Source organism: Pseudonocardia sp. GCM10023141, from assembly GCF_042653605.1.
Window position 1 is genome coordinate 1 of sequence record NZ_JBHSIR010000082.1, and the last position, 57,172, is coordinate 57,172.

Annotated in this window: 47 protein-coding genes and 2 pseudogenes (1 of these 49 cut by a window edge); 29 read left to right on the forward strand and 20 right to left on the reverse strand. The window is 73.2% G+C overall.

The window, feature by feature from the left end:
• The first annotated feature begins 42 nt into the window (after positions 1-42).
• The 8 genes from ACFPFQ_RS44495 to ACFPFQ_RS44530 all read left to right on the forward strand — a co-directional run bounded on the left by ACFPFQ_RS44495 (position 43) and on the right by ACFPFQ_RS44530 (position 8,889).
• Positions 43-219: a hypothetical protein gene (locus ACFPFQ_RS44495; protein ID WP_379629332.1), complete on the forward strand. Its 177-nt coding sequence runs from the start codon at positions 43-45 to the stop codon at positions 217-219.
• Positions 220-258: 39 nt separating this feature from the next.
• Positions 259-765 (forward strand): winged helix-turn-helix transcriptional regulator, encoded by a 507-nt coding sequence (locus ACFPFQ_RS44500; protein ID WP_379629333.1) that lies wholly within the window; start codon positions 259-261, stop codon positions 763-765.
• Positions 766-877: 112 nt separating this feature from the next.
• Positions 878-1,387 carry an SRPBCC family protein gene (locus tag ACFPFQ_RS44505; protein WP_379629334.1) on the forward strand — a complete coding sequence of 170 codons (510 nt, stop codon included), beginning with the start codon at positions 878-880 and terminating at the stop codon, positions 1,385-1,387.
• Positions 1,387-2,427, forward strand: coding sequence for an LLM class flavin-dependent oxidoreductase (locus ACFPFQ_RS44510; protein ID WP_379629335.1), 1,041 nt, complete (start codon positions 1,387-1,389; stop codon positions 2,425-2,427). Before ACFPFQ_RS44505 ends, ACFPFQ_RS44510 begins: the two co-directional genes overlap by 1 nt.
• Positions 2,424-4,766 carry a molybdopterin-dependent oxidoreductase gene (locus tag ACFPFQ_RS44515; protein WP_379629336.1) on the forward strand — a complete coding sequence of 781 codons (2,343 nt, stop codon included), beginning with the start codon at positions 2,424-2,426 and terminating at the stop codon, positions 4,764-4,766. The genes ACFPFQ_RS44510 and ACFPFQ_RS44515 overlap by 4 nt, the downstream gene beginning before the upstream one ends.
• A 316-nt stretch (positions 4,767-5,082) precedes the next feature.
• The gene (locus ACFPFQ_RS44520) at positions 5,083-5,856 is read left to right on the forward strand and encodes a sulfite exporter TauE/SafE family protein (RefSeq protein WP_379629337.1); all 774 of its coding nucleotides are present in this window, start codon (positions 5,083-5,085) and stop codon (positions 5,854-5,856) included.
• 27 nt (positions 5,857-5,883) lie between these two features.
• Positions 5,884-8,100, forward strand: a complete 2,217-nt coding sequence (locus ACFPFQ_RS44525) for a thiamine pyrophosphate-dependent enzyme (RefSeq protein ID WP_379629338.1) — start codon at positions 5,884-5,886, stop codon at positions 8,098-8,100.
• 81 nt (positions 8,101-8,181) lie between these two features.
• Entirely contained in the window at positions 8,182-8,889 is a 708-nt protein-coding gene (locus ACFPFQ_RS44530; protein WP_379629339.1) for a DUF2306 domain-containing protein, read from the forward strand.
• 463 nt (positions 8,890-9,352) lie between these two features.
• Here ACFPFQ_RS44530 and ACFPFQ_RS44535 read toward each other — a convergent pair.
• Positions 9,353-9,955 (reverse strand): annotated as a pseudogene (locus tag ACFPFQ_RS44535) (zinc-binding alcohol dehydrogenase family protein); the annotation flags it as partial.
• Positions 9,956-10,033: 78 nt separating this feature from the next.
• Between ACFPFQ_RS44535 and ACFPFQ_RS44540 the strand changes: the two are divergent.
• From ACFPFQ_RS44540 to ACFPFQ_RS44555, 4 genes are all read left to right on the forward strand, one after another.
• Positions 10,034-10,474 (forward strand): MarR family winged helix-turn-helix transcriptional regulator, encoded by a 441-nt coding sequence (locus tag ACFPFQ_RS44540; protein ID WP_379629340.1) that lies wholly within the window; start codon positions 10,034-10,036, stop codon positions 10,472-10,474.
• Between the two features lie 173 nt (positions 10,475-10,647).
• On the forward strand, positions 10,648-11,025 hold the full coding sequence (locus tag ACFPFQ_RS44545; protein WP_379629341.1) for a hypothetical protein: 378 nt from the start codon (positions 10,648-10,650) through the stop codon (positions 11,023-11,025).
• A gap of 78 nt (positions 11,026-11,103) precedes the next feature.
• Positions 11,104-11,883 carry an SDR family NAD(P)-dependent oxidoreductase gene (locus tag ACFPFQ_RS44550; protein ID WP_379629342.1) on the forward strand — a complete coding sequence of 260 codons (780 nt, stop codon included), beginning with the start codon at positions 11,104-11,106 and terminating at the stop codon, positions 11,881-11,883.
• Positions 11,877-12,335: a cupin domain-containing protein gene (locus ACFPFQ_RS44555; RefSeq protein WP_379629343.1), complete on the forward strand. Its 459-nt coding sequence runs from the start codon at positions 11,877-11,879 to the stop codon at positions 12,333-12,335. The genes ACFPFQ_RS44550 and ACFPFQ_RS44555 overlap by 7 nt, the downstream gene beginning before the upstream one ends.
• 15 nt (positions 12,336-12,350) lie before the next feature.
• Here the strand turns inward: ACFPFQ_RS44555 and ACFPFQ_RS44560 are convergent, their stop codons facing one another.
• Both ACFPFQ_RS44560 and ACFPFQ_RS44565 read right to left on the reverse strand, forming a co-directional pair.
• Positions 12,351-13,124, reverse strand: a complete 774-nt coding sequence (locus ACFPFQ_RS44560) for a VOC family protein (protein ID WP_379629344.1) — start codon at positions 13,122-13,124, stop codon at positions 12,351-12,353.
• Positions 13,125-13,199: 75 nt separating this feature from the next.
• Positions 13,200-13,616: a hypothetical protein gene (locus ACFPFQ_RS44565; RefSeq protein WP_379629345.1), complete on the reverse strand. Its 417-nt coding sequence runs from the start codon at positions 13,614-13,616 to the stop codon at positions 13,200-13,202.
• 128 nt (positions 13,617-13,744) lie between these two features.
• Here ACFPFQ_RS44565 and ACFPFQ_RS44570 point away from each other — a divergent pair, with 128 nt between their 5' ends.
• The 7 genes from ACFPFQ_RS44570 (at position 13,745) to ACFPFQ_RS44600 (ending at position 24,017) form a co-directional block, all read left to right on the forward strand.
• The gene (locus ACFPFQ_RS44570; protein WP_379629346.1) at positions 13,745-15,535 is read left to right on the forward strand and encodes an ATP-binding protein; all 1,791 of its coding nucleotides are present in this window, start codon (positions 13,745-13,747) and stop codon (positions 15,533-15,535) included.
• A 207-nt stretch (positions 15,536-15,742) separates the two neighbouring features.
• Positions 15,743-16,933 (forward strand): exonuclease SbcCD subunit D, encoded by a 1,191-nt coding sequence (locus tag ACFPFQ_RS44575; RefSeq protein ID WP_379629347.1) that lies wholly within the window; start codon positions 15,743-15,745, stop codon positions 16,931-16,933.
• Positions 16,930-20,238, forward strand: coding sequence for an AAA family ATPase (locus tag ACFPFQ_RS44580; RefSeq protein WP_379629348.1), 3,309 nt, complete (start codon positions 16,930-16,932; stop codon positions 20,236-20,238). Before ACFPFQ_RS44575 ends, ACFPFQ_RS44580 begins: the two co-directional genes overlap by 4 nt.
• Positions 20,239-20,248: 10 nt before the next feature.
• Positions 20,249-21,196, forward strand: a complete 948-nt coding sequence (locus ACFPFQ_RS44585) for a hypothetical protein (RefSeq protein ID WP_379629349.1) — start codon at positions 20,249-20,251, stop codon at positions 21,194-21,196.
• 76 nt (positions 21,197-21,272) lie between these two features.
• Entirely contained in the window at positions 21,273-22,919 is a 1,647-nt protein-coding gene (locus tag ACFPFQ_RS44590; RefSeq protein ID WP_379629350.1) for a hypothetical protein, read from the forward strand.
• A gap of 82 nt (positions 22,920-23,001) precedes the next feature.
• Entirely contained in the window at positions 23,002-23,607 is a 606-nt protein-coding gene (locus tag ACFPFQ_RS44595; RefSeq protein ID WP_379629351.1) for a hypothetical protein, read from the forward strand.
• A gap of 191 nt (positions 23,608-23,798) precedes the next feature.
• Entirely contained in the window at positions 23,799-24,017 is a 219-nt protein-coding gene (locus ACFPFQ_RS44600; protein ID WP_379629352.1) for a hypothetical protein, read from the forward strand.
• Between the two features lie 17 nt (positions 24,018-24,034).
• Here the strand turns inward: ACFPFQ_RS44600 and ACFPFQ_RS44605 are convergent, their stop codons facing one another.
• Complete coding sequence (locus tag ACFPFQ_RS44605) at positions 24,035-24,280, reverse strand: hypothetical protein (protein ID WP_379629353.1); 246 nt, start codon at positions 24,278-24,280, stop codon at positions 24,035-24,037.
• Positions 24,208-25,299, reverse strand: a complete 1,092-nt coding sequence (locus tag ACFPFQ_RS44610; RefSeq protein ID WP_379629354.1) for an MFS transporter — start codon at positions 25,297-25,299, stop codon at positions 24,208-24,210. The genes ACFPFQ_RS44605 and ACFPFQ_RS44610 overlap by 73 nt, the downstream gene beginning before the upstream one ends.
• Before the next feature lie 135 nt (positions 25,300-25,434).
• Here ACFPFQ_RS44610 and ACFPFQ_RS44615 point away from each other — a divergent pair, with 135 nt between their 5' ends.
• Entirely contained in the window at positions 25,435-26,232 is a 798-nt protein-coding gene (locus ACFPFQ_RS44615; RefSeq protein ID WP_379629355.1) for a DNA polymerase beta superfamily protein, read from the forward strand.
• Positions 26,233-26,291: 59 nt separating this feature from the next.
• Here the strand turns inward: ACFPFQ_RS44615 and recD are convergent, their stop codons facing one another.
• From recD to recC, 3 genes are read right to left on the reverse strand one after another with little or no spacing between them, the layout of a single operon-like run.
• Entirely contained in the window at positions 26,292-28,133 is a 1,842-nt protein-coding gene (gene recD, locus ACFPFQ_RS44620; protein ID WP_379629356.1) for an exodeoxyribonuclease V subunit alpha, read from the reverse strand.
• Positions 28,130-31,519: a UvrD-helicase domain-containing protein gene (locus ACFPFQ_RS44625; RefSeq protein WP_379629357.1), complete on the reverse strand. Its 3,390-nt coding sequence runs from the start codon at positions 31,517-31,519 to the stop codon at positions 28,130-28,132. Before ACFPFQ_RS44625 ends, recD begins: the two co-directional genes overlap by 4 nt.
• On the reverse strand, positions 31,516-34,905 hold the full coding sequence (gene recC, locus ACFPFQ_RS44630) for an exodeoxyribonuclease V subunit gamma (protein WP_379629358.1): 3,390 nt from the start codon (positions 34,903-34,905) through the stop codon (positions 31,516-31,518). Before recC ends, ACFPFQ_RS44625 begins: the two co-directional genes overlap by 4 nt.
• A 187-nt stretch (positions 34,906-35,092) precedes the next feature.
• Here recC and ACFPFQ_RS44635 point away from each other — a divergent pair, with 187 nt between their 5' ends.
• The 3 genes from ACFPFQ_RS44635 to pgm all read left to right on the forward strand — a co-directional run bounded on the left by ACFPFQ_RS44635 (position 35,093) and on the right by pgm (position 37,840).
• Positions 35,093-35,488, forward strand: a complete 396-nt coding sequence (locus ACFPFQ_RS44635; protein ID WP_379629359.1) for a hypothetical protein — start codon at positions 35,093-35,095, stop codon at positions 35,486-35,488.
• Between the two features lie 84 nt (positions 35,489-35,572).
• The gene (locus ACFPFQ_RS44640) at positions 35,573-36,157 is read left to right on the forward strand and encodes an HAD-IA family hydrolase (RefSeq protein WP_379629360.1); all 585 of its coding nucleotides are present in this window, start codon (positions 35,573-35,575) and stop codon (positions 36,155-36,157) included.
• A 60-nt stretch (positions 36,158-36,217) separates the two neighbouring features.
• Positions 36,218-37,840, forward strand: coding sequence for a phosphoglucomutase (alpha-D-glucose-1,6-bisphosphate-dependent) (pgm, locus tag ACFPFQ_RS44645; protein WP_379629361.1), 1,623 nt, complete (start codon positions 36,218-36,220; stop codon positions 37,838-37,840).
• A 456-nt stretch (positions 37,841-38,296) separates the two neighbouring features.
• Here the strand turns inward: pgm and ACFPFQ_RS44650 are convergent, their stop codons facing one another.
• The 3 genes from ACFPFQ_RS44650 to ACFPFQ_RS44660 all read right to left on the reverse strand — a co-directional run bounded on the left by ACFPFQ_RS44650 (position 38,297) and on the right by ACFPFQ_RS44660 (position 41,135).
• Entirely contained in the window at positions 38,297-39,982 is a 1,686-nt protein-coding gene (locus tag ACFPFQ_RS44650; protein ID WP_379629362.1) for a hypothetical protein, read from the reverse strand.
• 144 nt (positions 39,983-40,126) lie between these two features.
• The gene (locus tag ACFPFQ_RS44655; RefSeq protein ID WP_379629363.1) at positions 40,127-40,726 is read right to left on the reverse strand and encodes a class I SAM-dependent methyltransferase; all 600 of its coding nucleotides are present in this window, start codon (positions 40,724-40,726) and stop codon (positions 40,127-40,129) included.
• A gap of 10 nt (positions 40,727-40,736) precedes the next feature.
• Positions 40,737-41,135, reverse strand: a complete 399-nt coding sequence (locus tag ACFPFQ_RS44660) for a hypothetical protein (RefSeq protein WP_379629364.1) — start codon at positions 41,133-41,135, stop codon at positions 40,737-40,739.
• Positions 41,136-41,242: 107 nt separating this feature from the next.
• On the opposite strand from ACFPFQ_RS44660, the gene ACFPFQ_RS44665 reads away from it, so the two are divergent.
• Positions 41,243-42,205 (forward strand): NADPH:quinone oxidoreductase family protein, encoded by a 963-nt coding sequence (locus ACFPFQ_RS44665; protein ID WP_379629365.1) that lies wholly within the window; start codon positions 41,243-41,245, stop codon positions 42,203-42,205.
• A 57-nt stretch (positions 42,206-42,262) separates the two neighbouring features.
• Here ACFPFQ_RS44665 and ACFPFQ_RS44670 read toward each other — a convergent pair whose 3' ends face one another.
• A complete protein-coding gene (locus ACFPFQ_RS44670; protein ID WP_379629366.1) occupies positions 42,263-43,984 on the reverse strand; it encodes a BCCT family transporter in 1,722 nt (573 codons plus the stop codon).
• A 169-nt stretch (positions 43,985-44,153) separates the two neighbouring features.
• Positions 44,154-44,996, reverse strand: a complete 843-nt coding sequence (locus ACFPFQ_RS44675) for an NmrA family transcriptional regulator (protein WP_379629367.1) — start codon at positions 44,994-44,996, stop codon at positions 44,154-44,156.
• An 82-nt stretch (positions 44,997-45,078) separates the two neighbouring features.
• On the opposite strand from ACFPFQ_RS44675, the gene ACFPFQ_RS44680 reads away from it, so the two are divergent.
• Complete coding sequence (locus ACFPFQ_RS44680; RefSeq protein ID WP_379629368.1) at positions 45,079-46,059, forward strand: AraC family transcriptional regulator; 981 nt, start codon at positions 45,079-45,081, stop codon at positions 46,057-46,059.
• Positions 46,060-46,247: 188 nt separating this feature from the next.
• Here ACFPFQ_RS44680 and ACFPFQ_RS44685 read toward each other — a convergent pair whose 3' ends face one another.
• The 3 genes from ACFPFQ_RS44685 to ACFPFQ_RS44695 are packed head-to-tail and all read right to left on the reverse strand — an operon-like array spanning position 46,248 to position 48,553.
• Positions 46,248-46,724 (reverse strand): nucleoside 2-deoxyribosyltransferase domain-containing protein, encoded by a 477-nt coding sequence (locus ACFPFQ_RS44685; protein ID WP_379629369.1) that lies wholly within the window; start codon positions 46,722-46,724, stop codon positions 46,248-46,250.
• Positions 46,721-48,046: a serine hydrolase domain-containing protein gene (locus ACFPFQ_RS44690; protein WP_379629370.1), complete on the reverse strand. Its 1,326-nt coding sequence runs from the start codon at positions 48,044-48,046 to the stop codon at positions 46,721-46,723. Before ACFPFQ_RS44690 ends, ACFPFQ_RS44685 begins: the two co-directional genes overlap by 4 nt.
• A 30-nt stretch (positions 48,047-48,076) precedes the next feature.
• Positions 48,077-48,553, reverse strand: coding sequence for a DUF4396 domain-containing protein (locus tag ACFPFQ_RS44695; RefSeq protein WP_379629371.1), 477 nt, complete (start codon positions 48,551-48,553; stop codon positions 48,077-48,079).
• A 324-nt stretch (positions 48,554-48,877) separates the two neighbouring features.
• Here ACFPFQ_RS44695 and ACFPFQ_RS44700 point away from each other — a divergent pair, with 324 nt between their 5' ends.
• Positions 48,878-49,642 (forward strand): hypothetical protein, encoded by a 765-nt coding sequence (locus tag ACFPFQ_RS44700; RefSeq protein ID WP_379629372.1) that lies wholly within the window; start codon positions 48,878-48,880, stop codon positions 49,640-49,642.
• 7 nt (positions 49,643-49,649) lie between these two features.
• Here the strand turns inward: ACFPFQ_RS44700 and ACFPFQ_RS44705 are convergent, their stop codons facing one another.
• Positions 49,650-50,147 carry an Lrp/AsnC family transcriptional regulator gene (locus tag ACFPFQ_RS44705; RefSeq protein WP_379629373.1) on the reverse strand — a complete coding sequence of 166 codons (498 nt, stop codon included), beginning with the start codon at positions 50,145-50,147 and terminating at the stop codon, positions 49,650-49,652.
• A 127-nt stretch (positions 50,148-50,274) separates the two neighbouring features.
• Here ACFPFQ_RS44705 and ACFPFQ_RS44710 point away from each other — a divergent pair, with 127 nt between their 5' ends.
• Complete coding sequence (locus tag ACFPFQ_RS44710; RefSeq protein WP_379629374.1) at positions 50,275-52,584, forward strand: transketolase-like TK C-terminal-containing protein; 2,310 nt, start codon at positions 50,275-50,277, stop codon at positions 52,582-52,584.
• A 12-nt stretch (positions 52,585-52,596) separates the two neighbouring features.
• Here ACFPFQ_RS44710 and lepB read toward each other — a convergent pair.
• From lepB to ACFPFQ_RS44725, 3 genes and pseudogenes are all read right to left on the reverse strand, one after another.
• A pseudogene (gene lepB / locus ACFPFQ_RS44715) lies at positions 52,597-53,316 on the reverse strand (signal peptidase I); the annotation flags it as partial.
• 10 nt (positions 53,317-53,326) lie between these two features.
• Complete coding sequence (locus ACFPFQ_RS44720; RefSeq protein ID WP_379629376.1) at positions 53,327-54,727, reverse strand: sensor histidine kinase; 1,401 nt, start codon at positions 54,725-54,727, stop codon at positions 53,327-53,329.
• Positions 54,727-55,377, reverse strand: a complete 651-nt coding sequence (locus ACFPFQ_RS44725; RefSeq protein WP_379629377.1) for a response regulator — start codon at positions 55,375-55,377, stop codon at positions 54,727-54,729. The genes ACFPFQ_RS44720 and ACFPFQ_RS44725 overlap by 1 nt, the downstream gene beginning before the upstream one ends.
• Before the next feature lie 81 nt (positions 55,378-55,458).
• On the opposite strand from ACFPFQ_RS44725, the gene ACFPFQ_RS44730 reads away from it, so the two are divergent.
• Positions 55,459-56,517: an iron ABC transporter substrate-binding protein gene (locus tag ACFPFQ_RS44730; RefSeq protein WP_379629378.1), complete on the forward strand. Its 1,059-nt coding sequence runs from the start codon at positions 55,459-55,461 to the stop codon at positions 56,515-56,517.
• Positions 56,514-57,172 carry the 5' end (the start) of an ABC transporter permease gene (locus tag ACFPFQ_RS44735; RefSeq protein ID WP_379629379.1) on the forward strand. The gene runs 886 nt beyond the window's last position, so 659 of the gene's 1,545 nt are visible here — the first part of the coding sequence; it begins with the start codon at positions 56,514-56,516; its stop codon lies beyond the right edge, outside the window. The genes ACFPFQ_RS44730 and ACFPFQ_RS44735 overlap by 4 nt, the downstream gene beginning before the upstream one ends.

Here is a 57,172-nt window from a genome sequence, read left to right on the forward strand (position 1 = left end):
GTGAAGGGAGATCTTCATGCGGGGATCTGTGGGAGCCGAGGGGTGCGATTCCCCTCGGCTACCCGACTCACCACCCCGCACTTCAACGGCTATCCGGCCGTGCTCGTCCGCCTCGAACGCATCGGGGTCGCCGAGCTCGAAGAGGTGATCATCGACGCCTGGCTCGCGAAGGCGCCGAAGCGGCTCGCCGCCACCTATCTCGCAGAGTCAGGTCGCTGATCTGCTGGGTTGCACACCTGCACTCGGTATGATCGGGGCATGAAGCGCACTTCCTTCGCCAAGTGGCCGTGCTCGGTGGCCCGCACCATGGATCTGTTCGGCGACGCGTGGACGCCGCTGGTGCTGCGCGAGGCGTTCTACGGGCTGCGCCGGTTCGACGAGATCCAGGCCGGGTTGGGCATCGCGCGCAACACCCTCGCCGACCGGCTGCGCCTGCTCGTCGAGGAGGGTCTGCTGGAGAAGCAGCCCTACCAGTCCGAGCCGGTGCGCTACGACTACGTGCTCACCGACAAGGGCCGCGACTTCTTCGGGGTCATCGCCGCGATGATGGCGTGGGGTGACCGCTGGCTCGCCGACGAGGCCGGCGTGCCGATCGCCCTGCACCACGAGCGTTGCGGCCACGACACGCAGGCCGAGGTCGTGTGCGCGCACTGCCACGAGCCGTTGACGGCGAGCGACACCGCGATGCGGATGGGCCCGGGCTACCCGGAGCGGCTCGCGGCGCGCCCCGACGTGCAGGCCCGCTTCGCCGGGCGTTCCGCCTGAGGGCTGCTGGTCGCAGGCCCCGCGCTCGCCCGTTGCCGGAACTCCCGCCGCGGCTCGTCCGCTCCGGGGTGGTCCGTTGACAAGTCAGTCTTAATCCGCAACTCTGCAGGTTATGGAGTGGACTGGAGCGCGATACGCCGACAAGCCGACGGTAGGGGCGGAGACCTGGATCGAGGCGCCGCCCGAGCGTGTGTGGGCGCTGGTGGCCGACGTCGAGGCGATGCCGTCGATGAGCGACGAGCTGCAGTCGATCGAGTGGCAGGACGGCGCGACCGGTCCCGCCGTGGGCAACACGTTCATCGGCCGCAGCAGGCACGACGCCCTCGGCGAGTGGCAGAGCACCTCGTTCGTCGTCGAGTGCGAGGAGCCCCGCGTCTTCGGTTGGGCGGTCGCCGACCCCGAGGAGCCCTCGGCGCTGTGGCACTTCCGGCTCGAACCCCGGGACGGGGGCACGCAGCTGAGCCAGACGATGCAGATGGGCCCCGGACGCTCCGGGCTCAGCTTCGCCATCGACCGGATGCCCGACAAGGAACAGAAGATCGTCTTCGTGCGGCTGCGTGAATTCGAGAGCGCGATCATCGACACGCTCGCCCAGATCAAGAAGCGGATCGAGAGCTCCTGATGCGCACCGCCACCACCGTCGAGGCGTCGAGGAACTGGCGCGAGACGCTCGAGTTCGTGGTCGAGGCCGAGAAGCTCGGGCTCGACGTCTGCTGGGTCGCCGAGGCCTGGGGTTCGGACGCGCCGTCGGTGCTGGGCTTCCTCGCCGCGCGCACGGAGCGGCTGCTGCTCGGCTCCGGGATCATCCAGCTGGGCACGCGCACCCCCGTCGCGATCGCGCAGGCCGCGCTCACCCTCGCCGAGATCTCCGAGAACCGCTTCTTCCTCGGCCTCGGCGCGTCCGGGCCGCAGGTGATCGAGGGCCTGCACGGCGTGCCGTTCGCCCGCCCGCTGACGAGGATGCGCGAGACGGTGGAGATCGTCCGCAGCGCCATGGCGGGGGAGAAGGTGGCCCACGACGGCTCGGTCTTCACGATCCCGCTGCCCGGCGGGGAGGGCAGGCCGATGCGGCTGTCGTCCACACCCAACCCGGACATCCCGATCTACATGGCCACGATGTCGCCGAAGCTGCTGGAGCTGACGGGCGAGCTCGCCGACGGCTGGCTCGGCACGAGCTTCGTGCCGGAGGGGTCGGACGCCTACTTCACCCATCTCGACGCCGGGCTCGCGAAGGCCGGGCGGGAACGCAAGGACATCGACGTCTGCGAGGGCGCCGAGGTGGCGTTCGCCGCCGACGAGGACGAGCTGGCCACGATGGTCGGCGCCCGCAAGAAGGAGCTGGCGTTCAGCCTCGGCGGGATGGGCTCGGCCACCACCAACTTCTACAACAACGCCTACAGCCGCCAGGGCTGGGCCGACGTCGCCGAGCAGGTGCGGGAGCGTTGGCAAGGTGGCGACCGCGACGGCGCCGCCGGCCTCGTCACCGACGAGATGGTGCTGGCCACCACGCTCATCGGCACCGAGGACATGGTGCGCACCCGGCTGGGCGTCTGGCGCGACGCCGGCGTCGACACCGTCCGGCTCTACCCGGCGGGGGAGACGCTCGACGCGAAGCTGACCACCCTGGGCCGCGCGCTGGACCTGGTGAAGGAGGTCTCATGAGCGAGCCGACGTCGGAATGGCACAAGACCGCCTGCAGCCTCTGCTACCTCAACTGCGGGCTGGAGGTGCAGGTCGACGGCCGGGCGATCAGCCGGATCCGCGGCGACAAGGCGCACCCGCGCTCGGCGGGCTACCTGTGCCAGAAGGCGCAGCGCCTGACCTGGTACGGCAACCACGACGACCGGCTGACGTCCCCGCTGCGCCGCACGGCCGATGGTGACTACGAGGAGATCGACTGGGACACCGCGCTGCGCGAGATCGCCGCGAGGCTCGTCGCGGTCCGCGCCGAGGACGCCGCGCAGGGACGTCCCGGCTCGATGCTCTACGCGGGTGGCGGCGGGCAGGGCAACCACTCCGGGGGCGGTTACGGGAAGGCGCTGCTGACGTGGATGCGCTCCACGCGCTACGTCAACGCGCTCTCGCAGGAGAAGACCGGTGACTTCTGGGTCAACGGCGCCATGTTCGGCTCGCAGACCTGCCACACGGCCGAGGGCGTGGAGGAGTGCGACCTGCTCGTCGTGCTCGGCTGCAACCCGTGGCTCGCGCACGGCTTCTCCAACGCGCGCCACGCCCTGAACGAGATCAAGAACGATCCCGCGCGCCGGATGATCGTGATCGACCCGCGGCGCACCGAGACCGCCGAGATCGCGGAGCTGCACCTGCCGCTGCGTCCGGGCACCGACGCCTACCTGCTCGCCGCGATCCTCGCCATCATCGTCGAGCGCGGCGGGCAGGACACGGCCTTCCTCGCGGCGCGCACCGAGGGCCTCGACGAGGTCGTCACGGCGCTCGCGACGGTGCCCGTCGACGCGTGGATCGCGCACGCCGAGCTGCAGCGCGCCGACGTCGAGCAGGCCGTCGACATGATCCTCGCGGCCCGGGCGATGACGGTGCGCGTGGAGCTGGGCATCCAGCAGGGCCGCCACTCCACGCTCAACAGCTATCTCGAGAAGCTGCTCTACCTGCTCACCGGCAACTTCGGCCGCGAGGGCACGAACAACCTGCACTCCTGGCTCTTGCCGCTGTGGGGAAACTCCCGCGGTGAGCGCTCCGACGTCACGGGCTTCCCGTACATCGGTGGGCTGCTGCCGTCGAGCACGATGGCCGAGGAGGTCCTCACCGACCACCCGAACCGGGCGCGCGTGGTGTGGGTGGAGTCGGCGAACCCCGCCAACACCTACGCCAACTCCGCCGACGTCGAGCGGGCGCTGCGGGAGTGCGAGCTGTCCGTCGTCGTCGACGTGGCCTTCACCGAGACCGCGGCGCAGGCCGACTACGTGCTGCCGGCCGCGTCGCAGCACGAGAAGTGGGAGTTCACGCTCTTCGACTTCGAGTTCCCCACCAACTACTTCCAGATCCGCCGCCCGCTGTTCGAGCCGCTGCCCGGCACACTCGTCGAGGCGGAGATCTACGCCCGCCTGTTCGAGGAGCTCGGCGCGCTGCCCGACGAGGCGACGATCGCGGCGCTCGCCGAGGTCGCACGCACCGACCGGCCCAACCTGATGCGCGCGGCGATGCCGCTGCTGAAGGGGTCGCCGGAGCTCGCTCCGGTGCTGCTCTACCGGACGCTGGGCCCGACCCTGCCCGGCGGTGCGGCGTCGATGGCGCCGCTGTGGGCTGCGTGCCACCGGGCGGCGGCCACGATGGCGGTGCCGGTGCAGCGTGCGCTCGGCACCGACGCCGCGGGTGGGGCGCTGGGGGAGGTGCTGTTCGACCGGATCATCGCCAGCGATAGCGGCACCGCCTTCTCCACCCACACCTACGACGAGGTGTGGGACCTGGTGCGCCGCGACCGCGTGCAGCTGGCGGTCCCGGAGCTGCTCGCCTGGCTCGCCGCGCTCGACCCGGCCGCCGAACAGCCCGACCCGGACTACCCGTTCTCGCTGATCAACGGCCAGCGCCGCGCCCACAACGCCAACCAGATCCTGCGCCCGCCCGCCTGGCGGCGCACCGACCCGGAGGGTGCGCTGCGGGCCAGGGCCGCCGATCTGCTGGCGGTGGGCGTCGAGCCGGGAGACTGGACGGCCGTGATCACGACCGCCGGCCGGATCGTCGTGCGGGCCGAGGCCGACGAGAGCATGCGGCCGATGCAGGCGGCGCTGCCGCACGGGTTCGGCATGTCGGTGCCCGATGGGCGGGGCGGGCGCGTCACCAACGGGCCCCGGATCAACATGATCACCGATGCGACCGATCGTGACCCGATCGCCGGGACGCCGCACCACAAGGACATCCCGGTGCGGCTGGAACGGGCTACCGCCGGCGAGCGGGATGCGGCGGAGTCGGCCAGTGCGCGGGTGCGGGAGCTGGTGCTGACGGCGGTGGGTCCGGGGCGGCGCTGAGCTCTCTGGGCCGGTTGCCTGGTGTTGCAGGAAAGCCACTTTGCCGCAACGTGGTTGCGGGAAAGTGGCTTTCCTGCAATCCCCCCGGCCGCGACGCCCCGCCGGTCCGACCACGCTCACCATGCGGCCACGGCCCGCCTCCCACCGCGCCAACCCCGTGGCCTCCGCGCCGATGTCGCGACGTTGGCGCCGTGGCCATCTGGTTGGCGCCGTCACCCCGGCCTCCCCTGCGCCGACTCGGCGGTACAGGAGGGCCGTCGGGCAAGTGGTGGAACGCACACGCCCGCGAGGCCTCCGACGGGGGAGGGTGACAAGGGTGAATCCGCTCGAAGCCGTGCTGATCCTGCTCGCCGGTGCTGCCGCGGGCACGATCAACGCGGCGGTCGGCTCCGGCTCGCTGATCACGTTCCCCACGCTGCTCGCGTTCGGGTTCCCGCCGGTGCTGGCCAACGTGTCCAACAACATCGGGCTGGTCCCGGGCGGCATCGCCAGCGTCTGGGGCTACCGCCGCGAGCTCGCGGACCAGCGTCGCCGGTTGCTGATGCTCGGGTCGATGTCCGTGCTCGGCGGCATCGTCGGGGCGGTGCTGCTGCTGACGCTGCCGGCCTCGGCGTTCGCGGCCGTGGTGCCGGTGCTGATCGGCGTCGCGATCGTGCTGGTCGTCGTGCAGCCGTGGATCCAACGCTCACTCGCGCGTCGCCGCGAACGGCGCGGGCAGGCGGCCGCCGCCGATGTCGGGCCTGCGGCGATGACGGCCACCGCGCTCGTCGGCGTCTACGGCGGCTACTTCGGTGGCGCGCAGGGCATCATCCTCGTCGCGACGCTCGGCACGATGATGACCGAGTCGCTGCAGCGCCTCAACGCGCTCAAGAACGGCCTCGTGACGTCGGTCAACACCGTCGCCGCGGTCGCGTTCCTCGTGATCGCCCCGAGCCAGGTGGACTGGCGGATCGTGGCACTGATCGCCATCGGCTCCTCGGCAGGCGGGTTGCTCGGTGCCAGAATCGGGCGCCGGCTCCCGCAGCCGGTGCTGCGCGGGGTCATCGTCGTCGTGGGTCTGATCGCGATCGTCAACCTCGGTCGCAGCTGAGCCAGAGCAGTCGAAGGCAGGAGCCGCATGACCCGCCCGTCCGGTGCGACCGAGGACCAGATCGACACCGACTTCCGCGCCGGGGCGCGCGCGGCGACCCCGGTGGCGGCACCGCTCCCGGCCGGTCTCACCCCGGAGCGGGCGCTGGCGCTGTTCGACTCCCAGGTCGGCAGCAGGCACCTCGACCTGGAGGCGCGGCGGCTGCGCGCGCACGGCGCGGGCTTCTACACGATCGGCTCCTCCGGCCACGAGGGCAACGCGGCCGTGGCCGCCGCGCTGCGACCCACCGACCCGGCGCTGCTGCACTACCGTTCCGGCGCCTTCTACCTCGAGCGGGCGAGCCAGGTCCCCGGCATCGACGGGATCCGCGACGTCCTGCTCGGCCTCGTCGCGGCCGTCGAGGAGCCGATCTCCGGGGGCAGGCACAAGGTCTTCGGCCGCCATGAGCTCGCCGTCATCCCGCAGACCTCGACGATCGCGTCGCACCTGCCGCGCGCCGTCGGCGTCGCGTTCGCCACCGGCCGCGCCGCCAAGCTGGGCGTCGAGGGTGGGTGGCCCGCCGATGCGGTCACCGTCTGCAGCTTCGGTGACGCCTCGGCCAACCACTCCACCGCGGCGGGCGCGATCAACGCCGCCATCCAGGTCGGGTTCCGCGGGCTCCCGATGCCGCTGCTGCTCGTCTGCGAGGACAACGGCATCGGGATCAGCGTGCCGACGCCGCAGGGGTGGATCGCCCACGCCTACGGCAGCCGACCGGGGCTGGAGTACTTCCCCGCCGACGGTTGCGAGCTCGCCAGTGCCGTCGACGGGGCCCGGCGCGCGGCCGACTGGGTGCGCAAGCACCGCAGACCCGCGCTGCTGCATCTGCGCACCGTCCGGCTGATGGGCCACGCCGGCTCGGACGTCGAGGGCGCCTACCGGCGGCCGGAGGTGATCGCTGCCGAGCGGGACCGCGACCCGCTGCTGGGCACCGCGCGCCTGCTCATCGGCGCCGAGGTGCTGAGCCCCGATGAGGTGATCGCCCGCTACGACGGCGTCGGAGCGCGGGTGCGGTCGGTGGCCGCCGAGGTGGCACGACTGCCGAAGCTGGCCACCGCGGCCGCCGTGATGGCCCCGATCGGGCGCACGAGCCCGCAGGCGGTGGCCGCGCGCGCGGCCACCCCCGCAGACCCCGAGCGGCGCAGCGCCGTCCTCGGCGCGGCGAAGCCCGAGGACGGCCCGCCCCTGACGTTGGCACTGGCGATCAACCGCGCGCTGGCCGACGTGCTGGCCGGCCATCCGGGGGCGATGGTCTTCGGCGAGGACGTGGCCGCCAAGGGCGGGGTGTACGGCGTCACGCGCGGGCTCGCGAAGCAGGCCGGTCCGGCACGCGTGTTCGACACCCTGCTCGACGAGCAGACCGTGCTCGGGCTCGCGCTCGGGGCCGGTGTCTCGGGGCTGCTGCCGATCCCGGAGATCCAGTACCTCGCCTACCTGCACAATGCCGAGGACCAACTCCGCGGTGAGGCCGCGACCCTGCCGTTCTTCTCCGCGGGCCGCTACCGCAACCCGATGATCGTGCGGATCGCCGGCTACGCCTACCAGAAGGGCTTCGGCGGCCACTTCCACAACGACAACGCGATCGGCGTGCTGCGCGACATCCCGGGCCTCGTCATCGCTTCACCGGCCCGCCCGGACGACGCCGCCGCCATGATGCGCACCTGCGCCGCTGCCGCCGCCGTCGACGGCACCACGTCGGTGTACCTGGAGCCGATCGCGCTCTACCACACCCGAGACCTGCACGAGGACGGCGACGGTGGCTGGACGGCGCCCTATCCGGCCCCCGCCGAGTGGGCCGAGCACCACGTCCCGATCGGGCGCGCCCGCACCTACGGCGCCGGCACCGACCTCACGATCGTCACGTTCGCCAACGGGCTCCACATGAGCCTGCGGGTCGCCGCCCGGCTGGAGCGGGCCGGGATCAGCAGCCGCGTCGTCGATCTGCGGTGGCTCGCACCGCTCCCGGTCGCCGACGTGCTGCGCGAGGCCCGGGCCACCGGCCGGGTGCTCGTCGTCGACGAGACGCGCCGTACCGGCGGGGTGTCGGAGGGCGTGGTCACCGCGCTCGTGGACGGCGGGTTCGACGGCCGCATCGGGCGGGTCGCGAGCCAGGACAGCTTCATCCCGCTCGGTGACGCCGCCCTGCACGTGCTGATCTCCGAGGCCGACATCGAGAAGGCGGCCACGGCACTCGTCAGCGGGTGACCGGCTCCGTCGCGCGGGGGATCGGGCAGATCCCCCGTGACGGCGATGCCCCGCCGCCCGTCGCGTCGCAGCATTCCGGGCATGACCCTGACGCCTGCCCCACCGACCCCCGCCCCACCGACCCCTGCACCGGCACCGCGGCGCTCCGGGTCGCGGATCCTCGGACCATGGCTGGTGGTGCTGGGGCTGGTGTGCGCGGCGACCACGGTCTACCTGCTGAGCGGCTACGTGCCGCCCGATCCCGACCGCTCGCGCGTGCCGGTGACCGGCACCGCCCACTTCGCGCTCCTGCTGGTGCACATCGGCACGGGGTCGGTGGCGCTGCTGCTCGGCCCCCTGCAGTTCGTGCCGTGGCTGCGCCGCCGCCACCCGGCGGTGCACCGGCGGATCGGGCGCACCTACCTCGCCCTCGGCGTGGTGCCCTCGGCGATCGTGGGTGTGCCGGTGGCGTTGCTGTCCGCCTACGGGCCCGTCCCGCGGGCGGCGTTCGCGTTGCTGTCGCTGACGTGGCTGGTGACGGCGGTGGCCGGCTACCGCGCCGCCCGGCAGCGCCGGTTCGACGCGCACCGCGAATGGATGATCCGCAACGTCGTGCTGACGCTCTCGGCCGTCACCTTCCGCTCCTGGCTGGGCCTGCTGATCGTCACGACGCTGCCGCAGCTTCGCGATACGTATGACGGTGACTTCGAGACGCTGTTCCGCGACGTCTACGGGGCGGCGGCCTGGCTGTCGTGGGTGCCGAGCCTGCTGGTGGCGGAGTGCTTACTGCGGTGGCGTCCCCGGCCCTGATCCCGGCCCCTACTCGGCCTCGTCCGGATCGGCCTCGGTGGGCGGAAGCGGCGTGGTCGTCTCCGTGTCGGGATCCCCGTCCGGTTCTGGCCTGCTGTGTCGTCCCATGAGCATCAGCGTGCCCCACTGCGGCCCCAGGATCGGGTGGTTCGCCGCACCCCGACCGGGACGGGCTAGCCGCGGTTACACCCCGTAGCCGAGGACTGGCGCGGGCGCGTGACGGGGACAGGACCGGTCCGGTGATCGTGGATCCGGAGTTCCACCGGGCGCCGCAACGTCGACGAGGTACTCCCGCCGGTTCGGCAGGACGTCCGCCACTCGGACGTGCCTGCTGCGGAACGCTCGCGGAGCCGATCTCGATCCAGGTCAACGGCTTCCCGCGATGACTGCGGTCGGTGACGATCGCCGTCATCGCGGCGGCGGTGGCCGGTCCCCAGACGAAGTCGAGGACGACGTCGACGTCCCGGGCGGCGGCCCCGAGCCGTCGCGCGACGTCGGCGGGCTCTCCCGCGACCGACACCGTGACGTCGGCGCCGACCGCCGCCAGCGCGGCGAGCCGCTGCGCGTCGCGGCCGGCAGCGGTGACCTGCCCGGCGCCGAACAGCTTCGCGACCTGGACGGCGAGCCGTCCGGCGTTGCCGGTGGCACCCAGCACGAGCACGTGCTGACCGGGCCGGAAGTCGATGCGGCGGCGCAGGGCCACCCAGGACGACATCGCCGGATTCATCATGGCCGCGATGAGCACCGGATCGCTGTCCTCGGGCAGGACGATGCTGCGGCGCAGATCGATGATGGTCTGCTCGGCCATCGCCCCCATCGGCGTGTCGACGAGGACGAAGTAGCGCAGCAGCCCGTCGGCCGTGCGGCCGACGCCGTCGATGCCCGGGACCAACGGGAGCTCGTCAGTGCTCGTGTAGTGCGAGCCGTCGGCCTGCGACCGGACCCGCGGATGCAGGCCGGAGGCGATCACGTCGACGAGCGCCTCGTCGTCGCCGCTGCGCTGCGGAACGGGGAACTCGGCGTACCGCGGTGGGGCGTCGAACGCGGAGACGACTGCTGCATGCATGGGACCACTCTCTCAAGTTAGATGGTGATACAAACCAATTTAGTTGGTGATACCACCTTGTCAAGGTAGGGTTGCCAGGTGGCTGATGACACCGCACGTGTGGAGGGCCCGGACGCGGAACTGATGGACGGGCTCGTGCAGGCCGCGTTCGCCATCACGTCCGTCCTGAACCGGGTGGGCGCGCGGCACGAGCTTTCCCTCACGCAGTTGCGGGTACTGGGGATCCTGCGCGACCGCCGGTTGGGGGTGACCGAGCTGGCGCGCCACCTCGGTCTCGACAAGTCCACGATCAGCGGGCTGCTGGACCGGGCCGGGAAGCGGGGGCTGGTCGAGCGCGGCGCGGACCCCGGCGACGGCCGGGTGGTGCGGGTGACGCTGTCGGAGCAGGGGCATCACCTCGCTGAGTCGATCCGTGTCGAGGTCGCGGACCTGCTCGCCCCGTTCGTCGACAACCTCACCCGCTCCGAGCAGGGCCGGATGCGGGCGCTGCTGGCACGGATGGGTGCGGGCGTGCTGTAGGGCGGCCCTATCGCCGCCTGCAACCTCGTCCCCGGCGTTGACGACGATGCCGGGGACGGATAACGTCGTCTCTGCAAGAGTCAACGAACACGGGCCGGCCGGTGCGACGGCGCCGCCGCATGGTGGTAGTCATGTGATCCGCGCAGGAGGTCGGACCGGAGACGTTGGCACCCATGGCAGAGCACTACGTCGGCGTACTCGGCATCGCCGAAGCGATGGGCGTGACGCGGCATGCCGTGCACAAGTGGCGCTCCCGCTACCCGACGGGTTCGGCTCATCCGTTCCCCGAGCCCGATGTCGAGATCGACGGAACCCCGGGCTGGCGGGCCGAACGGCTGGAGGACATGGTGTCGTGGCGTGATGGCCTACCGGGCCGAGGCGCGGGTGGTGGCCGACCGACCGCCGCCCGGCAGGAGTACTTCCAGGCCGCGCTGGGGCGCGGACTCGACCGGGAGGAGGCGACGCGTGCTCTGGCCAACTTCGCCGCCGAGTTCCCCGAGATGACCGAGCCCGAACTTTGCGCGTGGATCATCGAGAAGTTCACGTTCTGACGAGCCGCAGCCGCCGAGCGCCCACCGGCTCATGATCCAACCGGAACCGGTGGGCGTTCGGCACGAGATACTGGCCCGGTGACGTCCGCACTGCCCGACCTGACCGGTTCCGTCGCACTCGTGACCGGCGCCGCGGGCGGTATCGGCGCCGGTGTCGCCGCGCGGTTCGCCGCGGCCGGCGCCGCCGTGGTGGTGGGCTACCGCACGGGTGCGGAGCGCGCCGCCGCCGCGGTCGACCGGATCGTCGCCGCGGGTGGTCGGGCCGTGTCCGCAGCGGCCGACGTCACGGACCCGGCCGCGTGCGCCGCGCTGATGGACGTGGCGCTGACCCGCTTCGGACGGCTCGACGCCGTGGTGGGCTGCGCAGGTGTGCAGCCGGTGGCGGCACTGACGGACATGGACGTGGCCGGCTGGCGCGCGGTGGTCGACGGCAACGCCACCGGCGCGTTCGCCACCGTGCAGGCGGCCGCTACCGTGCTGCGCGGCGACGGTGGGCACGCAGGCGGATCGATCACGCTCATCGCCTCGATCGAGGGTTCCCGGCCCGCGCGGGGCCACGCGCACTACGCGGCGGCCAAGGCTGCCGTGATCATGCTCGCCCGCAGCGCGGCTCTCGAGTACGGGCCGTTCGGGATCCGGGTCAACACCGTATCCCCGGGCCTCGTCGACCGGCCGGGGCTCGCCAGGGACTGGCCGGACGGCGTCGAGCGCTGGCAGCGGGCGGCGCCGCTGCGCCGCCTCGTCGAGCCGGGCGACGTGGGCGACGCCTGTGTCTTCCTCGCCTCACCGATGGCGCGCTGGATCACCGGCCACGACCTCGTCGTGGACGGTGGGATGGCGGCGGTGCCGTCGTGGTGAGCGACCGCGCGGCAGGCCTGCGGATCGCCGCGGAGCTCGGCCTCGTGCCACTGCCCGACGAGGGTGGGCTCTTCCGCCGAACGCACATCGACACGTTCTCCTCGGCGATCTACTACATGCTCCTGTCCCCGGACTTCTCCGCGCTGCACGCGCTGACCGGCGTCGAGACCTACCACTTCTACGCCGGCTCGCCGCTGCGGATGCTCCTGCTGCACGCCGACGGCACGGTCGAGCAGCCGGTGCTCGGGCCCGACGTCGCCGCGGGGCAGCGCCCGCAGGTGGTGGTGCCCGCCGGCACCTGGCAGGGCTCGGCGCCGACGGGTGCCTGGACCCTGGTGGGCACCACCATGGCGCCACCCTTCGACTGGCCGGGCTTCCGGCTCGGCGAGCGCGCGCCGCTGCAGCGCGACTACCCGGCGGCGCGCGACCGCATCGCTGCGCTCACCCGGTAGCCGGCACGGGTGCGCCTACCCCGCAGGCGGCGCCTGGTGGAGGGAGAACGTGGCGCCGAACGGATCGCTGACCACGGCCATCCGCCCGAACGGGGTGTCCTCGGCCGGCACCAGCAGCGTGCCGCCCGACGCCGTGAGCGTGGTGATGGCGGCGTCGACCTCGGCCACGGAGAAGTACGACAGCCAGTGCGAGGGCGCGTCCTGCGGCCCGCCCATCATGCCGCCCATGCCGCCGCGGGTCTCGCCGTCGACCGAGAAGACGGAGTAGTCGTCGGGGGCGCCGGGGATGGGATCGAACGTGTAGCCGAACACCGCCGAGTAGAAGGCCTTGCCCGCAACCGGATCGGTGAGCCGTGCATCGGTCCAGGTGACCGAGCCCGGCTCGTTGGCGATGCCGAAGCCGGTCATGCCGATGGCCTGCCAGATGCCGAAGACGCCACCGGTCGGATCGATCGCGATCGCCATCCGGCCGTTGCCCGGGATCTCCATCGGTTCGAACATCAGCGAGCCGCCGTGCTCGGTGATCAGCTTGGCGGTGGCGTCGGCGTCGGCGGTGGCCAGGTACACGGTCCAGTCGGACGGCTGCCCCTCCTGCTGGAGCGGCCCGATCGCCGCGGCGGCCTGCCCGTCGGTCTGGGCGATGCTGTAGTGCCCGAACTCCGCGCCGGAGTCGACGAACGTCCAGCCCACGACGGAGCTGTAGAACGCCTTCGCGGCATCGAGATCGGGGACGGCGAGATCGACCCAGCAGGGGGTGCCGGACGGCCACGGGTCGGAATGGGTGGACATGGTGTGCCTCCATCGGAGCGGGGCGCGAGCCTCCCACCGATCCCCGACAGAAGGCGTCCTCCGATCGAGGGTCGGTCAGATGCGCACGGCGGCGGGCCGGCGCGTGCTCGCCACGGCGCACAGCGTCCAGATGAGCGACGCGACGAAGCCCAGCACGGCCACCCCACCGATCCCGTTCATCACCTCGATGATCGGCCCGTCCACGTGCCCGCCGAACGGCAGGTAGGCGCCGGAGTCGTCGCCGAAGTCCGGCACGGTGGCTCCCGCGACGACGAGCAGCACGGCCGTCGCGACGAACGGCACCGCCACGGAGCGTTCCAGGGTTCCGCGACGCGCCGTGGCGAGCGCCGCGATCGTCGGCACCAGCACCAGTACCGGCCCGATCAGGCTGAAGACGAACAGGACCAGCCACCAGCCCGGCGCCGCCAGCCGCAGCGCGGCGAAGGCGACCACGGCGAGGATCTGCAGCGAGATGTTGGTCGACGTCGGCATGCGTCCATCCTGGGATGCCCTGGCCCGCCACGGATCGGGGGAACTACCGAACTCGCGGGGGTTGCGCGCCGGGTCCGTCGGCCCGGGCGGCTATCGTCGGGCCCTGCTGTGCCGCCCGAGGAGGACCCGTGACGCTGTCCACGCCGTCGACCCGACGGGGGGTCTCCGAGCCCGCAGGCGACACCGTCGGACTGGTCGCCGGCACCGAGGACTCCACGCCGCTGCTGTTCAACGTCGCGCTCGACCAGGCCGCCTACCTGCAGCTCGACGATGTCGTCGTCACCATGCGCGTGGTGCCCGGGGTCGGGCCGGTCATGTCCGCGGGCGTCGTCACGCAGGTCACCGCGCGCCACGAGGGCGCGTCGTTCGGGTCCGACGTCTTCCTGATCGCCGACGGCGTGCTGCCAGCGCAGGTGCAGGAGATCGCCGAGATCACCACCACGCGGGTCGAGCCGGAGTGCTACGTGCCGCCGCTGCCCGGGTCGGCGGTCCGCCGGGCCACGGGGGAGGAGCGGGCGCAGGCCCTCTACTTCGACCAGATGAAGCACAAGGTGCCCGTCGGGCTGGGCCGCGACGGCGAGCCGATCTACGTCAACCTCGAGTTCCTCGACGGCACGCGTGGCGGCCACGTCTCCATCAGCGGCATCTCCGGCGTCGCCACCAAGACCAGCTTCGCGCTGTTCCTGCTCTACTCGATCTTCCGCAGCGGGGTGCTGGGCAAGCGGTCGGTCAACGCGAAGGCGCTCGTGTTCTCCGTCAAGGGCGAGGACCTGCTGTTCCTCGACCACCGCAACGTCCGGCTCGATGATGATCTCCGCGCGGCGTACTCCAAGCTCGGGCTGCCCGCCGAACCGTTCGCCTCGGCCGGCTTCTTCGCCCCGCCCACCCCGGACGACCTCACCGGCCGCCCGCACGTCGCGGGCCGCACCAGCGGCGTCACGTCGTTCTGGTGGACGATCGCGGAGTTCTGCTCGGAGGAGCTGCTGCCCTACGTCTTCGCCGACGCCGAGGACGAGCGCAACCAGTACACGATGGTCATCCACCAGGTCGCCGCGCGGCTGCGGCGCGACGCCGTGCCGATCGGCGACGGCGCCGTCTCGGTCGAGGGTGTGCTGCTGCGCACCTACGACCAGCTGGTCGACTTCGTGTCCGACCGGCTCTCCGACGAGGACGCCCGCCGCGACTGGGCAGGCCCCGTCACCGGGATGGGCACCATCAACGCGTTCCTGCGGCGGCTGCGCAGCAGCCAGAAGGCGATGCGCTCGCTCATCCGCGGCGATCTCACCGACGCTCCCGGCCGCCGGGTCAGCACCGAGGGCCAGCAGCTCACCGTCGTCGACCTGCACAACCTGCCCGAGCGCGCCCAGCGGTTCGTCGTCGGCGTGGTGCTGGCAGCCGAGACGGCGCGCAAGGAGGCCGCGGGGCCCGGCGGGCTGCTGTTCACGATGATCGACGAGCTGAACAAGTACGCGCCGCGGGAGGGCTCCAGCCCGATCAAGGAGGTGCTGCTCGACATCGCCGAGCGCGGCCGCTCGCTGGGCATCATCCTGATCGGCGCGCAGCAGACGGCCAGCGAGGTGGAGCGGCGCATCGTCTCCAACTCCTCGATCAAGGTGGTCGGGCGGCTCGACCCGGCCGAGGCGGGGCGCCCCGAGTACGGCTTCCTGCCCGCCTCGCAGCGCCAGCGCGCCACGCTCGCGAAGCCGGGCACGATGTTCGTCGCGCAGCCGGAGATCCCGGTGCCGCTGGCCGTCGAGTTCCCGTTCCCGGCGTGGGCCACCCGGCTCTCGGAGTCGGCGGGTGGCCCCGCCACCAACGGAGCGGCGGCCAACGGCAATGGCAGCGGCACCGGGAGCGCCCCGCGCGACCCGTTCGCGAGGCTCCCCGCGATGCCACTGGACGACGACGCCCCCTTCTGAGCGTTCGCACACACCTCCGCGTGCTCGCACACACCGTGCACGGTGTGTGCGATGCACCGGAGGTGTGTGCGGGTCAGGCCACGATGCGTCCACCCGCCACGTGCACGCGGCGGCCCGCCCGGTGCATCCGCTTAACGACGGCGGGGCGGCTCGACGACGGCGAGGCGGCGCGGGACTGTCGGACCCGGCGAATACGATGACGGCCTGATGCGCCTGCTGCACACATCCGACTGGCATGTCGGCAAGACACTCAAGGGCCACAGCCGGCTCGAGGAACAGGAGCTCGTGCTCCGCGAGATCGTCGGGATCGCGCGTGAGCAGGAGGTCGACGCGGTCCTCATCGCGGGCGATCTCTACGACACCGCCGCGCCGTCCGCGCAGGCCCAGCAGCTGGTGGTCCGCACGCTGATGGGGCTGGCCGGCACCGGGGCCGAGGTCATCGCGATCGCGGGCAACCACGACCACGCGCCCACCATCGACGCCTACCGCCCGCTCGCCGGCGCGGCCGGCATCACGCTCGTCGGGTCGGTGCGCACCGCCGATCGGGGCGGCGTGGTGGAGTTCCGCGCGCGGTCCACCGGCGAGCTCGCCACCGTCGCGGTGCTGCCGTTCCTGTCACAGCGCTACGCCGTGCGCGCGGCCGAGCTCGTGGCGCAGACGCCCATCGAGAACACGCTGGCCTACGACCAGCAGCTGCGCGACATCCTCGCCTCGCTCACCACCGGCTTCCGCGACGACGCTGTCAACCTCGTGATGGCCCACCTCACGGTGCTCAACGGCAAGATGGGCGGCGGTGAGCGCACCGCGCAGTCGATCTTCGAGTACGCCGTGCCGGCATCGATCTTCCCGGTCGACACGCACTACGTGGCGCTCGGTCACCTGCACCGCCGCCAGCGCATGGACGCAGCGTGTCCGGTGCACTACTGCGGAGCGCCGATGGCCATCGACTTCGGCGAGCAGGACAACACCTCCGTCGTCTGCCTCGTCGAGGCCGCGCCGGGCACGCCGGTACGGGTCACCGACATCCCGATCCAGGCCGGCCGCAGGCTGCGCACGCTCAAGGGCACCGTGGCGGAACTGTCGGGGCTCGCTGGCAGTGTCGGTGACGACTACTTGCGCGTGTGGGTCCGCGAACCCGCCCGCGCCGGACTGCGGGAGGAGGTCACGGCGCTCATGCCCAACGCGCTGGAGGTGCGGATCGATCCGGAGTTCGCCGCGCCGGTACAGGCGTCGCGGCCCGCGAGCGACGGCGGCGTCGAGCGCAGCCCGGCCGAGCTGTTCAGCGAGTACCTCGGCACCAGGTCGGTGGCCGATCCGCGCGTCGAGGAGCTGTTCCGCACGCTGCACGACCGGGTCACCGACAACAGGAGCGCCGACAACAGGAGCACCGGGTCATGAAGCCGGTCCGCCTGGAGATGGCCGGGTTCGCGTCCTTCCGCGAGGCCACGGTCGTCGACTTCGAGGGTGCGGAGTACTTCGCGCTGGTCGGGCCCACGGGTGCCGGCAAGTCCACCATCATCGACGCGCTCACGTTCGCGCTCTACGGCTCGGTTCCGCGCTGGGACGACCGGCGCGCCGTCGCGCTGGCGCTGGCCCCCACGGTCAACCGCGGCACCGTGCGGCTCGTGTTCGACGTCGGCGGCGCCCGCTACGTCGCGGCGCGCGAGATCCGGCGCGCGGCCAGTGGCAGTGTGGCGGTGCGCACGGCCCGGCTGGAACGGCTGCGCGATCCGCGCGGGCTGGGCACCGGTGAGGAGGAGACCGAGCCGCTGGCCGACGGCGCCGGGCCCGTCACCAAGGCCGTCGAGGAGCTGCTCGGGCTGCCGTTCGGGGATTTCTGCACCTGCGTGGTGCTGCCGCAGGGCGATTTCGCCGAGTTCCTGCACACCGAGCCGCGCAAGCGCCAGGAGAAGCTGGTGCGCATCCTCGGGCTGGGCGTCTACGACGTCATCGCGCGCGAGGCCAACAGCGAGGCCGCCGCCCAGCGCCAGCGTGCCGAGATCCTCGGCGAGCAGCTCGGTGGCTACGCCGACGCCACCGCCGAGGCCGAGCAGGCCGCCACGGCCCGGGTCGAGGAGCTCGGTGAGCTGGCGGAGCGCGTCGATGCCGCCGTGCCGGAGCTCGGTGCAGCCGCCGCAACCCTGCAGACAGCACAGGGCGAGGTCACCCGAATCGAGGCCGAACGGGTGCGGCTCACGGCGCTGACCGTGCCGTCCGGGCTCGTCGAGCTCAGCGCCCGCCACAGCGCAGCGGGCTCGGTGGAGTCCGCCGCCGCAGCCCGCGCCGCCGCGGGCGAGGCAGCAGATACCGCCGCCCGCGAGGCGCTGGCCGCCGCACCCGCCCGGGCGCCGCTGGAGCAGGTCCGCCGCGATCACGCCGAGCTCGCCGGCTGCGTGGCCGAGCTGCCCGGAGCCCGCGAACGCCAGGAGAAGGCGCTCGCCGCGTACGACGACGCCACCCGCGACGCCGCCGATGCCCGGGTCGCGCTCGATGCCGCCCGCGTCGAGCGCGATGCCGCGGCGGCCGCGCTCGCCACCGCCACCGAGCGGGGCCGCAGCCTCGTCGCCGAGCGCGACGGCCTGCGCTCCCTCACCATCCCGGCCGGGCTCGACGCGCTCGACCGCCGCCGCGCCGACACCGCGGCCGCGTCGGAGGCCACCGGTGCCGCGCTCGCCGACGCGGAGTACGCGGAGACCCGCGCCCGCTCGGCACTGGCGGCCGCCCCGCAACGCGGCCCGCTGGAGCAGGCCCGCCGCGAGCACCAGGAGCTGGCGGCAGCCCGTGCCGAGGCCGGGTCGGCCGCCGAGCGACTCACCGCCGCCCGTGCGCGGGCCGCCACCGCGTCCCAGCAGCTCGACGAGGCCCGCCGCCACCTCGAGCACGCCCGCAAGCTGCGGGCCGAGGGTGCCGCCACCGATCTCGCCGCCGCGCTGCGCCCGCAGCTCGCGGTGGGGCACGACTGCCCGGTGTGCGCCCGGTCGGTCACCACGTTGCCGCCGCCGCTGCCCGCCACCGATCTGGACGCCGCCGAGCGTGCGGTGTCTGCGGCGGAGCAGGCCTTCGACGCGGCCGGTCGCGACGATGCGTCCGCGGCCGCCGCGGTCACCGGCGCGGCCGCCGACGCCGAGCGGGCCACCACCGCAGTCACCCGGCTGGAGAGCGCGCTGGCCGCATTCCCCGATCCGGCGGCCGTCGCCTCCGCGCTGGCCGAGGTCGAGGAGCTCACGGCCGTCGCGGTGCAGTCCGATGCCGCCGTCCGCGCGGCCCGCAGCGCGCGGGAGGCGGCGCAGGCCGCCGCCGAGTCGGTCCGCGTCGAGGTCACCGCGGCCACCGCGGCGCTGCGCACGGCCCGCGATCCGCTCGTGCCCTTCGGCGCCCCCGCCCATGACGACGACGATGTCCTCGCCGGCTGGGCCGCGCTCGTCAGCTGGGCGCGCACGGAGGCCGGGGTCCGCGATCGCACCATCGCCGAGGCCCGCACCGCGGCCACCGCGCTGCAGCGCGAACGCGACACCGCCGAGCAGGCCCTGCAGGCCGCCGACCGCGGCGCCCAGGAGCGTCGCCAGCACCAGGCCGCCGCCGCGCGCGCCGAGCTGGAGGCCCGTGGCGCGGCCGACGCGCTCGAGCGGCGCGCCGCGCAGCTGCGCGCCACGCTCGCCACCGCGCCGTCCGACGCCGAGGCGGCCGCCGAACTGGAGCGCCGCACCGCGCTGGAGGAAGCGGCCCGCGCCGCCGACACCGAGATGCGCGCCGCTCGCGCCGCCCAGCGCGCCGCGGAGCAGGCCGCCGCCGAGATCGACCGCGAGGTCGCCGCCGCCTGGAACGCGCTGCGCGCCGCCCGCGATCCGCTCGTCCCGCTGGGGGCGCCCGCGGCCACCGGCGACGGGGATCTCGCCGGCGCCTGGGCGCAGCTCTCTGGTTGGGCGGCCGCCGAGGCCGCCGACCGGGCCGGGCTGATCACCGCGGCGCAGAGCGCCGTCGCCACGGCTGCCGCCACCCGCGATGCGCTCGACGAGCGGCTGGCCACCGATCTGGCCGCCCACGACGTCACGGCGCGCAGCCCCCTCGCCGCCACCGCGATCGCCGCCGTCGCCGCGGTGCTGGAGCGTGCCCGCGGGGCTCGGGAGCGCATCGCCGAGCGCCGCGCCGCCGTCGCGAGCATCACCGCCGATCGCGACGAGGCCGAGTCCGCGCAGCAGGTGGCCAAGATGCTGGGCAACCTGCTGCGTTCCGACGGCTTCCCGCGCTGGCTGGTGGCCTCGGCGCTCGACGCGCTGGTGGCCGACGCGTCCACGAGCCTCGCGGAGCTCTCGGGCGGGCAGTTCGAGCTCACCCACGCCGGCGGCGAGTTCCTGATCATCGACCACACCGACGCCGACACCCGGCGCCCGGTCAAGACGCTGTCGGGCGGCGAGACGTTCCAGGCCAGCCTCGCGCTCGCGCTGGCGCTCTCGGCCCAGATGTCCGGGCTCGCCGCGCGCGGGGCCGCCCGCCTGGAGTCGATCTTCCTCGACGAGGGGTTCGGCACGCTGGACGAGGCCAACCTCGAGGTCGTCGCCAGCACGCTGGAGAACCTCGCCGCGCGTGGCGACCGGATGGTCGGGGTCGTCACGCACGTGCCGGCACTGGCCGAGCGGGTGCCGGTGCGGTTCGTCGTCAGTCGCGATCAGCGCACGTCGTCGGTGGTGCGGGAGAACGTGTGAGGTCCAGCCCATGAGGTTCAGCATCGATCCCTGGGATCCCACCTACGGCAACAGCCTCGACGCCGAGATGGGTGCCTCCTCGGCGCAGATCGACGCCGCCGTCGAGGTGCCGATCGAGCAGTGGGGCCCGATCGACCCGTCACCCGGCGTGCTGCCACCGTCGGCGGTGCTGTTCGTCGACGGCGTCCGGCGCGTCGATGCGCAGGTCTGGGTCGACGAGGCCGACGGCGCCGCGTCGGCGGCGCTCTGTGCCTCCTACGCCGCTGGGGTGGTCTGCTGCTGCGCCGAGGGCGCCCACCTGCTGGCCGCGCACGTGCGGCGGGGCCTGTTCACCACCACGGAGAACGGCGCCGACGTCGTCACGTCCGCGGGCACGTACCGCAGCACGCGCACCGCGCCCCGGCCCGACATCGCGCCCGTGCAGGTCCTGTCGCTGGCGCTGCAGCGCGATCTCGCCGATGTCGAGCTGGTCGCCGCGGACGCCGCGCGCGAGGAGCACACCGCCGACGACGACCTGCTCGTCGTCGACGGGCCGTTGCGGGGCCGCCAGCACCTGCCGCGGGTGATCGGGTTCGTCAAGAGCCACCGCAGCGACTACCTGCCCGCGCAGCTCGGCGCGGTGGTGGGCCGGCTGCAGGCGGGACAGCGCACGCCGGTGTTCCGGCTGGGCAGCTCCTGGGAGCGCCACACCTGGTACCTGCGGCTGCCGTGCGCGCCCGGTGCGCCATGGGCGGGCGTGGTGCGGGTGGAGTGCAGCGCTGAGCTCACGGTGGCGGCGGCCATCGCGCTCGCCGACGTCAGCCAGGTCACGCTCGTGCGCTACGCGTCCACCGAGTACAAGGATTCCCGCGCCCCGCAGAACCTGTACCCGATCGCCGGGCTGGAACGCGCACTGCGGCGCCGGTTGGGCGAGCCGTCGGTGCTCTACCGCGCGCTGCGCCGGGCCGCGGCGGCCTGATTCGCCTATCACCACGGGGTGCACGCTCGGCGGACGTTTCGGCAATGGCCGAAGCGGTTGATCCGCCGCAGCGCCCGTGTCCGAAGATGATGATCTCGCGGTGGCGCACCAGGACACCATCGCCGAGGGAAGGACGGGTGTGGGCAGAACGGTACGGCGGACCACAGCACTGCTGATCGGGGTGCTGCTGGTGGCGGCGACGACGGCCGGCTGCACGGTGGCGGTGAGCGGGCAGGCCAAGGCCCCTCGCGGGGCGGCGCCGCTGCCCGTGACGGGACCGCCGGACCGCGACCCGGCCGCGGTGCTCCCGGCGTTGCGGCAGATCGACCCGTGCGGGCTGCTCGACCTCGACCACGCCCGAGCGCAGTTCGAGCCCGGGTCGGGCTACCTGCCCCGCGGGCCGCACGGCTGCGCCATCACCCCGGTGCCCACGCAGCGCTACAGCCCGGAGTTCTCGCCCTACCTCGAGGTGGAGATCGGCGTGAAGTCCGACCGGTTCGCCCGGCTGCGCTTCAAGCCCGTGACGCTGGCCGGTGCCCGCGGCTACGAGTCCCTCGATCCCAACGACAGCAAGGGGTGCGAGTTCCAGCTCCCGGTGAGCCAGCGCTACGCGATCTCGTTGAAGGGCACCGCCGGCGGCGGCCAGCCCTGCGACGTGCTGCGCCCCTACGCGGAGTTCGCCGCGAAGGCGCTGCAGAGCCCCGACGCGCTGCCGGCCAACGCGCGCGCCTACGGGAAGTGGGACGGCTGCTTCCTCGTCGCGGCGACGCTCGGGGAGGCGGGCAAGGACTACGACTACGAGCCCAACGGGATCTACGACGAGTTCTCCGGCTGCAGCACCAGCCTGCGGGATTCCGCCGACAGCGGCCCGCGCATGAACCTGCGCTACGACGTGGCGCTGACGGCGAAGGAGACCACGGGCACGCTCGCCGGCCACCCCGTGGAGAGGACGACCGGCACGAAGTACTGCAGCTACAAGTGGGTCCAGGGCAGCAGCGGCGTCGACAACAAGTGGGTCGGTGCCGCGGTGATCCAGATGACGGGCAACGACTGCGAAACGGTGGAGAAGTCCGCAGCTCAGGTCATGGCGCAGATCGAGCAGGCGCCGCCGGCGAGCACCGTCGCGCTGCAGCGCCCGCTGCTCTACGGCCCTGACGACAACGACACGGGAGCGCTGGGTGCATGTGCCGACTTCTCGGCGTCCAACGCCGGTGACGACTGCACCCCCTACGACGGCAAGCTGGTCGTCTCGGGCACACCCCAGGACATCCTGACCGCAGGCGACAAGGACCGGAACATGCAGTGCGCGGTGTTCCAGGACGCGCTGAAGGCCCACCTCGGTGCCGATCTCACCCCGATCAGCTGGGGAGCCCACTGCTTCTTCGTGCAGCCGTCCCACGCCCTGCAGGTGCAGGTCAACCTGTCCGCGTCGTTCCCGGCGGGCGACTACGGCAAGAACAACGGGCCCGACGCCGAGCAGCAGACCACGGAGTTCGGCGGCAAGCCCGCCATCACCTTCTACGGCGGCCAGCGCTCGTCCTACGACATCTACCTCTCCCCTGCAGGGGACCTGGCGGCCAAGGGCCATCTGCACATCCGGCTGGAACCCGGTGCGGTCCGCGGGGCACCCGTCGGCGGCGCCGGCCGCGTCCCGGTCACACCGGAGCAGGCTGCGGCGGCCGGACAGGTGATGACCGACGTCGTGCAGCGGTACTTCACCTGAGCAGAGGGTAGGGCTGGGCCCACCCCCGATCCGGGGTCCGGACCCGCTGCCCTCCCGGTCTCCGCCGGTCAGGATTGCTCCCATGACCACACCGCGGAACGCCACCGCAGACTCCCGCCCCTTCTTCGTCCTCGCGGCCGCGGGATTCCTCGGTGGCTGGATCCTGCTGCGCCCCATCCACGGATCCTTCACACCGGGCCTGTGGTGGACCCTCGCCCACACCGTCTGGCTCATCGGGTTCGTCGCGTTCGTCCCGGTCGGGCTGGCGTTGCGCCGGGCGGCGGGCCCGGGCCGGGTCGGCGACCTCGCCGCGGGCGTGGTGGTGCTCAGCGCGCTGGCCAACATCGTGCAGATGTCGCTGGACCTCGTTGCGGGTGCCGGTGCGGCCGACGCGGTCGACGCGCTGCGCGACATCGACTGGGTCGACGCCGTGGTCTACACGGTGGGTGCCCCGCTGATCTTCCCCGCGGTGGCGGTGCTGGCCGCGCGGCGGGCCGTGTCGGTCCCGGCCGCGTCCGCGGTCGGCATCGGAGTCGTGATGCTCGCCGTCGGGCTGTTGGCGCTGGGCCGCAACCACCCGGTGACGCCGGCCGGCATGCTGGTGTTCGGCGTCGGGCTCGTCGCGCTCACCGTGCGGCGTCAGATCTCCGGTGCTCATCACGTTCGGTCAACATCTGTCGCAGCTTGAGACGCCAGTGAGGCGCAGATCACGTCGAAAAGGTACCCAGCGTGATCGAGGCCACGGTGGATGTGACAGGCCGTGCGCGAGAATTCCGTATGGACGACACACGTCCACGGGTGGTCCGAATGTCGACGTCGACCAAGGTGCCCTCCCCTGACAACGTCCGGCCCCGGCCGGATGGCCGGGCTGGAGAACTCATGATCATGATCTGTGAGCGTTGCTTCGCCGAGATCGGTGCCGGCGAGCCGTTGCTGCGCCTCGCCCACCTGCATGAGGCACACCCGGACGGCAGCATCACCTGGGTGCACACGTTCGTCCACACCCAGGCGTGCGTCGCGGTCCGCACGGCCGACCACGAGCGTCCCGACACCGGTGCGTGGAACCCCGCGCGCGGGATCGGCACCCACCGCAACTGACTCGTGCGCCGCGTTCCTCAGCCGCTGCGTGCGGGCTGGGTGTCGGTGTCCGCGGTGCCGAACTGGATGCCCTTCGCCTCCTTGCCGATCAGGGCCAGCACGACGATCGCGACGACCACGGGCACCACGGTCCAGGTGAGTGCGAACGAGTAGCCGTAGTTCTCGGCGAGCGCCTCCTGGATCGGGAGGTTCAGCGCTGCGAACAGGTTGCCCAACTGGTAGGTGACGCCGGGGTAGAAGCCCCGGATCGCGTCCGGGGACATCTCGTTGAGATGCACCGGGATGACGCCCCACGCGCCTGCACGAACACCTGCATGAGGAACGATCCGAGCAGCAGCAACCCGACGCCGTGGTCCACCGCGAACAGCGGCAGCACCGGCAGCGCGAGCACGGCGCAGAACACGATCGTGTAGCGGCGACCGAACCGTTCGGACAGCCAGCCGAACAGCATCCCGCCGATGATGGCCCCGACGTTGTACCCGATCACGACCAGCGATGCGGTTCCTGCGGAAAGCCCGGCACCGCCGTGATCGGTGGCCTTGAGGAATGTCGGATAGACGTCCTGAGTGCCGTGCGAGAACCAGTTGAATGCGGTCATCAGCAGGATCAGGTAGACGAACCGGCGGATCACCTTCCCGTTGAGCACGACGTCGCGCAGCCGGGTGCGGGTCACCTTCAACTGCTCCCGGGTGCTCACCCAGGCCTCCGACTCCTGCACTCGCGACCGGATGATCAGGCTGATCAGCGCGGGCACGATCGACAGCGCGAACAGCCAGCGCCACGAGAGCCCGAGCCACGAGTGCACCCCGAGGTAGGCCAGCGAGGCGAGCAGGTACCCCGCGGCGTAGCCGCCCTGCAGGATCCCGGAGAAGAGGCCGCGCCGGTTCGCCGGCACCTTCTCCATGGCCAGCGCCGCGCCGAGGCCCCACTCGCCACCCATGCCGATGCCGTAGAGCAGCCGCAGCACCAGCAGCACGGTGAAGTTCGGCGCGAACGCGCAGAGGAAACCGATCACCGAGTAGAACGTGACGTCGACCATCAGCGGGATGCGCCGCCCCACCCGGTCGGCCCAGAGTCCGAAGATCAGGGCACCCACCGGGCGCATCACGAGCGTGGCCGTGGTCAGGAACGCCATCGTGGTGAGTGACGTCCCGAATTCCTGGGCGATATCGGCGTACACGAGCACGACGATGAAGTAGTCGAACGCATCCATCGTCCAGCCCAACTGGGACGCGATGAGTGAATTGCGCTGGTCCGAGTCGAGAGTGGCGGCGCGCGGCATGCAATGCGGTGTACTCCTGCTCGGACACACCGGCAACCGCTGGTTCGAGTGGTCGCCGGAGAGTCGCCGAAGAATGGCGCGAATCGGTCGAAAACGACTCGCGCGGTGGCTGCGTTTCCGGCAGGGTCTTCTGCCATGTCCACCGCACAGCACACCGAGCACGGCAACGGCGAGATCGCCCGTGCCGGCGAGATCCTGCGCACCGTCGTCGGTTCCGGTGTGCACGGCATCGCCATTCCCGGCACCGACGACCACGACGAGATGGGCGTGTTCATCGAGCCGCCCGATGGCGTTCTCGGCATGGCGCCCGCCGTGCCGCACTACATCTGGCGCACGCAGCCGGAGGGGGCGCGCTCGGGCCCCGGCGACGTCGATCTCGTCCTGTACTCGCTGCGCAAGTACCTGCGGCTGGCCACCAAGGGCAACCCGACGGCGCTGCTGCCGCTGTTCGCGCCCGCCGACAGCGTCATCGTGATGACGCCGCTGGGGGAGGAGCTGCGCACGCTGGCGCCCGCGATGCTGTCGCGCCACGCCGCCCGCCGGTTCCTCGGGTTCATGGGTGGCCAGCGCGATCGGCTGCTCGGCATCGGCCGGCGTAGCGCGATGCCCAACCGGCCCGAGCTGGTGGCGCGCTACGGCTACGACGTCAAGTACGCCTCACACGCGCTGCGCCTGGCCCACCAGGGCCTGGAGGTGGTGCGCGACGGCAGGCTGACGCTGCCGATGCCCGACGTCGAGCGTGAGGAGGTGCTCGGGGTCAAGCGCGGCGACGTGCCCGTGCTCGCCGACGTGCTGGCTCGGATCGCCGTGGTGGCGGCCGAGATCGAGGAGCGCATCGACACCGGCCGCACCCCGCTGCCCGCCGAACCCGACCTCGCCGCGGTCACCGAATGGGCGGTCAGCGCCCACCGCCGCCACTGGGGCTGGGCGTAGCTCCGGCCGAACGCCCACTGGCTCATGATCCAACCCGAACCAGTGGGCGTTCGGCGCTGTCAGCCGGCGGAGAGGCGCCTGCGCAGCCCGCTCGCCCGCGCGACGGGCCGGGAGACGGCGGCGCGCACCGCTTCCTCGGTGCCGACGATCCGCACGAACTCGCGCGCGCGGGTGACCGCCGTGTAGAGCAGCTCGCGGGTGAGCAGCGGTGACTCGGCGGGTGGCAGCACCACCGTGACGCGGCGGAACTGGCTGCCCTGCCCGCGGTGCACCGTCATGGCGTGCACCGTGGCCACCTCGGTGAGCCGCGACGGCGGGTACAGGGTGGGTGGGCCACCGCGCGCGAACGCGACGCGCGGCCCCTCCGGTCGCGACACGACCACGCCGGTGTCGCCGTTGAACAGGCCGATGTCGTAGTCGTTGGCCGTGATCAGCACCGGGCGGCCGGGATACCACGGCCCGTCGGACGGCCGGTGGACGCCGGCGGCGTGGACCGGGGCGAGCCAGCGCTCGATCTCACCCGTCCACCGCGTGACGCCGAACGGTCCGCGGCGGTGGGCGCACAGCACCCGGTGGGCCTCCAGCTCGGCCAGCGCCGCATCGGCGTCGCCCGCGAGTGCCGCACTGGCCAGCGCGGACCCCGACGCGACGACGTCGTCACGCACCTCCTCGAGCGCGGCGAGATCGTGCACAGCGGGTGCGACGAGCGCGAGATCGTCGGCGCCGCGGCGCAGCAGGGCGATCGCGGTGTCGGCATCACCGGCCTGCACCGCGCGGGCGAACTCGGCGATGGTGCCGCCGAAGCGCCACACGTGCTGCAGCGTGACCACCCCGTTGACCACGCCGGTGGGCAGCTCCAGCGCCGCCAGCGCGGCGTCGAGTGCCGGTTCGGGGCGGCCCGCCGCGCGGGCGAGATCGCCCAGCACCGCGCCCGCCTCCACCGAGGCGAGCTGATCGGGGTCGCCGACCAGCAGCAGCCGCGCGGTGGGCCGCACGGCGTCGAGCAGGCGCGCCATCATCGTGAGCGACACCATCGACGTCTCGTCGACCACCACGACGTCGAAGGGCAGCCGCTGCGCGGCGTTGTAGCGGAACTCGCCGCTGCCCGGCCGCCAGCCCAGCAGCCGGTGCAGCGTGGACGCCGCGGGTACCCGCGCCCGCAGCTCCGCAGGAAGCTCCGCGGCCACCGCCTCCTGCAACCGCGCCGCAGCCTTGCCGGTGGGTGCGGCCAGCGCAACCCGCAGCCGGCCCGGCTGCTCGGCCAGCAGCGCCAGCAGCCGCGCCACGGTGGTGGTCTTGCCGGTGCCGGGCCCGCCGGCCAGCACGGTGACGCGACGCAGCGCGCCCACCGCCGCGGCCAGGCGCTGCTGCTGCGAGCCCTCGGCGACGAAGAGCCGGTCCAACCCGGCACGCAGCGCCGCCGTGTCGACCTCCGGCGGCTCGGCGGCGGCACGCTCCTGCAGCGACAGCCGGACGCGTTCCTCCTCGCGCCAGTAGCGCTCCAGGTACAGCAGGCCGTCGACCAGCCGCAACGGCCGCCCGCCCGAGGTGTCGCCACCGCCGGGCCCATCGGCCACCAGCGGGCCTGCCGTGCACAGCGCCGCCCACGTGGACGGCTCCGGCCAGGGCAGCGCGGAGACGTCGAGCAGCTCGTCGGACTCGCCGAGCACGGTGTGGCCGACCGCGGCCAGATCGACGCAGACCGAGCCCAGCCGCACCGCCCGCACCGCGAGCGCGACGGCGAGCAGCACCTCCGGGCGCTCCTCCCCGCCGAGCCGTCCCACCCGCACGGCCACGTGGACGTCGGACGGGTCGAGCACGCCGGCCACGTTGAACGCGCCGAGCAGCCCGGACGCCGAATGCGCGAGCCGGGGGTCGCCGACGTCGAGGAGCTCCGTCACGACGTGGCCCCGTCCAGCCGCCGGGACAGCTCCACGATCAGCTCCGGGGGAGGGGCCCAGCCGAACACGCCGCACGCCACGCCGTGGACGGTGGGGGTGGCGGGCCCGCACATGCCGCGGACGAACAGGTACAGCATGCCGCCCAGGTGGGAGGCGGGGTCGTAGTCGGGAAGGCGCCAGCGCAGGAACCGGTGCAGCGCCACGCCGTAGAGCAGCGCCTGCAAGGGGTAGTTGGCCGCGATCATCGCCTCGGCCAGCAGCGGCGGCACGTAGTGGGCGGCGGTGAGGGGCTCGCGCCCGTCGGCACCCATCGGGCCCAGCCAGTTGGTCTTGTAGTCGACCACCACGAACTTCTGGTTCGGCAGGCGCAGCACGGCGTCGATGCTGCCGGTGAGGTACCCGCGCAGCGGCTGCTCGGCCAGTGCCGGTGACTCCAGCGCGTCGGGGTAGGCGTGCAGCGGATCCGCCGCCGGGAGGTGGCGGCGCAACACCGGAGCGAGGTCGCCGAGCGTGACCGGCGCACCCCCGACCCCGCGCTGTGCCGCGTCGCCCCCGCCGAGCGGCAGCTCGAAGTCGAGCTCGGCGAGCCGATCGCTCGGGGCGATGTCGGCCAGCGCCAGCCCACCCGCCAGCGGCCCGAGCGGCGTGCGCGCGGCCGGCACCAGCGCCGCACCGAGCGTGGCGGCCTCCAGGCCTGGCGTCGGGGAGAGCGCGAGCTGCTCCGCGGCGCGGGCGACGAGCTCCGCCGGCAGATCCGGCGCGGTGAGGTCGGCGACCTCGAAGATGGCGTGCACCAGCGTGCCGAAACCGGTGCCGACCGGCAGCTCCGCCATCGGTGACGGCACGGCCGCCGCCGCGGCGTCGGTGCTCACCGCCACGACCTCGACGGGCGCCTCGTCCTCGGTGCCGGGGTGCTCCGGCTCGCTGGCCACCCCGGACGACCCGTGCCCGGCGCCCGCGGTGAGCGCCGAGTACGACGTGCGCCGCCAGTCGCGATCGAGCTCGCGGGTGAAGGCGGCCGCGCTGAGCTCGCCGGCAGCCTCCTGACGGCGCCCGGTGCTCCCCACGGCAGGTTCGACACCGCCGGTGACGACCGCCTCGACGGCCAACACCGGCGAGGCGAGCCGGCGCAGCGACTCGAGCGCGGCCGTGTCGGTGGGGATGCGGTAGATCTCGGCGGGCACCGAACCCGGGTCCGGGCGCCCGATGAGCAGCCGGTGCACCGGCGACGTGGCGCAGGTGGTGGCCGGCACCCACCACGTGACGACCTGGCAGCGGGCGCGCGTCATCGCCACGTAGAGCAGCCGCAGGTCCTCACCCGCCTCCTCCGCGCGGTGGCGGGCGCAGCGCTCGCGCCAGCCCTCGCCGCTCTCGCCGCCGACGTCGAGCACGCGGGCGCCGGACTCGTCGTGCAGCAGCGGCACGTCGGGATCGCGGACGTTGCGATCCCAGCCGAACGGCACGTAGACGATCGGGAACTCGAGGCCCTTGCTGCGGTGGATCGTGATGATCTGCACCGCGGCGGCGTCGGACTCCAGGCGCCTGCTGCGTTCGGTGCCGACGTCGACGGCGGCCTCGTCGATGCGGTGGCGCAGCCAGTCGACCAGCGCGGCCGGCCCGAGGTGCCCGGCAACGGCGGCGGCGTGCAGCGCCTGCGCGATGTGGCGCAGGTCGGTGAGCCGCCGCTCGCCGTCGGTGGTGCCCAGCAGCCGCTGCGGCAGCGCGGTGTCGGTGGTGACGGCCTCCAGCAGCGCCGCGACACCGCGGGCGTGCAGCACCGCGGCCCAGGACCGCACCCGCGCGCCGAGCTCGTCGAGCAGTGCCTCGGCGGCGGGCCCGCACAGCTCGGCGACCGTGCGGCCCAGGAAGCAGGTGAGCGCGGCGGCGCGGAGCCGGAACGCGCGCGGCTGCTCCAGCGCCTCCAGCAGGTGCAGCCACTCGCGGGCGATCGGCGTGCCGAAGACGCTGGCGGTGCCCGAGAGCACCGCGGACACCCCGGCGGCCGAGAGCGCCGCGTGGATCATGGCGCCCTGGTCGTTGGTGCGCACCAGCACCGCGACGTCGCCGGGTGCGATCGGCCTGTCCTCGATCTGCGCCGGACCGGCCAGCAGCGCCGCGATGTCGGCGGCGGCGTCGCGGGTGACGGCCGCGCGGGCCGGCCCGATCACGGCGATGTCGCGCTTGGGCGCCCGTGGCAGGCCCACCCGGGACAGCACCCGCACCCGCAGCGGCGTGTCGACGGGTGCGCCGCGCAGCCGCTGGCCGGGGTGCGCGGACTCGACGGGGTGCACCGTGATGCGTCGATCACCCAGCGCGGCACCGTTGAACACCGTGTCGAGCGCCCGCAGCAGCGGGGCGTCGCTGCGGTAGTTGGTGTCGAGCGTGGCGTGGCCGCCCGCGGCCTCGGTGGCGTCGAGGTAGCTCAGGACGTCGGCCCCGCGGAACGCGTAGATGGCCTGCTTCGGATCGCCGATCAGGACGAGCGTGGTGCGGCCGGTGGGATCGTCGACGAACGCGCGCTGCAGGATCTCCCACTGGACGGGGTCGGTGTCCTGGAACTCGTCGACGAGCACGACCCGGTAGCGGTCACGCAGCCGTTGCGGGGCACCGCGGGACGGATCGGCCAGCGCATCGGCGAGCCGGGTGAGCATGTCGTCGAAGGTGTAGAGCCGCCGCACCCGTTTGCGGCGCGCCACCTCGGCGCGGACCGCGGTGGCGAAGCGCTGCCGCACCTGCGCGGGGCTGCCGGGCACCGCGGCGGTGGGCTCCAGGCGGGCCTGCCCGTCGTTGACGGCCCGGCGGGCCAGCGTGAGAGCCTCGGTGCGCCCGAACGCGGGGGTGCCCGCGGCGCGGTCGCCGTACTTGCGCACGTAGAAGTCGTCGACGACCTCGGTGACCAGATCGTCGATGGACTCGACGAACACCGCGTCGGGATCGCGGTCACCCGCCACCCCCAGCCCCGCGAGCATCTGCTGGCAGAACTGGTGGGTGGTGGCGATGGTGGCGGCGTCGAACTGCCCCAGCGCGCGGCTGAGCCGGGCGCGGCGGCGCTCGACCTCGGCGTCGTCGACGCTCGCCAGCAGCCGCAGCAGCGCGTCGTCGCCGTCGCGGGCGGCCTCGGCGTCGGCCAGCCCGCGCTCGGCCGACACGAGCCGGTCGCGCACCCGCTCGCGCAGCTCCTGGGTGGCCTCCCGGCCGAACGTGACCAGCATCAGCTCCGGCAGCGTGGCGACGCCCTCGGCGACGTAGCGCGTGGCCAGCGCGGCGATCGTGAACGTCTTGCCGGTGCCCGCGCTGGCCTCCAGCACGGTGGTGCCGGTGGGCAGCGCGCCGTAGACGTCGAAGCGGGCGGGGGCGAGCACCGCGGCGCCGATCGTGCCGGTCATCGGCGCACCACGTCCTCGGCCTGCAACAGCGGGGCCCACAACCGCATCGCGAGCGTGCCGAACCGGGTGGGCTCGCCGTTCGGTGGCCCGGGCTGCCCGGTGATCACCTCGGGCGGCGCGGCGGCGCCCCAGACGCGCACGTACGCGTCGTCGTTGCGTTCGACGATCATGGAGCTCCAGATGCGCATCGACTCCTCGAGCGCCTCGGCGGCACCGGCGCCACCCAGCCGCACGCGGGCGTAGGTGCTGCCGGCCAGCGTCGGCAGCGGCAGGGGCTCCGCCAGGCCCTCGCGGTGCAGCGCGACGAGGTCGGTGAGCAGGTGCAGCGCCGCCGCCGGCGCGAGCGGGCCCGCCGAGGCGATGGACAGCCCGTAGCGCTGGCCGCGCCCGAGCGTGACGGCCCGCCACGGCTCGCCGGTGGCTGCGGTGATGGCCAGCAACCGGGCCCAGGCGCGGACCCGCTGCTTGGGGGCGAGCCGGGAGTACTCGACGCGGACCAGGGTGCGCTCGTCCAGCGCGTTGCGGTACAGCCCGCCGAGCGTGCCGACCACCCGGGTGCCGTCGGGCAGGGTGACGTCGATGTCCTGGTCGGTGACCTCCCCGCCGCGCACCGGCTCGGCCGCGGCCACCAGCGGCTCGACGTCGTCGAGCACGCGGCGCAGCAGCGCGTCGCCCAGCGCCCCGGGGGGCAGCTCGCCGCGGCGCCACTCGGCCTGCCGGCAGCGATCGAGATCGAGACCACCGAGCCGATCGCGCAGCATCCGGTCGCCGATGGCCCACACACCCAGGCCGTCGGGCTCGACGGGCAGCGCATCGGCCGGATCGTCCTCACCGGCGTAGAGCGAGAGCCCGACGCGCTGGCGCAGGAACCCCTTGACCGGGTGCTCGAGGAACAGCACGAGGTCGTCGAGCAGCAGCGTGTCGGCCACCAGCGTCGGCAGCGGCGCGGCCACGAAGGGCGGTGGCGCGAGCTTGGTGCCCGCCGCGGCGCGCGCCCCGGCCAGCTCGACGCGGTCGAAGCTGAACGCCCGGGCGGGCACCAGCGCGTCGGCGGTGAAGTTGCGCGCGTCGAAGGGCTGCAGGGGGTGGCGCACCACGATCTGCCGGCGGGCCTCGATGCCCGCCGTGGCCTCGACGGCGTCGAGCAGCTCCCCGAGCGGGACGGCGGCCGGGCGCCGCGCACCGGTGCGCTCGTCGGCGCCCGAGTGCACCACCACCAGCGACTCGGTGGCCGAGCAGAGGGCGTCGAGCAGCAGCTGGCGATCCTCCGAACGGGCGTCGCGCTCGCCGACGAGCGGATCGCGCGCCAGCACGTCGTCGCCGTCGACGACCCCGGCGCGGGGGAACACGCCGTCGTCGAGGCCGAGCAGGCACACCACGCGGTGGGGCACCGACCGCATCGGCACCAGCGTGGCCACGGTGAGCGTGCCGGTGCGGAAGTTGGCGCGCGTGGGCCGCCCGCGCAGCCGCTCGGCCAGCAGGCCCCGCACGTCGCCCAGCCCGAGCGCGACGGTGGCCGCGTGCGGGCCCGCGGCCTGCACGGCCGCCGCGAGCTCGGCCCGGGCCTGCGCGGCCTGCCAGGCATCGGTGTCGGTGGTGTCGGTGAGCAGGTCGAGCCCGCGGGCCAGGGCCGCGGCCCACGCGGCGAGCGGTTGCTCGCCCGCGAGCTCGGTGAGGATCGCGCAGAGGCGGTCGACGAACTCGGCGAGGCGCCCGATGCGCTCGGTGTCGCCCGACTCGACCTCGGCCATCGGCAGCGCCGTGCCCAGCCACTCGTGATCACCCTGGCCGTCGAGCGCGCCGGGCATGGTGACACCGAGCAGCAGCCGGTCCAGCCCCGCGGCCCAGGTGTTCTGCGGGAAGCCGTCGAGGTGGAACGGCGCCCGGTGGGCGGCGTCGAGACCCCACCGCACCCCCGAGCGGACCGTGAGATCGCGCAACCGGTCGAGGTCGGCGTCGTCGAGGCGGAACCGGTGGCGCACCGGCTCGGACGCCAGCAGATCGAGCACCTGGGACGCGGTGAGGCGCGCGTCGGCGAGATCGAGCAGCTGCGCGATCGTGGCCAGCAGCGGGTTGACCTGCCGCAGCGCGCGATCGGCCAGCCGCACGGCGAGCTGCTGGCCGGGGTGGCCGTGGTGCGCCGACCCGGACGTGTCGTCGACGTCGCCCAGCCCGAAGCTCGCCGAGATCAGCGGCGCGAACGTCTCGATGTCGGGGCACATGACGACGATGTCGCGCGGCTCGAGCGTGGGATCGGCGGCGAGCAGCCCCAGCACGATCTCGCGCAGCACCTCCACCTGCCGGTCGGCGCCGTGGCAGGAGTGGATCTGCACGCTGCGGTCACCGGGGGCGGGCGGGACCGGCGCCGGGGGCGGTGCGTCGTCGTGCAGCTCCCGCTGCAGCCGGTGCAGCAGCGACGGCGTGGACGACACCGACGGCGCAGGCCGCTCGTGGTGGTGGTGGACGGCGTCGGGTGCGGCGGCGCCCAGTCGGGTCTGCAGCTCGCGGACATCGCGGCCCAGCGACGCCAGCAGCGGATGGCGCGCGGCATCCGCTCCCGGGTCGCCGCGGCGTCGCGGCACGACCGGGGTGGGCGTGGCGCGCGCCCACAGCGCGGGGGAGGGGTGCGGCAGCCACAGGTGCACCTCGCGGTGGCGCCCGAGGACGGTCAGTACCGAGAACTCCTCGGCCGTGAGCCGCGTGGGACCGAACAGCGACAGCCGCTCGGGCAGCGCGGCCCGTCCGGGCTCGGCCAGCAGGACCGAGCAGGCCTGCGCCAGCCGCTCGGCCGGACCCGGCACGCCGATGCGCGCCCGCAGCCGGCGCCACAGCTCCGGCTGCCAGGCCAGATCGGCACCGACGTCGGCGTCGATGCGCTCCTGCCAGGCCCGCACCGTCTCCGGGCGGTGCGCGGCGTAGGAGCCGAAGAGCTCCGCGAGCCGCCGCGCGGTGGCGTAGCGGCGGCCGCGCCGGGCCGCATCGCCCTGCCCGGCTCCGAGGTGCGTGCCCAGCGGCGCGCACCAGGCCTCGCCCGCGCTCTCGTCGATGACCTCGAGCAACGGCCACACCGCGCGCGACGGGCGCCACGGATCGTCGTCGGGATCGACGCCCGCCGCTCCGCACACCGCGGCCCCGACCACCGAGGCGGGTGAGGCGAACGTGATGCCGGCACACACTCCGTCGCCGAGGCCGGGCGTGACACCCAACCGGTGCGACAGCCGCTGCGCGAGCCAGCGCTCCACGCCCTTGGCGGGCACCGCCACGATCTCGGCGGCGAACGGATCGCCCGACGGCTGCGACAGCATCGCGCCGAGCGCATCGGCGAGCGTGTCGGCGCGCTCGGCCCGGTGCACATGCAGTGCACCTGCGCTGTCGGTCGGGGCCATGGAGGAGACCGTAGGACCCGGGCCCGACAAGCCCGGATCCGGCCGTCCGAACACGCCGCAGGCATCCCCTCACCGTGGGTGATGGCTCCGAATAAACGACACGATGGTGGTATCCCCTCGCGGACCCGTTAACGGAAAGCTGTGCTCTACGAAAGCATCGGTACAGGGGTGAGAGGGAGGTGCCGAGATGGACGAGGCAGCAGTCGATCCAGCAGCGGTCGAGCCGGCAGTGCCGCAGCAGCGTGGGATCCGTGACCACGCCCGCGGCGAGGTACTGCACCGGCATGCGCGCCTCGCGAAGAGCGGCCGTCCGGTGTTCTGCACGCCCAGCCGGGCCGAGCTCGCCGGCACGATGATCCCGCGCCAGACCCGCGGCACCGACGGCAAGGTCATCTACTCCACCCGCGAGGACGCCGAGGCGGCCGCCCGCGAGCTGGAGGAGCTCGGTGCCCGCTACCTGCGGCCCTACCTGTGCGGGCGCTCCCGCAGCGGGCACTACCACCTCACCACCGACACCACGCAGCGCTCGATCCTGCCGCTGCACCTGCGCATCCCGCAGCAGCGCGGGCAGCTGTCGGCCTGAACCCCGCCTGACCCGTCGAGCCACAGGGCCCCTCCCCATGGGAGGGGCCCTGTCGCACGTCCGGGGCCGGATACGGTTCGACGCGTGGAACGCACGGTGGTCTTCGATCTCGGTGATGTGCTCGTCCCGTCCACCGGCGTGCTGCCGGTGATCGCCGCCGCGCTCGACGTGGACGTCGCGACGCTCGCAGGCGCCTACTGGCCGCCCCGCGTGCCCTACGACCTGGGCGGTTCCCCGCAGGCGTACTGGACGGCCGTGGTCACCGCGCTCGGCCGCGTCCCCGATCCGGAGCTGCTGCGCAGGCTCGAGGAGCTCGACTCGGCGAGCTGGTCGGCGCCGTCGGCTGCCGCGCTCGTGCTGCTGGCCGACCTCGCGGCGGACGGGGTCCGGCTCGGCCTGCTGTCCAACGCACCCGCGCCGCTCGCGACGGCCGTGCGGGCCGCGCACTGGAGCGCGCGCTTCGCCCATCTCGTCTTCTCCGCCGACCTCGCGCTGGTCAAGCCGGACCCGGCGATCTACGCCGCGGCCGACGGTGTCTACGGCACCGCGCGGGGCGACGTCGTGTTCTTCGACGACCGCGCCGACAACGTCGCGGCCGCCCGCGCGCACGGCTGGGACGCCCACCTCTGGACCGGCGTGGCCACGGCACGGGACGCGCTCGATCGCTGAGGGCGTGCGAGGTGGCAGGGTAGGGGCCGCACGCGCCTGCCAGCCCCAGGAGGATCTTCGATGCCGACCGACCCCCGCGCCGGGACCCCCGCCCAGCCGAGCGATCTCGTCGACGTCGGGAAGCTGCTCGCCGCGTACCAGGACCTGCACCCCGACCCGGCCGTGACCGCCCAGCGGGTGGCCTTCGGGACGTCGGGGCACCGCGGCTCGTCGCTGACCACCACGTTCAACGACGACCACATCGCGGCCACCAGCCAGGCCATCTGCGAGTACCGCGCCGCGCAGGGCACCGACGGGCCGCTGTTCATCGGCCGCGACACCCACGCGCTGTCCGAGCCGGCGTGGATCACCGCGATCGAGGTGTTCCAGGCCAACGGCGTCGACGTGCTGGCCGACGGTGACGACGCGTACACCCCGACGCCCGCGGTGTCGCACGCGATCCTGCGCCACAACGCCGGGCGCACCGACGGGCTGGCCGACGGCGTGGTGGTCACGCCCTCGCACAACCCGCCCGCCGACGGCGGGTTCAAGTACAACCCGCCCCACGGCGGCCCCGCCGACACCGACGCCACCGGCTGGATCGCCGGGCGCGCCAACGCGCTGCTGGAGGCGAAGCTGCAGGGCGTGCAGCGGCGATCGCTCGATCGGGGGGCGCTGGCGCGCTACGACTTCCTCGGCGAATACGTGGCCGACCTGCCGAACGTGGTGGACCTCGACGCCATCCGCTCGGCCGGCATCCGCATCGGCGCCGACCCGCTCGGCGGCGCCAGCGTCGCGTACTGGGCCGCGATCGCCGAACGGCACCGGATCGACCTGACCGTCGTCAACCCGGCCGTCGACCCGCAGTTCGGGTTCATGACGCTGGACTGGGACGGCAAGATCCGGATGGACTGCTCGTCGCCGTACGCGATGGCGTCGCTGGTGGCCGCGCGCGACCGGTTCCCGATCTCCACCGGAAACGACGCCGACTCCGACCGCCACGGCATCGTCACCGCCGACGGCCTGATGAACCCCAACCACTTCCTGGCCGTCGCCATCGGCTACCTCTTCGCCAACCGGCCCGGCTGGTCCGCGGCAGCGGGTGTCGGGAAGACGGCCGTCAGCTCGTCGATGATCGACCGGGTGGCCGCCGACCTGGGCCGCACCCTCGTCGAGACCCCCGTCGGGTTCAAGTGGTTCGTGTCCGGGCTGCTCGACGGCTCGTTCGGCTTCGGTGGCGAGGAGAGCGCGGGCGCATCGTTCCTGCGCCGCGACGGCGGGGCGTGGACGACCGACAAGGACGGCATCATCCTGGCGCTGCTGGCGTCGGAGATACTGGCCGTCACGGGCGAGAGCCCGTCGCAGCGCTACCGGACGCTCACCGAGAGGTTCGGCGACCCGGCCTACGCGCGCATCGACGTCGCCACCACCCCCGAGGCGAAGGCGCGGCTGGGCAAGCTGTCGGCGTCCGACGTCACGGCCTCGGAGCTGGCGGGGGAGCCGATCACCGCGCGGCTGACCGAGGCGCCGGGCAACGGGGCGCCGCTGGGCGGGCTGAAGGTCACCACGGCGTCGGGCTGGTTCGCCGCCAGGCCGTCGGGAACCGAGGACGTCTACAAGGTCTACGCCGAGAGCTTCCAGGGGCCCGAGCACCTCGCCCGGATCCAGGAGGAGGCCCAGGCGGTGGTGTCGGCGGCGCTGTAGCGCGCACGCGAGCCGCGCTGCCCGGTCCTCGCGATGGCAGGAAGGTCCGTCATGGCCTGCGGCCGCCATGAAAGAGGAGAACCGGGACGTCGGCTGCGGATGGGGGCGTGCCCCGCGCCACGGCGCCCTCACCGGGCCGGCAGATCAACAGGAGAGGGCACAACAACCACCGCGGATCATGCTCGCCGAGGCGCACAGGAGGGCCCGGCGTGGGGCGCTGCGGTGCGGGTGGGCGTTGATCTTCGTGCCGGTGGTCGAGCGCGCAGTGGCTCATGATCCAACCGGAACCGGTGGGCGTTGACCACTCGCTCGGCGCGGCAGGGTCTCCGTTGCAGGACGGGTTCCGGACGGGTCTCCGCTGGCAGGCCACCCTCGAGCAGCGATGGCAGGAAAGCCACTTTCCCGCAACGAGATTGCAGGAAAGTGGCTTTCCTGCAACGTCGGGCGGGCGGGGGCTCAGCCCGTCAGCGGCGGGCGGGTGTGGGCGTCGCAGTCGATGTGCGGCCCGGGGCCCGGCCCCGCCCGGTGCCCGGTGTGCAGGTCGCGACGCTGCCGCGCCACCTCCCGGCCCGGGGTGCCGGTGCGGGCGAGCGCGTAGAGCGCGAGCTTGCGGTGCACCGGGTGCTCGGCCCGCTTGAGGTAGCGCAGGATCTCCTGCGCCGCGGTTCGCCGCGGCCGCGCCGCCACCCACTCCGTGAGCTCCGCCTCCGCCACCTCGCTGTGCATCGTGGCGCAGCGGACGCAGACGTACTCGATGTCCTCGCCGGCCAGCTCACCGACCAGCGGTGCGTGCACGCCCTGCTCGGTGAGCATCTCGTGCACCGCCCACAGCCCGATCGGCGTGAGCGACACGAGCGTCGGGTCGGGATCGTCACGACCGGCCAGCTCGATCAGCTCGTCGTGGTTGTCGCCGTCGAGGCTCTCCTCGAGGTGCACGGCGCCGAGCAGCTCCAGCGCGTCCAGCAGCGCGGTGACGTCGCGGCGCCACAGCCGCTGCTCGACGTCGCCCGCGAGGTCGTCGACGACGCAGCCCATCCGCTCGTTGACGGTGTCGCGCACGACCCGGTGGAACAGCTCGACCGGGATCGGCTCGCCACCGGCGGCGTAGAGGCGGTGCAGCAGTATCGGGAACGCCTCACCCAGCCCCATGCCGAACAGTGACGGCGCGCCGAAGACGTTGGAACCGCCGAAGTGCTCACCGATGCCGCCGACGGCCTCGAACGCGCGGCGCCACAGCTCGATCGGCCGGGACAGCAGCGGAGCGGAGCTGCGGACCTGCACGAGCCTGCCGTGCACCACCCGCACCAGCCGGGCCTCGCGCGCCCAGTGCAGCAGCAGCGTGATCTCGGGCAGGTCGTCGCTCGTGCGGGCCCGGTCGCGGGAGAAGTGGTCGAGGTCCAGCGCGTCGGCCACCGAGCGGGCGTCGTGCAGCAGCAGCCTGCCCTCGCGGGTCATCGCGCGCCCGGCGCGGACCCAGCGGGTGAACGCCCGCAGCCGGGCCAGCGCGACGCTCGAGTCGGCGGCCGCGAGCATCCGGGCCGCACCGGGCAGCAGGACGGGCGCGAGCTGCGGCCGCGGCTGCTCGGGGACGTCGGCCGCCTGCCGGCGCGTGATCTCGTCGAGCGCCCCGCGGTCGATCGGCAGCTCGCCGGAGTTGACCTGCTGCAGGAACCGCGCCACCGCCGACGGATCGGCCGTCGGCACGCCGTGGCGCAGCATCTGCACGGCCCAGAACGTGCCGAGGTCGTGGTTGCGCTCGTCATCGAGCGCGTCGTAGAGCGCCGGGGTGGAGTCGACGACCTGCGCGTGCAGCTCCTCGGGCGGGGAGGAGAGGGAGTCGAGCCAGTCCTGGTCGGCGAGGAACCCGATCAGCGCGTGCATCGCCGTGGGGACGGCGTCGCGGTCGTCCTCGAGCAGCGCGACCGTGCGGGGGAACCAGACGGCCAGCGCGTCGGCGACGTGCTCGCGCGTCCAGTGGCCGAGCCTGCCGTCGCCGCCGTGCTTGTGGTCCAGCGCGGCCGCGACGAGGGACGGCTCCACCTCCATGCCGCGGCGGCGGGCCCACGCGACGATGTGCAGGCGCAGGCTGTCGCGGACAGCCGCGTACTCCTCGAAGTCGTCGGGGCCGAACACCAGTCGCACCCGGCCCACCTTCTCAGCTCGCCCGTGGCTGCACGCAGCGGGGGTGGATCATCGCACGCATCCCGGGCGTGTCGCGCCGTCGAGAACGTACCTGTCGTGATCAACAGGGCCCGATGATCACCGTAGGTGCGTTCTCGACGGGGTTCAGCGGGGCCGGCGGGCCTCGTAGACCACCGCGGGGGGCATGTTGCGCCACACAGTCGGGCTGATCACGACATCGCCGAAGTGCGCCCGCAGATCGCCGAGCTGACGCCGTGCGGGCGGGGCCCAGCGTGACCACGTGTACGCGAACTGGGTGAAGACGCCGGTCGGCGCGAGGACGTCGGTGATCACCGCATGCAGCGGTCGCCCGCCCGGCGCCGGCGTGTACGCCACCCAGGGCAGGCCGCTGACCACGGCGTCCACCCGCGTGACGCCCCGATCGGCGAGGATCGCAGCGAGCTCGCGGACGTCTCCCCGCACCACGTCGACGTCCGGGTGGCGCTCCTGCAGCAGCTGCGCCCATCCGGGATGCAGCTCGACGGCGACGTGGCGCCCGCGGCCACCGATGCGCTGCTGGATCGCGCGGGTGAACGAGCCGGTACCGGGGCCGAGCTCGACGATCACGGGGTGGGGTCCCGATGCGAGGAGTGGGGCCGTCATGGCCGCGGCCAGCGCCGGGGAGCTGGGCGCGACCGCGGCGGTGTGCAGCGGGTCGCGGACGAACTCGCGCAGGAACAGGCCGGTGTCCGCCCAACTCGACATGATCGCGACGCTAGCGGCCCTTCACGCCGATCGCGACGACACCGGCGAGAAGTACGGGGATGGCCCACTCGAGTTTGTGCATTGTTGACGCGGGCGTGTTGGGGTCGGCACCGAGCTTGGCCGTGCCGGCGGTGGCACCGACGGCGGCGGTGGTGAGCGCGAGGCGCATCACGCTGGCCCGGTCGCGGCGGGTGGCGAGCAGTCCGACGCTGCCGAGCACGTGCGCGCCGAGCGCGGCCTTGGCCAGCGGCGCCCAGCGCTCCCAGCCCGCGGTGACGACACGGTCGCGGTCGGCGGGCCCGGCGGCGTCGGCCGCCGCGTTCAGCCCGGTGGCGCCCATCAGCGAGCCGCCGAACCAGGCGGCCCCGCCGACGTCGTGCAGGGTACGAAGAACTCCTGTGCGGTCCATCAGGTCTGCTCCCGGGGGCTGACGGCGGGTATACCTACGTCAGGTCGTCGATGTGGGTCGACCGTTGCCACAACGTCTGTCATGGCGTCGACGAAGGGGATCATTGCATGCGCGCGGTGCAGGTTGTTCGGCTGGACGGACCGGCGGCGGTGGAGGTGCGAGAGGTCGACGAACCCCGTCGCGGAGCCGACCAGGTGCTCATCGAGGTCAAGGCCGCCGGGCTGAACTTCCCCGATGTGCTGCAGTCCAAGGGGCAGTACCAGTACAAGCCGGAACTGCCGTTCACGCTGGGTTCGGAGGTCGCCGGGATCGTCCGGGAGGCACCCGAAGGGTCCCCGTTCCAGCCCGGTGACCGGGTCGTCGCGTTCGCCGGCACGGGCGCGTTCGCGGACCTCACCGTCGCGAACGCCGACCAGGTACTGCCGCTGCCCGCCGAGATCTCCTTCGCCGCAGGAGCCTGCCTGCCGATGAACTACCTGACGGTGCACTTCGCGCTGTTGGTGCGCGGGCATCTGCGGGCCGGCCAGACGGTGCTGGTGCAGGGCGCCGCGGGCGGCGTCGGCACGGCGGCGATCCAGCTCGCCGCGGCGCTGGGCGCGCGCGTGATCGCGGTGGCGTCGACGCCGGAGAAGGCCGAGGTCGCGAAGTCGGTCGGGGCGCACGAGGCGGTGCTGGCCGACGGCTTCCGGGACGCGGTGAAGGCCATCGCGCCCGGCGGCGTGGACATGGTGGTGGACCCGGTGGGTGGTGACCGCTTCACCGACTCGCTGCGCTGCCTCGCACCGGAGGGCAAGCTGCTGGTGATCGGCTTCACGGCGGGTGACATCCCCACCGTGAAGGTCAACCGGTTGCTGCTCAACAACATCGACGTCGTCGGCGTGGGCTGGGGGGCGTTCGCGCTGAGCCGTCCCGGCTACATGGCGACCGAATGGGACGAGCTGCTGCCGCACCTGCGCTCCGGTGCGCTCAACCCGCTGATCAGCGAGGCGTTCCCGCTCGACAAGGCGGCCGAGGCGCTGGCCCGCATCGACGAGCGCAAGGTCACCGGCAAGGTCGTGCTGGAGCCCTGACCCGGCCGTTCCGGGTGACGGCCGGCGGATCACGATGGGTGATCCGCCGGCCGCCGATCACTTCGTCTCGTTGCCCGCGGTGTGGTCGGCGACGGGATCGTCGTCGTCGTGCGGTTTGACGGGCAGGAAGAAGTTGTCGCCGTAGGTGCGGGTGCCGAACTCCGCGGCGTGCTCCACCGCGGTGATCGCGCGGGTGCCCCGGCGCACCATCGGGTCGTTGCGCAGGTCCTTCACCAGCGCGACGCACAGCGCCACCATCACGAGCGCGAACGGCGCCGCGGTGATGATCGTGATGTTCTGGATGCCGGTGAGCGCCTCGCCCTCCTTGCCCACGAGCAGCATGACGATGGCGACTCCGCCCATCACGATGCCCCAGAACACCACCACCCACCGCGCCGGCTCGATCGAGCCGCGCTGCGCCAGCGTGCCCATCACGATCGACGCCGCATCGGCGCCGGACACGAAGAAGATCGCCACCAGGACCATGGCGATCACGCTCAGCACCGCGCCGAGCGGCAACGTGTGCAGCAGGCCGAACAGCTGCCCCTCCGTGCTCTGCGACGCGAGGTCGGTTCCGGTCCGCTGCAGGTTGATCGCGGCGCCGCCGAAGATCGCGAACCAGACCAGCGAGACCGCGCTCGGGATCAGGATCACGCCCGTGACGAACTGCTTGATCGTCCGGCCGCGGCTGATCCGGGCGATGAACATGCCGACGAACGGCGTCCACGAGATCCACCACGCCCAGTAGAAGACGGTCCAGCCGGCCAGCCACGTGGCGGTGGCGTCGCCGCCGGTCGCGGCCGTCCGCGCCGCCATGGAGGCGAGGTTGCCGAGGTAGTCACCGATCGCGGTGGGCAGCAGGTTGAGGATCAGGACGGTCGGGCCGGCCACGAACACCACGACCGCGAGCACGCCCGCGAGCACCATGTTGATGTTGGAGAGCCACTGGATGCCCTTGGCGACGCCGGAGACCGCCGAGCACACGAACGCGACGGTGAGCACCGCGATGATCGCGACCAGGCCGGTCTTGCCGATGTCGGGCAGCCCGTTGGCCTGCAGGCCCGCCCCGATCTGCAGCGCGCCCAACCCGAGCGATGCGGCCGACCCGAAGAGCGTGGCGAAGATGGCCAGGATGTCGATGGCCCGGCCGAACGTCCCCTCGGTGCGCCGCGTGCCCAGCAGCGGCGCGAAGGCCGAGCTGATCAGCTGGCGCCTGCCCTTGCGGAACGTGCTGTAGGCGATGGCCAACCCGACCACCGCGTAGATCGCCCACGGATGCAGCGTCCAGTGGAACAGCGTGGTGGCCATCGCGACGTCGAGCGCGGCGTCGGTGGCCGCGGGCACCGTGCCCGGTGGTGGGCTCGTGAAGTGGGTGAGCGGCTCGGACACCCCGTAGAACATGAGGCCGATGCCCATGCCCGCGCTGAACATCATCGCGACCCACGAGACGGTGCGGAACTCCGGCGCCTCGCCGTCGCGACCCAATGGCACCCGGCCGTAGCGCCCGAACGCGAGGTAGAGCGCGAACACGACGAACCCGCTGGCGGCGAGCACGAACGCCCAGCCGCCCGCGTTGATCACGCCGTTGAGCACGGCCTTCGCGACGGCGGCCAGCGTGTCGGTGGACATCGCGCCCCAGGCGAGGAACGCGACGGTGAGCACGGCGGCGATGCCGAACACCCAGCGGTCGAGCGGATGCTGCTGCTCGGCGGTGCCGACCTCCGGCTCGGTTCCGTCTGCGGTGGACCCGGGATCCCGGGGTGTGTCCTGAACTGTCATGTCGTGGACGTCGGCGGTGGTGCCGTCGACGCCTACCCCCTCACGCCGCTCGGGCCTCGAGGCTGCGGTGCTCCCGGGGCATTTGGTCGGAATGTTCGGACAACATTCCGTCCTGATGGGCGGCGCGTCAACCGGAGGGGGTGTTCGGCGCAGCGCCGAGGGGCGCCGCTCAGTGCCGCGCCGCCCACGTCCCGGCGGTCGCCTCCTGCTGCACGAAGTCCGAGAAGTCGCGCGGCTTGCGGCCCAGCGCCCGCTCGACGCCGTCGGTCAGCGAGGCGTTGCGGCCGTCGAGCACCTCGGTGAACAGGTGCTCGAGCAGCCCCACGAGATCGGCGGGCAGGTGCAGATCGGTCAGCGCGGCGGCGTACTGGGCAAAGCTGATCGGCACGAAGGTGATCTCCCGACCGGTGGCGGCCGCGATCTCCGCGACGGCGGCGGCGAACGTGAGCAGCCGGGGCCCGGTGACCTCGTAGAGCTCGCCGGCGTGCCCGTCCCCGGTCAGGGCGGCGACGGCGACGTCGGCGATGTCGTCGGTGTCGATGAACGGCTCCGGCACGGCGTCGACGGGGAGGGCGACCTCGCCGTCGAGGATCGGGTCGAGGAAGTAGCTCTCGCTGAAGTTCTGGTTGAACCAGCTCGCGCGCACGACCGTCACCTCGCCGCCGGCGTCGCGGACGGCCTGCTCGGCGGCCTGCGCGCCGGGCTCACCGCGCCCCGACAGCAGCACGATCCGGCGGGCACCGGTGCCCACTGCCAGCCGCGCGAACGCCCCGACCGCCGCCGCGGCGCTCGGCACCGCGAGGTCGGGGTAGTAGGAGAGGTAGACGGCGCCGACGCCGTCCAACGCGGGCTCCCAGGTGGTGGGGTCGTCCCAGTCGAAACCGGGATCGGCCGACCGCGAGCCGATCCGGATCGGCCTGCCCGCGGCGACGAGTCGCTGGGCCACGCGGGAGCCGGTCTTGCCGTTGCCGCCGAGCACGAGAGTGACGGGGGCGTCGCTGTTCTGTGTCATGACGCCAGTCAAGACGACGATCGTGAGACTCGACATAGGCGAGAAGCTCATGTGCATGCGTTAGCGTCTAGACTGCTGCACCATGGACGCATTCGGCAGCCTCCTCGACGGTCCGCGTGCGCGCGGCGCGTTCCTGCTGCGGGCGATGATGGACGCGCCGTGGTCGATGCGGATCCAGGACGAGGCCCCGCTCACGTTGATGGCCGTCACCCGGGGCGAGGCCTGCATCACCGCGGCCGACGGCGTGGTGCGGCGGCTGCGGCGGGGCGACGTCGCGATCATCCTCGGGCCGGACCCGTACGTCGTCGCGGACGAGCCGGCCACACCGGTGCAGGTGCTCATCAACCCGGGGCAGGTCTGCACCACGCCCGACGGGCAGCCGCTCGACCAGGCGCTCGACCCGGCGGTGCGCAGCTGGGGCACCCGGTCCCACGGCTACGTCGGGGTCCGGACATGGGGCAATACCGTCGACGGCACCACGTCGATGCTCATCGGCACCTACCGGATGCGCAGCGTCGTCGGGCAACGGCTGATCGCGGCGCTGCCGACGCTGCTGGTGCTGCCCGAGTACGGGTGGGAGTCGAGCCTGCTCGCGCTGCTCGGCGAGGAGATCACGAAGGACGAGCCCGGTCAGGACGTCGTGCTCGACCGGCTGCTCGACCTGCTGCTCGTGGCCGCACTGCGCACCTGGTTCGCCCGCCCGGACGCGGACGCGCCCGGCTGGTACCGGGCAGGCGGCGACCCGATCGTCGGACGGGCGCTGCGGATGCTGCAGGACAACCCGGCCCACGGCTGGACGGTCGCGTCGCTGGCGGCGGCCACCGGCGTCTCCCGGGCGGCACTGGCGCGGCGCTTCACCGAGCTGGTGGGGGAGCCGCCGATGACGTTCCTCGCGAGCTGGCGCCTGGCCATGGCCGCCGACCTGCTGCGCGACTCCGACAGCACCCTCGACACCGTGGCCAGGCAGGTGGGCTACGGCAGCTCGTTCGCGCTCAGCACGGCGTTCAAGCGGTTCCACGGGGTGAGCCCGCAACAGCACCGGACGGCGGCGGCGGCGAGCTGAGGCCGCCGGCCGCCACCCGTTGCAGGAAAGCCACTTTCCCGCAACGACGTTGCGGGAAAGTGGCTTTCCTGACGGGCCCGGGTGCGCCCCACCGCGCCAACCTGGTGGCCACCGCGCCAACGTCTCGCCATTAGCGCGGTGGCCAATTGGTTGGCGCCGTCGGTCCCCACCCGCCACCGCGGCGCGTCTCACCCCGCCAGCGATGCCGCCGCATCCACCGTGGCGTGGAGGGTGTGGTGCACCGGCCACCCCGGCAGCGCGTGGCGCAGCTGCTCCTCGACGTCGAGCCGGCGCGGGTAGTCCGGGTCCGTCCCCACCGCGAACCGGCGGGTGCCCGCCCGGGCCGCCGCCACGGCCATGCCGAGCTCGTAGAGCGCGATCGGTTGCACCGTCTCGCGCGGATCGCAGCGGGGGAACCAGAACAGCGTGACGTCGGCGGCCGTCAGGTGTTCGTACTCCCACGCGATCTGCTGCACCGCGTTGTCGCCGCGGCCGACGTCGAACGCCGCCCGGCGCGGGTTGAACAGCACCAGCGGCGTGCCGGCGAGCCGGGTGAGTGCCTCGGACTGCCAGTCGGGGCAGCCGGTGATCCCGCCGGCCAGGAAGATCGACGGGCCGTCGCCGGGGAGCCGCTCGTAGCGCTGCGGCGCCTCGACGCACCTCACGGCACGTGCCAGCCCGCATCGTCGACGCCGCCCGGCACGGGTGCAGCGGGGTCGTAGGGCGTGCGGGTGAAGATGAAGGTGGCGAGGTTGAGCGCGGTGGCGTCCAGGCGCAGCGTCTCGCCCGCGAAGTAGCCGTCCAGCCCGATCCAGGTGCCGTCCGGTCCCGGCCGGAATCGCGACGAGCGGCCGGGCCGTCCCAGCCCGCCCAGGTGCAGCAGCCCGCCCGGGATCGCCCGCAGGACGTACGGGGTCGGTCCCCAGTACCAGGGCCCGAGCAGCTCCAGCGGCACGGGAGCGGCGCTGGGTCGCCAGGCGTCGACGATGCGGGGCTCGGCGGCGCGCAGATCGGCGAGCAGCGCCGCGGTCAACCCGTGGTCGAGCCCGGACGTGGCGTTGGCCAGCACCAGCGCGGCCGTGCCCTCCTCGCGGTCGACCCACAGCCCCGCGAGGAAGCCCGGCATCGAACCGCCGTGCCCCACGAGCGTGACGCCCTTCTCCCGCTGCACCTGCACGCCCAGCCCGTAGGACGACCAGCCTGCACTGGCCGAGTCGATCCCGGCCGGCACGGTCATCTCCTCGACGGTGGCGGGGGAGAGCACGCCGCCGGTGTCGCCGAGCAGGAAGGTGGCCAGCCGCGCCAGGTCGTCGGCGGTGGCCCACAGCTGCCCGGCGGGCGCCATCACCACCGCATCGTGCTCGGGTTCGTGCTGCACGACGTCTGCCCACGGGTGCACCGCCAGCCCCTGCGCCGCCGAGCCGGACGGGCGGGGCGTGGTGCGCTTCATGCCGAGCGGTTCGAGCACCTCGTTGCGGGCGACGTCGGCCCACGAGCTCCGGCGCATCCGCGCGACCATCTCGCCGAGCAGCCCGAAGCCGGTGTTCGAGTAGTGGAAGCGCCGCGCGGCGGGCAGCACGACGTCGGCCTCGGAGAGCCGCAGCCCCTCCAGCGTGGTGCCTGGGCTGCGCTCCCACCACGAGCCGGGGCTCTCCGAGGTCGCCCCGCCCAGGTGGGCGAGCAGCTGTCCCACCGTGCGGTCGCCCAGCGGCGTGCCGGGCAGGTGCAGATCCAGCTGGTCGTCGAGGTCGACGAGGCCCTCGTCCCGCAACCGCAGCACGGTGATGGCGGTGACCGTCTTCGAGATCGACCCGAGCCGGTACTGCACGTCGGTGTGCGGCTCGGTGACATCGCCGCGTCCGGCCGACCACACCAGCCCGCCGTCGCGGACGACGCCGGCGACGAGTGACGGGATCCGGCCGTCGCGCTGGGCGCGTGCGGTGCGGGCGAGCATCGTGGCGGCGGTGGACGCAAGCAGTTCGGGCACGGGCGGCGACACTAGTGCCTGCCGCTGCCCTCAGGTGTGCGCACCACCGTGGTGGTACTGGTGCACCACCGCGTGTCCCCGGCCCCGGCCGATCATCCACCGGTTGACGGGGGTGGTGAGCACGAACGCCACCACCAGCGAGCCGGCCAGCGACAGCCAGAACAGCGCGCTCGTCAGCCCCGCGTCCATCGCGCCGGGCACGGCGAGGATGAAGGCGTTGTCGACCACCTCCATCACCGCGATCGAGACGGTGTCGGCGGCCAGTGCCACGCCCAGCGCGGCCCGCAGCCCCAGCCCCGCCTTCAGCACGCCGCGCATCGTGAGCGCGTAGCCGAACACGAAGGCCAGCGCGATCGACAGCACCACCGTCGCCCCGTTGTGCAGGTCCAACGCCGTGCCGATCACCATGCCGAGCACCTCGCCGATGGCGCAGCCCGTGAGGCAGTGCAGCGTCGCCTGTGCCGCGGCTGCCCAGGTCACGCCGGAATGGTCCCCGTGTTGATCCATACCCGTATTAATACCCCTGGGGGGTACCATGCGCAAGGTCGTCCGGATCACAGCGGAAAGCCCGATGCAACGCGGAGCCGGGTGCCGGACATCTACGGGTATGACCACGGGGGAGGGGGCGCATCGGGTGGAGGCGCCGCCGGGGGACCGGCCGGCGGCCCAGCGCGAGGTCGTGGCCCTGTGCCTCCGTCGTCGCGGCACTGGTCGTCACGAGGTTCGTGACCGTGGTGGGGTTGGGCCGTGACAACGGTCCGGCCGCCCGGCCCGACTCCGCCATCACTCCGCCGGTGGCGGCGACGCCGGCCCCGCAGCCAGGAGGAACAGTTGAACGACCGGATCGATCGTTGCAAGGCGGCGGTCGCCAAGAGCGGCCGGGCCGCCGACTACCCGGCGCCGGACACGTGGAGGGACACGTACGCCATGGGAACCGGCGCGCTCGAGACCGCCCTCGTGTTCAACGACGCGCTCGCCTGCCTGACGCCGCCGGGCAACGTCATCGTGTCGGGGCGGAGCGGCACGCCGGCAGGCGCGGTCAGCATCACCCGGATGTCTCGCGGGAAGCTGGTGGTCTTCAACCCCGAGCGGGTGGAGTACCTGATCGGTCTTCCCGCGAGGCCGGGAATCCACGACGAGGCGGTCGCGTTCGTCGACATCTACGCCGGTGAGACCCCGGCCCAGATGCGTCTCGTCGCGCCGGGTCACGACGGGCCGGCGCCCGAACCTGCGGCGGCGCCGATCGTGTTCGACGATCGGGGGCTCCCGGATCGGCCGGACTCGCCCGACGGGGCCGTGCTGGACGACTGCATCGGCCGGAGCCCGACCCACAGATCGGTGCGGCGCGGCTGGTGTCGACCGTCCCCTTCAGCCTCGGTGGCACCGCGTTCCTGCTCGCCGTGGGGCCGCAGGTCCGCCGCGCCGAGCTCGTCACCAGTGCCCAGCCGGGGGTGCCGGCAGCCACGCTGCCGTGCACGGTCATGGACGGGCTGGCGCTGTGCCTGGTCTCCGGCGCGCCGCGGTCGGGCGGGCTCGGGGTCGTCGTCCACGACCGGCTCGACGGCGGGACGAGGAACGCCGGTGCCGCTCGACTGAGCGGCTCCTACCCGCCGGGGGGTGGAGCAGGAGCCGCGCGCTGCTGCAGCAGCGGAGCCACCCGGTGCTCGACGAGCGTGGTCATCACCATCGACGTGGACGTCCGCTCGACGCCCTCGATCGCGAGCAGCAGCCCGGCGATGCGGTAGAGGTCGTCCCCGTCCCGGGCGACGACCTTCACCAGCAGGTCCGACGGTCCCGACACCCCCTGGACCTCCAGCACCTCGGGCACCCCGCCCAGCGCGGCGGCCACCTCGTCGAGCAACCGCTGCACGACCTGGACCATGACGTACGCCGTGAGCGGGAAGCCCAGCGCGGCGGGGTCGATGCGCCGTTCGAACGACGCGAGCACGCCCCGCGCCTCCAACCCGGCCAGCCGGGCCTGCACGGTGTTGCGGGACAGGCCGAGCCGCTCCGAGAGCGCCAGCACCGAGGCGCGCGGGCTCTCCGAGAGCGCCAGCAGCAGCCGCGCGTCGGTCGCGTCGAGGCGGTCGGCGTTGCGCACTCTGTCGGGCTCCTCCCGGCCGTGCCCGCGCCGGATTGAGCAGTCTGCTCAATCGTGGCGGCCGCGGTTGTGCAGTCATCCTGCAGATGATGCAGTTACCTCGCAACATGACGGCCAGGAGAGGGCGATGACGACGATGACCAGCACCCAGGCCCGACCGACGGAGGCGCTGCGCGAGATCGAGCAGCGTGTCCTCTGGCTGGCCACCGCGATCGTGCACCACGCGAACCGGGTGCGGCCCAACCTCAGCGGGTTGAAGGTCGGCGGGCACCAGGCGTCGAGCGCGTCGATGGTCACGATCATGACGGCGCTGTGGTTCGAGCACCTGCGCCACGGCGACCGCGTCTCGGTGAAACCGCACGCCTCTCCGGTGCTGCACGCCATCAACTACCTGCTCGGCGAGCTCGACGAGCGCTACCTGACCACGCTGCGGGCGTTCGGCGGGCTGCAGAGCTACCCGAGCCGGTCCAAGGACCCCGACCCCGTCGACTACTCCACGGGCTCGGTCGGCATCGGCGCCACGGCCCCGATCTGGGGCGCGCTGGCGCGGCGCTACGTCTCGACGCTCGACCCGGCCGTCGGCACCGGCCGGCAGTACTCGCTGGTCGGTGACGCGGAGCTGGACGAGGGCGCCTGCTGGGAGGCGGTGCTCGACCCGATGGTGGGCGAGCTCGGCGAGGTCGTCTGGATCGTCGACCTGAACCGCCAGTCGCTCGACCGCGTGGTGCCCAACATCGGGGCCACCCGGCTGCAGGGCATGTTCGAGGCCGCGGGCTGGCAGGTGCTCACGGTGAAGTACGGGCGGCTGCTCGAGGAGCTGTTCACCCGCCCCGGCGGCGACGCGCTGCGCCGGCGCATCGACGACATGCCCAACCCGGAGTACCAGCGCCTGCTGCGCTGCACGCCCGCGCAGCTGCGCGAGCGGGTTCCCGGCGACGACGCCGCGCTGGCGGCGCTGGTGGCCGACCTCGACGACGACACGCTCTACGCCGCCGTGCGCAACCTCGGCGGTCACGACCTCGACGCGCTGGGCAGCGCGTTCGCCGCCATCGATGACACCATGCCGACGGTGATCTTCGCCTACACGGTGAAGGGGCACGGTCTCGCCAGCGAGGGCCACCCGCAGAACCACTCGTCGCTGCTGACCCACGAGCAGTTCGCCACGCTCGCCGAGCAGGTCGGCACCGACGTCGACGCCCCCTGGGCGCGCTTCGACGGTGACTCGGCCGCGGCCGCGCTGTGCGCCGAGGTGGCGCAGCGGCTGCACCGCGACCCGGTGACCACGACGGCACCGCCGGCGCTGCCGACCGACATCGGACGCACCCCGGCGGGCACGGCCACCACCCAGGCCGCGCTGGGCCGCGCGCTGCTCGACCTCACCCGGTCCGCACCCGACGCGGCCCGGCGCGTCGTCACCCTCTGCCCCGACGTCAGCTCGTCGACCAACCTCGGCGGCTGGGTCAACAAGGTGGGCGTCTGGTCGGTCGACGACCGCGTCGACTGGTTCGCCGACGACCCGGAGACGATCCTGCACTGGCGCGAGAGCGCCAGCGGGCAGCACCTGGAGCTGGGCATCGCCGAGACCAACCTCGTCGGCCTGCTCGGCGAGCTCGGTGCCACCTGGAGCCGCTGGGGCCAACCGCTGCTGCCCATCGGGGTGCTCTACGACCCGTTCGTCGAGCGGGCGCTGGAGCCGTGGTCGTTCGGGATGTACGCGGGCGGGCAGTCGATCCTCGTGGGCACTCCGTCGGGGGTCGCGCTCGCGCCGGAGGGCGGCGCCCACCAGTCGATCAGCACGCCGTCGGTCGGGCTGGAACAACCCGGCTGCATCTCCTACGACCCGGCGTTCGCGATCGACGTCGAGTGGACGCTGCTCGCATCGCTGGCGCGGCTGGGCCGCCCCGACGGGACGTCGGCATACCTGCGCCTGTCCACCCGCCCGGTCGACCAGACGCTGGCCGCGGTGCCCACCGATCCCGCCGCCCGCGAGCGGCGCCGCCGCCAGGTGGTGGGCGGGGCCTACCCGCTGCGCCGGGCGGCGGGCGAGCCGGCCGCGACGATCGTCGCGATGGGTGCGGTGGTGCCCGAGGCGCTCGCCGCGGCCGAACGGCTCGCCGCGCAGGGCCAGGACTGCGACGTCATCTGCGTGACCAGCCCCGGCCTGGTGTTCGAGGCACTGCAGGCCCGCGGCGGGCACGGCAGCGCCGAGACCTGGATCCTGGAGGCGGCCTTCCCGGCCCGGCGCGCCGCCCCGATGGTGACCGTTCTCGACGGCCACCCCCACACCCTCGCGTTCCTCGCCGGCATCAACCAGGTGCGAGCGTCGCACCTGGGGGTGTCGCGGTTCGGGCAGAGCGGCGACCTCGACGACGTGTTCCGCCACCACGGCCTCGACACCGACAGCATCGTGGCCGCGGCGCTGGACCTCACCGACTGACGGTCAGGACCCGATGCTGCCGAACCGGGAGAACGGCAGCACGATCCAGCGGACCTTCCCGATCACGTTGGCCACCGGCACGGGGCCGTGGCCGGGGAAGCGGGAGTCGGCGGAGTCGTTGCGGTTGTCGCCCATCACCCAGATCTCGCCCGGCGGCACCGTGACGGGCGCGAACTCGGCCTGCAGGGCGGGACCGGGGGCCGCCGGGTCGTAGTAGACGTAGGGCTCGTCGAGCGGCTTGCCGTCCACGAGGATCCGGTTCTGCGCATCGCAGCACTGCACGGTCTGGCCGCCGACGGCGATCACCCGCTTGACGAAGTCCTTCTCATCGGGTGGGGCGAGCCCGACCAGCGACCCCAGTACCTGCAGGCCCTGCGCCAGCACGTTGCTGGGCGGATCGATGTGGACCTCGCTGTTCCAGCTGTCGGGGCCGCGGAACACCACGACGTCACCGGGCTGCGGGTCGCCGAACCGGTACGTGACCTTGTCGACGGCCACCCGGTCGTCGTTGCACCCGGGGCAGCCGTGCAGCGTGGCCTCCATCGAGGCCGACGGGATGACGTAGACCTTCACCAGGAACGTCTGGATGAGGAACGTCAGCACCAGCGCCACCACGATGAGGATCGGCAGTTCCTTCCAGAACGACCGGCGCTTGCGCTCGTGGGGGGCCCGGGCCCCGGGGCGGGCCCGGCGTGCGGGCTGCGCGTCGTCCGACGGGCCGGATGCGGTCACCCGGCCGAGGCTACGGGAAGTCGATCAGGTGCGGTGTCGTCGACCGGGTCGCCGGCCGGGTCACCGGCCGGGCGGGCACCGTGGCCGTCACGGTGGTGCCGCGAGCCGGCGCGCTGGTGACCGTGAACGAACCACCGGCGTCGGCCACGGTGCGCCGCACCAGGTGCAGGCCGAGGTGGCCGTCGGCAGCGGGCCGGTCCGGATCGAAACCGCGGCCGTCGTCGGTCACGGTCAACGTGACGCCTGCGCCGTGCCCGCCTGCCTCGTACCCGGCTGTCCCCTCCTTGCCTGGCGCCGCGACGCTGACGTCGATGTGGTGGGCCCCGCTGTGGCGCACGGCGTTGCGCAGCAGCTCCCGTGCCACGCGGTGCAGCAGGACCACCGTGGCACCGTCCAGGGGCGTGGGCAGCTCCACCACCACCTCGATCGCGGGCGCGGCGCTGCCCGCCGGTGGCGTCGACAGGTGCGCGACGAGGTCGGCGAGCGCGGCCGCCAGGTCGTCGCCGACCTCGGCGGCCGGCAACCGGTCGGTGGCCAGGCCGCGCAGCAGCTGCACGTCCTTCTCGACGAGGTGATGGGCCCGGTCCAGCAGCGTGGTGTGATCGCCCGCCCGGCGGATCGCGTCGAGCAGCAGGCCGGTGCCCGCGAGGTCCTGGATGACGCCGTCGTGGAGCTGCTGGGCGAGCGCGCGGCGCTCGAGGTCGGACGCGGCCAACCCGTAGTGCAACGCCTCGCGGCGCTCGGCCCGCTCACGCTCCATGCGGCGGGCGAGCGACACGGTGAGCGGGATCGTCAGCAGCCCGAGCGCCAGCAAACCGCCGAGCAGCAGCGGGAGCAGCACCGCCATCCCGTGCTCGGTGGCCGAGGCGACGTCGACCGGGATGTAGACCTCCAGCCGCATCGGGACGCCCGCCGCGTCGGTGAAGCCGATGTAGACCTCGACGAGCTGGTGGCCCTCGGCGATCTCGAACCGGTGCTCGTCGTCGCGCGGAACGGTCTTGGCCACCGCCTCACCGGCGTCGAGGCGCGTGACCAGCGCCGCGCCGAACGTCCGGACGTCACCCTCGTTGCGCGGCTCGTCGGAGAACACGATCCGGGCCTGCGCGCCGTCGGCGAGCCAGACCTTGACGCGGTAGACCATGCCCGAGCCGAGGAACGGTGCGAGGTCACGCACCATCTCCTCGTGCCGACCGGGCTGCGGCTGCCGGTAGTCGCGTTTCGACAGCGACACGGTCATCGCGCCCGCCACCTGCGTGGACACCCGCTGCGCGGTGCGCAGCGCCTCGCTCTGGGCGATCATCCAGGCACCCGCGAGCAGCACGCCCGACAGCACCACCGCCACGGCGCCGGTGAGCAGCCCGTGCCGCAGCAGCGCCCGCCGGACCGCGGGGTGCAGCGGCGCCCTGCGCATCAGATGCGGCTGCCGATCTCGACGAGCCCCAGCCGCCCGGCCGTGACGACGGCGTCGAGCTGCGAGTGCACGTCGAGCTTCGCGAGGATCGCCTTGATGTGATCGCGGGTGGTGTGCAGCGAGATGCCCAGCGCCGCGGCGATCCGGGGCGCGTCGCGCCCACCGGCCAGCTCGCGCAGCACATCGTGTTCGCGGGGGGTGAGGAGCGCCGCCGCCGCCTGCTCGCGGCGCAGGTCGGCGCAGACCATGAGACGTTCGGCCGTGGCGTCGCGCACCGCGGTGAGGATGTCGCCGAGCGCCCCGTCCTTGGCCAGGAACGCCACCGCCCCGAGCGCGAAGGCCCGCTCGGCCAGTGCCGCCCGCGGATGCGCCGTGAGCACCACGATCCGGGCCCGCGGGTGGGCCGCCAGCAGCGGCCCGATCGCGTCCAGGCCGCTCGCGTCGGGAAGCTGGAGATCCACGATGGCCACGTCGACGTCGACCGTTGCCGCCAGCGCCACCCCGGTCGCGACCGTGTGGGCGACCGCGACGCACCGCAGGTCGGGCTGCATGTCGAGGGTGAGTCGGAGCAGGTCGGTGAACACGCGGTGGTCGTCGAGCAGCAGCACCGACCGCTGGTGTTCGGTGATGTGGCTGGTCGGGGGCTGCACCCCCACATTCTAGGGAGATTCAGCGCGCGGAGAAAAGGTTAGCCTCGCCTGAATTCAACGCTGGATGGTCGAGGAGTTCCTGTGCGCATCACCCGCCGCGGCATGTTCAGCATCGCTGCCGCCTCCGTTCTCACCCTGGCCACCGCCTGCGGTTCGGGCACCGCAACGCCGTCGAACGCGGTACCACCTGCGCCGGCGGCACCCGCTGCCGGCGGGTCGATCGTGCTCTACAACGCCCAGCACGAGGCGCTGGCGCAGCTGTGGGCCGACGCCTTCGCCGCGAAGACCGGGATCAAGGTCGAGCTGCGCAACGGCAGCGACTTCGAGCTGGCCAACCAGATAGTGACCGAGGGCGCGGCCGCGCCCGCGGACGTGTTCATCACCGAGAACTCGCCGGCGATGTCGCTGCTGTCGAGCAAGGGCCTGTTCGCCCCGGTGGACGAGGCCACCGCGGCGCAGGTGCCCGCGAAGTACTCGTCGAGCAAGGGCGACTGGGTCGGCGTCGCGGCGCGCTCCACCGTGTTCGTCTACAACCCGACGCTGCTGCCTGCCGGGCAGCTCCCGGCGTCGATCATGGATCTGGCCAAGCCGGAGTGGAAGGGCCGGTTCGGCATCTCGCCCAGCGGCGCCGACTTCCAGGCCATCGTCAGCGCGGTCTACGCGGTGCAGGGTGACGCGGCGGGGGCCGCGTGGCTGCAGGGCGTCAAGGACAACGCCAAGATCTACAAGGGCAACAGCACGATCATGAAGGCGGCCAACGCGGGCGAGGTTCCCGGCGGGGTCATCTACCACTACTACTGGTACGGCGACCAGGCCGACAGCGGTGCCAACAGCGCCAACACCAAGCTCCAGTTCTTCGGCAACAAGGACCCGGGCGCGTTCCTGTCGGTGTCCGGCGGTGGGGTGCTCGCCTCGAGCAAGCACGCCGCGCAGGCCCAGCAGTTCCTCGCCTTCATGACCAGCGCCGAGGGCCAGAAGGTGCTGTCGGACAGCAAGGCCCTCGAGTACTCGGTCGCCTCCGGGATCGCACCCAACGCGAAGCTCAAGCCGCTCACCGAGCTGAGCCCGCCCGACGTCGACCTCAACACGCTCAACGGACCGAAGATCGTCACCGAGATGCAGCGCGTCGGCCTGCTGTGACGCGCGCCGTCGCGGCGGGTGGCCGGGGGCGTACCGGTTACCCGCGGCTGCGGCTGGCCGCGGCGCTCGCGGTCGGGGCGCTCACGGCGATCCCGCTCGGCTACGTCGTGGTCGGGGCGTTCGGTGCCGGGGCCGACCAGGTCGTGGCGCTCGTCTGGCGGCCCCGGGTGGGGGAGCTGCTGGTCAACACCGTGCTGCTGACGGTGCTGGGCATGGCGGTCAGCGCCGTGCTGGGCACCGGTGCCGCCTGGCTGGTGGAGCGGTGCGACCTGCCCGGTCGCGGTGCCTGGACGGCGCTCATGGCGGCCCCGCTGGCCGTCCCGGCGTTCGTCAACAGCGTCGGCTGGTTCTCGCTGACGCCGTGGGCGCAGGGTCTCGGCGCCGCGGTGCTGATCACGAGCCTGTCCTACTACCCGCTGGTCTACCTGCCGGTGGCCGCCGTGCTGCGCGGCCTGGACCCGGCCTTCGAGGAGCTGGCGCGGGCGCTGGGCAACGGGCCGTGGCGCACGTTCTGGCGCGTGGTCGTGCCGCAGCTGCGCCCGGCCCTGCTCGGCGGCGCCCTGCTCGTCGGGCTGCACCTGCTCTCCGAGTTCGGTGCGCTGCAGTCGCTGCAGTTCGCCACGTTCACCACGGCGATCTACGACCAGTTCCAGTC

Excerpts from the sequence above, each read along its gene's own strand:
- ACFPFQ_RS44710 (WP_379629374.1), top strand. The coding sequence starts at position 50,275 with ATGACGACGATGACCAGCACCCAGGCCCGACCGACGGAGGCGCTGCGC.
- ACFPFQ_RS44560 (WP_379629344.1), bottom strand. The coding sequence starts at position 13,124 with ATGTCCACCCATTCCGACCCGTGGCCGTCCGGCACCCCCTGCTGGGTC.
- ACFPFQ_RS44695 (WP_379629371.1), bottom strand. The coding sequence starts at position 48,553 with ATGGATCAACACGGGGACCATTCCGGCGTGACCTGGGCAGCCGCGGCA.
- ACFPFQ_RS44680 (WP_379629368.1), top strand. The coding sequence starts at position 45,079 with ATGGACGCATTCGGCAGCCTCCTCGACGGTCCGCGTGCGCGCGGCGCG.
- pgm (WP_379629361.1), top strand. The coding sequence starts at position 36,218 with ATGCCGACCGACCCCCGCGCCGGGACCCCCGCCCAGCCGAGCGATCTC.
- ACFPFQ_RS44655 (WP_379629363.1), bottom strand. The coding sequence starts at position 40,726 with ATGTCGAGTTGGGCGGACACCGGCCTGTTCCTGCGCGAGTTCGTCCGC.
- ACFPFQ_RS44510 (WP_379629335.1), top strand. The coding sequence starts at position 1,387 with ATGCGCACCGCCACCACCGTCGAGGCGTCGAGGAACTGGCGCGAGACG.
- ACFPFQ_RS44720 (WP_379629376.1), bottom strand. The coding sequence starts at position 54,727 with ATGCGCAGGGCGCCGCTGCACCCCGCGGTCCGGCGGGCGCTGCTGCGG.
- ACFPFQ_RS44635 (WP_379629359.1), top strand. The coding sequence starts at position 35,093 with ATGGACGAGGCAGCAGTCGATCCAGCAGCGGTCGAGCCGGCAGTGCCG.
- ACFPFQ_RS44670 (WP_379629366.1), bottom strand. The coding sequence starts at position 43,984 with ATGACAGTTCAGGACACACCCCGGGATCCCGGGTCCACCGCAGACGGA.
- ACFPFQ_RS44515 (WP_379629336.1), top strand. The coding sequence starts at position 2,424 with ATGAGCGAGCCGACGTCGGAATGGCACAAGACCGCCTGCAGCCTCTGC.
- ACFPFQ_RS44565 (WP_379629345.1), bottom strand. The coding sequence starts at position 13,616 with ATGCCGACGTCGACCAACATCTCGCTGCAGATCCTCGCCGTGGTCGCC.
- ACFPFQ_RS44605 (WP_379629353.1), bottom strand. The coding sequence starts at position 24,280 with ATGTCCCCGGACGCGATCCGGGGCTTCTACCCCGGCGTCACCTACCAG.
- ACFPFQ_RS44600 (WP_379629352.1), top strand. The coding sequence starts at position 23,799 with ATGATCATGATCTGTGAGCGTTGCTTCGCCGAGATCGGTGCCGGCGAG.
- ACFPFQ_RS44615 (WP_379629355.1), top strand. The coding sequence starts at position 25,435 with ATGTCCACCGCACAGCACACCGAGCACGGCAACGGCGAGATCGCCCGT.
- ACFPFQ_RS44665 (WP_379629365.1), top strand. The coding sequence starts at position 41,243 with ATGCGCGCGGTGCAGGTTGTTCGGCTGGACGGACCGGCGGCGGTGGAG.
- recC (WP_379629358.1), bottom strand. The coding sequence starts at position 34,905 with ATGGCCCCGACCGACAGCGCAGGTGCACTGCATGTGCACCGGGCCGAG.
- ACFPFQ_RS44675 (WP_379629367.1), bottom strand. The coding sequence starts at position 44,996 with ATGACACAGAACAGCGACGCCCCCGTCACTCTCGTGCTCGGCGGCAAC.
- ACFPFQ_RS44530 (WP_379629339.1), top strand. The coding sequence starts at position 8,182 with ATGACCCTGACGCCTGCCCCACCGACCCCCGCCCCACCGACCCCTGCA.
- ACFPFQ_RS44500 (WP_379629333.1), top strand. The coding sequence starts at position 259 with ATGAAGCGCACTTCCTTCGCCAAGTGGCCGTGCTCGGTGGCCCGCACC.
- ACFPFQ_RS44580 (WP_379629348.1), top strand. The coding sequence starts at position 16,930 with ATGAAGCCGGTCCGCCTGGAGATGGCCGGGTTCGCGTCCTTCCGCGAG.
- ACFPFQ_RS44575 (WP_379629347.1), top strand. The coding sequence starts at position 15,743 with ATGCGCCTGCTGCACACATCCGACTGGCATGTCGGCAAGACACTCAAG.
- ACFPFQ_RS44505 (WP_379629334.1), top strand. The coding sequence starts at position 878 with ATGGAGTGGACTGGAGCGCGATACGCCGACAAGCCGACGGTAGGGGCG.
- ACFPFQ_RS44525 (WP_379629338.1), top strand. The coding sequence starts at position 5,884 with ATGACCCGCCCGTCCGGTGCGACCGAGGACCAGATCGACACCGACTTC.
- ACFPFQ_RS44545 (WP_379629341.1), top strand. The coding sequence starts at position 10,648 with ATGGCAGAGCACTACGTCGGCGTACTCGGCATCGCCGAAGCGATGGGC.
- ACFPFQ_RS44585 (WP_379629349.1), top strand. The coding sequence starts at position 20,249 with ATGAGGTTCAGCATCGATCCCTGGGATCCCACCTACGGCAACAGCCTC.
- ACFPFQ_RS44625 (WP_379629357.1), bottom strand. The coding sequence starts at position 31,519 with ATGACCGGCACGATCGGCGCCGCGGTGCTCGCCCCCGCCCGCTTCGAC.
- ACFPFQ_RS44595 (WP_379629351.1), top strand. The coding sequence starts at position 23,002 with ATGACCACACCGCGGAACGCCACCGCAGACTCCCGCCCCTTCTTCGTC.
- ACFPFQ_RS44660 (WP_379629364.1), bottom strand. The coding sequence starts at position 41,135 with ATGGACCGCACAGGAGTTCTTCGTACCCTGCACGACGTCGGCGGGGCC.
- ACFPFQ_RS44610 (WP_379629354.1), bottom strand. The coding sequence starts at position 25,299 with ATGCCGCGCGCCGCCACTCTCGACTCGGACCAGCGCAATTCACTCATC.